45 protein-coding genes and 2 pseudogenes (1 of these 47 running past the window's edge) are annotated in these 57,671 nt (G+C 68.1%); 36 read left to right on the forward strand and 11 right to left on the reverse strand.

Annotation, left to right across the window (positions count from 1 at the left end; translation table 11 throughout):
- The 4 genes and pseudogenes from EJI01_RS13675 to EJI01_RS13690 all read left to right on the forward strand — a co-directional run.
- Nucleotides 1-1,615, forward strand: a 1,615-nt coding sequence (locus EJI01_RS13675) for a condensation domain-containing protein (RefSeq protein ID WP_260602449.1), incomplete at its 5' end; no start/stop codon positions are given.
- Nucleotides 1,616-1,635: 20 nt separating this feature from the next.
- Nucleotides 1,636-2,697: a TauD/TfdA family dioxygenase gene (locus tag EJI01_RS13680; protein WP_221885671.1), complete on the forward strand. Its 1,062-nt coding sequence runs from the start codon at nucleotides 1,636-1,638 to the stop codon at nucleotides 2,695-2,697.
- On the forward strand, nucleotides 2,694-5,843 hold the full coding sequence (locus EJI01_RS13685) for a non-ribosomal peptide synthetase (RefSeq protein ID WP_126837705.1): 3,150 nt from the start codon (nucleotides 2,694-2,696) through the stop codon (nucleotides 5,841-5,843). The genes EJI01_RS13680 and EJI01_RS13685 overlap by 4 nt, the downstream gene beginning before the upstream one ends.
- Nucleotides 5,844-6,007: 164 nt before the next feature.
- Nucleotides 6,008-10,015, forward strand: a pseudogene (locus EJI01_RS13690) (amino acid adenylation domain-containing protein); the annotation flags it as partial.
- Here EJI01_RS13690 and EJI01_RS13695 read toward each other — a convergent pair.
- The 5 genes from EJI01_RS13695 to EJI01_RS13715 all read right to left on the reverse strand — a co-directional run bounded on the left by EJI01_RS13695 (nucleotide 9,897) and on the right by EJI01_RS13715 (nucleotide 16,919).
- Nucleotides 9,897-11,150: a PepSY-associated TM helix domain-containing protein gene (locus EJI01_RS13695; protein WP_185878913.1), complete on the reverse strand. Its 1,254-nt coding sequence runs from the start codon at nucleotides 11,148-11,150 to the stop codon at nucleotides 9,897-9,899. The pseudogene EJI01_RS13690 and the gene EJI01_RS13695 sit on opposite strands and share 119 nt — an antisense overlap.
- A gap of 14 nt (nucleotides 11,151-11,164) precedes the next feature.
- The gene (locus EJI01_RS13700) at nucleotides 11,165-13,573 is read right to left on the reverse strand and encodes a TonB-dependent siderophore receptor (RefSeq protein WP_126837707.1); all 2,409 of its coding nucleotides are present in this window, start codon (nucleotides 13,571-13,573) and stop codon (nucleotides 11,165-11,167) included.
- 159 nt (nucleotides 13,574-13,732) lie between these two features.
- Nucleotides 13,733-14,749, reverse strand: coding sequence for a FecR family protein (locus EJI01_RS13705; protein ID WP_126837708.1), 1,017 nt, complete (start codon nucleotides 14,747-14,749; stop codon nucleotides 13,733-13,735).
- A gap of 12 nt (nucleotides 14,750-14,761) precedes the next feature.
- Nucleotides 14,762-15,364 carry an RNA polymerase sigma factor gene (locus tag EJI01_RS13710; protein ID WP_126837709.1) on the reverse strand — a complete coding sequence of 201 codons (603 nt, stop codon included), beginning with the start codon at nucleotides 15,362-15,364 and terminating at the stop codon, nucleotides 14,762-14,764.
- Nucleotides 15,365-15,491: 127 nt separating this feature from the next.
- On the reverse strand, nucleotides 15,492-16,919 hold the full coding sequence (locus tag EJI01_RS13715; RefSeq protein ID WP_126837710.1) for an aspartate aminotransferase family protein: 1,428 nt from the start codon (nucleotides 16,917-16,919) through the stop codon (nucleotides 15,492-15,494).
- Between the two features lie 494 nt (nucleotides 16,920-17,413).
- On the opposite strand from EJI01_RS13715, the gene EJI01_RS13720 reads away from it, so the two are divergent.
- The 6 genes and pseudogenes from EJI01_RS13720 (at nucleotide 17,414) to floA (ending at nucleotide 24,874) form a co-directional block, all read left to right on the forward strand.
- Nucleotides 17,414-19,405, forward strand: a complete 1,992-nt coding sequence (locus EJI01_RS13720; RefSeq protein WP_126837711.1) for a TonB-dependent siderophore receptor — start codon at nucleotides 17,414-17,416, stop codon at nucleotides 19,403-19,405.
- A gap of 90 nt (nucleotides 19,406-19,495) precedes the next feature.
- Nucleotides 19,496-21,232: a cyclic peptide export ABC transporter gene (locus tag EJI01_RS13725; RefSeq protein WP_126837712.1), complete on the forward strand. Its 1,737-nt coding sequence runs from the start codon at nucleotides 19,496-19,498 to the stop codon at nucleotides 21,230-21,232.
- A gap of 696 nt (nucleotides 21,233-21,928) precedes the next feature.
- Complete coding sequence (locus tag EJI01_RS28765; RefSeq protein ID WP_185878914.1) at nucleotides 21,929-22,141, forward strand: hypothetical protein; 213 nt, start codon at nucleotides 21,929-21,931, stop codon at nucleotides 22,139-22,141.
- Nucleotides 22,071-22,313: pseudogene (locus EJI01_RS13735) on the forward strand (transcriptional repressor); the annotation flags it as partial. The gene EJI01_RS28765 and the pseudogene EJI01_RS13735, both read left to right, overlap by 71 nt.
- A gap of 197 nt (nucleotides 22,314-22,510) precedes the next feature.
- Nucleotides 22,511-23,875: a nodulation protein NfeD gene (locus EJI01_RS13740; protein WP_185878915.1), complete on the forward strand. Its 1,365-nt coding sequence runs from the start codon at nucleotides 22,511-22,513 to the stop codon at nucleotides 23,873-23,875.
- A 12-nt stretch (nucleotides 23,876-23,887) separates the two neighbouring features.
- Complete coding sequence (floA, locus tag EJI01_RS13745; protein ID WP_312846055.1) at nucleotides 23,888-24,874, forward strand: flotillin-like protein FloA; 987 nt, start codon at nucleotides 23,888-23,890, stop codon at nucleotides 24,872-24,874.
- Nucleotides 24,875-25,355: 481 nt separating this feature from the next.
- On the opposite strand, the gene EJI01_RS13750 is transcribed toward floA, so the two are convergent.
- Both EJI01_RS13750 and EJI01_RS13755 read right to left on the reverse strand, forming a co-directional pair.
- Nucleotides 25,356-25,793 (reverse strand): PPC domain-containing DNA-binding protein, encoded by a 438-nt coding sequence (locus tag EJI01_RS13750; protein WP_126837716.1) that lies wholly within the window; start codon nucleotides 25,791-25,793, stop codon nucleotides 25,356-25,358.
- A gap of 117 nt (nucleotides 25,794-25,910) precedes the next feature.
- The gene (locus tag EJI01_RS13755) at nucleotides 25,911-27,707 is read right to left on the reverse strand and encodes a thiamine pyrophosphate-requiring protein (protein WP_126837717.1); all 1,797 of its coding nucleotides are present in this window, start codon (nucleotides 27,705-27,707) and stop codon (nucleotides 25,911-25,913) included.
- 806 nt (nucleotides 27,708-28,513) lie between these two features.
- Between EJI01_RS13755 and EJI01_RS13760 the strand changes: the two genes are divergently transcribed.
- The 14 genes from EJI01_RS13760 to fae (EJI01_RS13825) all read left to right on the forward strand — a co-directional run bounded on the left by EJI01_RS13760 (nucleotide 28,514) and on the right by fae (EJI01_RS13825) (nucleotide 41,389).
- Complete coding sequence (locus EJI01_RS13760) at nucleotides 28,514-28,741, forward strand: hypothetical protein (protein WP_126837718.1); 228 nt, start codon at nucleotides 28,514-28,516, stop codon at nucleotides 28,739-28,741.
- A gap of 32 nt (nucleotides 28,742-28,773) precedes the next feature.
- On the forward strand, nucleotides 28,774-29,106 hold the full coding sequence (locus tag EJI01_RS13765) for a DUF4142 domain-containing protein (protein WP_126837719.1): 333 nt from the start codon (nucleotides 28,774-28,776) through the stop codon (nucleotides 29,104-29,106).
- A gap of 17 nt (nucleotides 29,107-29,123) precedes the next feature.
- Entirely contained in the window at nucleotides 29,124-29,597 is a 474-nt protein-coding gene (locus EJI01_RS13770; protein ID WP_126837720.1) for a hypothetical protein, read from the forward strand.
- A gap of 5 nt (nucleotides 29,598-29,602) precedes the next feature.
- The gene (locus EJI01_RS13775; protein WP_126837721.1) at nucleotides 29,603-30,370 is read left to right on the forward strand and encodes an SDR family NAD(P)-dependent oxidoreductase; all 768 of its coding nucleotides are present in this window, start codon (nucleotides 29,603-29,605) and stop codon (nucleotides 30,368-30,370) included.
- Nucleotides 30,367-32,049 carry an alpha,alpha-trehalase TreF gene (gene treF, locus EJI01_RS13780; RefSeq protein ID WP_126837722.1) on the forward strand — a complete coding sequence of 561 codons (1,683 nt, stop codon included), beginning with the start codon at nucleotides 30,367-30,369 and terminating at the stop codon, nucleotides 32,047-32,049. Before EJI01_RS13775 ends, treF begins: the two co-directional genes overlap by 4 nt.
- 384 nt (nucleotides 32,050-32,433) lie before the next feature.
- Complete coding sequence (locus EJI01_RS13785) at nucleotides 32,434-33,948, forward strand: trypsin-like peptidase domain-containing protein (protein ID WP_126837723.1); 1,515 nt, start codon at nucleotides 32,434-32,436, stop codon at nucleotides 33,946-33,948.
- On the forward strand, nucleotides 33,945-34,565 hold the full coding sequence (locus EJI01_RS13790; RefSeq protein ID WP_126837724.1) for a hypothetical protein: 621 nt from the start codon (nucleotides 33,945-33,947) through the stop codon (nucleotides 34,563-34,565). The genes EJI01_RS13785 and EJI01_RS13790 overlap by 4 nt, the downstream gene beginning before the upstream one ends.
- A 161-nt stretch (nucleotides 34,566-34,726) precedes the next feature.
- A complete protein-coding gene (locus EJI01_RS13795; protein ID WP_126837725.1) occupies nucleotides 34,727-35,782 on the forward strand; it encodes a beta-ribofuranosylaminobenzene 5'-phosphate synthase family protein in 1,056 nt (351 codons plus the stop codon).
- A gap of 36 nt (nucleotides 35,783-35,818) precedes the next feature.
- Entirely contained in the window at nucleotides 35,819-36,736 is a 918-nt protein-coding gene (locus EJI01_RS13800; protein WP_126837726.1) for an NAD(P)-dependent methylenetetrahydromethanopterin dehydrogenase, read from the forward strand.
- Between the two features lie 14 nt (nucleotides 36,737-36,750).
- Complete coding sequence (locus EJI01_RS13805) at nucleotides 36,751-37,902, forward strand: ATP-grasp domain-containing protein (RefSeq protein WP_126837727.1); 1,152 nt, start codon at nucleotides 36,751-36,753, stop codon at nucleotides 37,900-37,902.
- The gene (mch, locus tag EJI01_RS13810; RefSeq protein WP_126837728.1) at nucleotides 37,899-38,906 is read left to right on the forward strand and encodes a methenyltetrahydromethanopterin cyclohydrolase; all 1,008 of its coding nucleotides are present in this window, start codon (nucleotides 37,899-37,901) and stop codon (nucleotides 38,904-38,906) included. Before EJI01_RS13805 ends, mch begins: the two co-directional genes overlap by 4 nt.
- A gap of 1 nt (nucleotide 38,907) precedes the next feature.
- Complete coding sequence (locus EJI01_RS13815) at nucleotides 38,908-39,864, forward strand: RimK family alpha-L-glutamate ligase (protein ID WP_126837729.1); 957 nt, start codon at nucleotides 38,908-38,910, stop codon at nucleotides 39,862-39,864.
- Nucleotides 39,864-40,802 (forward strand): triphosphoribosyl-dephospho-CoA synthase, encoded by a 939-nt coding sequence (locus tag EJI01_RS13820; RefSeq protein ID WP_409513949.1) that lies wholly within the window; start codon nucleotides 39,864-39,866, stop codon nucleotides 40,800-40,802. Before EJI01_RS13815 ends, EJI01_RS13820 begins: the two co-directional genes overlap by 1 nt.
- A 74-nt stretch (nucleotides 40,803-40,876) precedes the next feature.
- A complete protein-coding gene (gene fae, locus EJI01_RS13825) occupies nucleotides 40,877-41,389 on the forward strand; it encodes a formaldehyde-activating enzyme (protein WP_126837730.1) in 513 nt (170 codons plus the stop codon).
- 92 nt (nucleotides 41,390-41,481) lie between these two features.
- Here the strand turns inward: fae (EJI01_RS13825) and EJI01_RS13830 are convergent, their stop codons facing one another.
- Entirely contained in the window at nucleotides 41,482-41,994 is a 513-nt protein-coding gene (locus EJI01_RS13830) for a dihydroneopterin aldolase (protein ID WP_260602451.1), read from the reverse strand.
- A gap of 213 nt (nucleotides 41,995-42,207) precedes the next feature.
- On the opposite strand from EJI01_RS13830, the gene EJI01_RS13835 reads away from it, so the two are divergent.
- Genes EJI01_RS13835 through EJI01_RS13855 form a run of 5 tightly spaced genes read left to right on the forward strand, consistent with a single transcriptional unit; the run spans nucleotide 42,208 to nucleotide 47,629 of the window.
- On the forward strand, nucleotides 42,208-44,253 hold the full coding sequence (locus tag EJI01_RS13835) for a sigma-54-dependent Fis family transcriptional regulator (protein WP_126837731.1): 2,046 nt from the start codon (nucleotides 42,208-42,210) through the stop codon (nucleotides 44,251-44,253).
- A gap of 19 nt (nucleotides 44,254-44,272) precedes the next feature.
- Nucleotides 44,273-44,926 carry a flavoprotein gene (locus EJI01_RS13840; protein WP_126837732.1) on the forward strand — a complete coding sequence of 218 codons (654 nt, stop codon included), beginning with the start codon at nucleotides 44,273-44,275 and terminating at the stop codon, nucleotides 44,924-44,926.
- Nucleotides 44,905-46,341 carry a DUF6513 domain-containing protein gene (locus EJI01_RS13845; protein WP_126837733.1) on the forward strand — a complete coding sequence of 479 codons (1,437 nt, stop codon included), beginning with the start codon at nucleotides 44,905-44,907 and terminating at the stop codon, nucleotides 46,339-46,341. Before EJI01_RS13840 ends, EJI01_RS13845 begins: the two co-directional genes overlap by 22 nt.
- 8 nt (nucleotides 46,342-46,349) lie before the next feature.
- A complete protein-coding gene (locus EJI01_RS13850) occupies nucleotides 46,350-46,931 on the forward strand; it encodes a DUF447 domain-containing protein (protein WP_126837734.1) in 582 nt (193 codons plus the stop codon).
- Nucleotides 46,928-47,629 (forward strand): (5-formylfuran-3-yl)methyl phosphate synthase, encoded by a 702-nt coding sequence (locus tag EJI01_RS13855; RefSeq protein ID WP_185878917.1) that lies wholly within the window; start codon nucleotides 46,928-46,930, stop codon nucleotides 47,627-47,629. The genes EJI01_RS13850 and EJI01_RS13855 overlap by 4 nt, the downstream gene beginning before the upstream one ends.
- Nucleotides 47,630-47,647: 18 nt before the next feature.
- On the opposite strand, the gene EJI01_RS13860 is transcribed toward EJI01_RS13855, so the two are convergent.
- From EJI01_RS13860 to EJI01_RS13870, 3 genes are read right to left on the reverse strand one after another with little or no spacing between them, the layout of a single operon-like run.
- Nucleotides 47,648-48,247: an aspartate kinase gene (locus EJI01_RS13860; protein ID WP_126837736.1), complete on the reverse strand. Its 600-nt coding sequence runs from the start codon at nucleotides 48,245-48,247 to the stop codon at nucleotides 47,648-47,650.
- Nucleotides 48,247-49,332: a hydantoinase/oxoprolinase family protein gene (locus EJI01_RS13865; protein ID WP_260602452.1), complete on the reverse strand. Its 1,086-nt coding sequence runs from the start codon at nucleotides 49,330-49,332 to the stop codon at nucleotides 48,247-48,249. The genes EJI01_RS13860 and EJI01_RS13865 overlap by 1 nt, the downstream gene beginning before the upstream one ends.
- The gene (locus EJI01_RS13870; protein ID WP_126837738.1) at nucleotides 49,319-50,305 is read right to left on the reverse strand and encodes an ATP-grasp domain-containing protein; all 987 of its coding nucleotides are present in this window, start codon (nucleotides 50,303-50,305) and stop codon (nucleotides 49,319-49,321) included. Before EJI01_RS13870 ends, EJI01_RS13865 begins: the two co-directional genes overlap by 14 nt.
- A 27-nt stretch (nucleotides 50,306-50,332) precedes the next feature.
- On the opposite strand from EJI01_RS13870, the gene EJI01_RS13875 reads away from it, so the two are divergent.
- From EJI01_RS13875 to EJI01_RS13905, 7 genes are all read left to right on the forward strand, one after another.
- Complete coding sequence (locus tag EJI01_RS13875; protein WP_126837739.1) at nucleotides 50,333-51,061, forward strand: HisA/HisF-related TIM barrel protein; 729 nt, start codon at nucleotides 50,333-50,335, stop codon at nucleotides 51,059-51,061.
- Between the two features lie 230 nt (nucleotides 51,062-51,291).
- Nucleotides 51,292-52,518, forward strand: a complete 1,227-nt coding sequence (locus EJI01_RS13880; protein ID WP_126837740.1) for a formylmethanofuran dehydrogenase — start codon at nucleotides 51,292-51,294, stop codon at nucleotides 52,516-52,518.
- Nucleotides 52,515-54,194: a formylmethanofuran dehydrogenase subunit A gene (locus EJI01_RS13885; protein ID WP_126837741.1), complete on the forward strand. Its 1,680-nt coding sequence runs from the start codon at nucleotides 52,515-52,517 to the stop codon at nucleotides 54,192-54,194. Before EJI01_RS13880 ends, EJI01_RS13885 begins: the two co-directional genes overlap by 4 nt.
- On the forward strand, nucleotides 54,191-55,138 hold the full coding sequence (gene fhcD / locus EJI01_RS13890; RefSeq protein WP_185878918.1) for a formylmethanofuran--tetrahydromethanopterin N-formyltransferase: 948 nt from the start codon (nucleotides 54,191-54,193) through the stop codon (nucleotides 55,136-55,138). Before EJI01_RS13885 ends, fhcD begins: the two co-directional genes overlap by 4 nt.
- Nucleotides 55,139-56,036: 898 nt before the next feature.
- A complete protein-coding gene (locus EJI01_RS13895) occupies nucleotides 56,037-56,867 on the forward strand; it encodes a formylmethanofuran dehydrogenase subunit C (RefSeq protein WP_126837742.1) in 831 nt (276 codons plus the stop codon).
- 14 nt (nucleotides 56,868-56,881) lie between these two features.
- Nucleotides 56,882-57,415, forward strand: coding sequence for a formaldehyde-activating enzyme (gene fae / locus EJI01_RS13900; protein WP_126837743.1), 534 nt, complete (start codon nucleotides 56,882-56,884; stop codon nucleotides 57,413-57,415).
- Nucleotides 57,416-57,671, forward strand: the 5' end (the start) of a protein-coding gene (locus tag EJI01_RS13905) for a chorismate-binding protein (protein WP_126837744.1). It continues 1,643 nt past the right edge of the window; the window shows 256 of its 1,899 coding nt (coding positions 1-256); the start codon lies at nucleotides 57,416-57,418; its stop codon lies beyond the right edge, outside the window.

Raw genomic sequence — 57,671 nt, forward strand, 5'->3', positions numbered from 1 at the left:
TGGGCACTCGCTGCTCGCGACCCAGCTGGCCTCGCGAATCAGGAAGTCCTGGCGCCGGGAGCTCTCTCTCAGGAAGGTCTTCGAGCACCCGGTGCTCCATCGGCTGGCGGCGACGCTCCAGGTGCATGGCATGCCGGCGCGCTCGGGACCCGTGTTCGCACCCGCGGGCCGCCATGGAGATCGCAGGCCCTTGTCACATGCCCAGCAGCGCTTGTGGTTCCTCTGGAAGCTGGAACCGGCCAGCGCGGCCTTCAATATTCCTGCGGCCTTCAGCCTGAAAGGCAGGCTCGATCCCGAGGCCTTGCGTTTCGCATTCCAGCAGCTGGTCGAGCGCCACGAAGTCCTGAGAACGGTCTTTCGTGAGGAAGACGGGCAGGGCTGGCAAAGCATCCAGGACGCCTTCGTTCCCGAGGAGTCCATCATCGACTTCGCTGCCGTGCAGGAGGCGCTGCAAGGCGATCGCGTGCAGCAACTCGTCGATGACCAGACGCGCCAGCCCTTCGACCTGGAACGCGGCCCCTTGCTGCGGATCAGCCTGATCCGCCTGGCAGCGGATTCGCATCTCATGGTGGTGGTCATGCACCACATCGTGACCGACGGCTGGTCCATCAGGCTGATGATGAGCGAGTTCGTGCGCTCGTACGCGGCCAGGCTGGACGGACGAACGCCGGAGCTGCCGGCGCTCGGAATCCAGTACGCCGACTTCGCGGCGGAGCAACGCCGCTGGCTGGACGCTGGGGAAATGGAGCGGCAGCTGGCCTATTGGAAAGGCAAGCTCGCGGGTGTCGCGCCCTTGGTGCTGCCGCCCGACAAGCCGATGCCCGCGCGGCGCATGCATCCGGGCGGCGCCGCCAGCCTCTCGCTCGATGCCCGCGCGACCGCGGCGTTGAGGAAGCTGGCACAGGCGCACGACGCGACACCGTTCATGGTCCTGTTGGCGGTCTTCGCGATCGTGGCTTCCGAGCGCTCCGGCCAGTCGGCCTTCTTCGTCGGGACCGACACGGCCAACCGCAACCGCGAGGAAACCGAAGCGCTGGTCGGCTTCTTCGTCAACCAGCTGGCCCTCGCCATCGACTGCGCGGCAACGCTGTCGCTGTCCGAGCTGCTGGCGCAGGTGCGCAGCACCGTGGCGGATGCGTCCGATCACCAGGACCTCCCTTTCGATCGCCTGGTGGAATCCATTCGCGTGGGCAGGCGCAGCGGCCGCGCACCGCTGTTCCAGGTCAAGGTGATCTACCAGGAAGATGCCGGCGCGTCCTTCGTCCTTCCCGGGCTCGAGGTGGCAGACCATCCCGTCGGCGCGAAGGAGGCGGAGCTCGACCTGATCGTCGCATTCATCGCCGCCGAGGACCACGTCGAGGTCTCCCTCAAGTACGACCGCGAGGTTTTCGAGGACAGCAGCATCGAGAGCCTCGGCCAGGAGATGGTCGCGGTGCTGCGCGCATGCGTGGCCGATCCCTCGGCGCGCATCGGGGCACTTCGCGCCGTGGCGGCAAACGTGCAGAGCGCCGCGAGCGCCAGGACGGCACACGAACGCACGCGGCGACTGGCCGGGCTGCGCTCAGCGCTGAAGCCGCGAACCGCGCCCTTGGCACGGCAGCCATCGCAATCATGAATCGACAAGGAGCAAGCATCGTGAACATCACCACAAGCAGGCCGAAGATCGGCGGCGTGCGGCGCCAGACCCTGTCCGGCACCAGCCCGGAGCTGGTGCGCTGGAGCCGCATGTTCGAGTCCGGAGAATTGCCCGCGCTGTGCGAGCCCGAGGTCGCCGGGGTCCGCTTTCCGGAGTGGGCTGCGCAGCATCAGGAAGAGATCCATCGCCGCCTTCTCGCGCACGGCGCGATCCTGTTCCGCGGCTTCGCAGTGACGAGCGCGGAGGACTTCAATCGCTGCATCGATGGCGTCTCGGGCGGCGCGCTGGAATACAAGTTCCGGGCATCGCCGCGAACGCAGATCCAGAAGGACCTGAACGTCTACACATCCACCGACTACCCGGCCCAGGAGAGCATCTTTCCGCACAACGAGCATTCGTACTCGCCGATCTTCCCGCTGCATCTCTTCCTGTACTGCGACACGCCGGCGCTGACGGGCGGCGAGACGCCCATCGGCAGCACCCGGCTGCTGCTGAGCCGCATTCGTGCGGATGTTCGCGAAGCTTTCGAGCGCAAGAAGATCATGTACGTGCGCAACTACGGCGAAGGCTTCGGCCTGCCGTGGCAGACCGTGTTCCAGACCACCGACCGCAGCACGGTCGAGAGCTACTGCCGCGGCGTGGGAATCCAGGTGGAATGGAAAGGCGGCGACCGATTGCGCACGCGCCAGGTCGGCCCGGCCCTGATGCGTCACCCGAAGACGGGCGAGGCCGTATGGTTCAACCACGGCACCTTCTTCCACGAACTCACGCTGCCGGCGGTGGTGCGCAGCCAGCTGCGCAGCGAGTTCGCCTCCGAGGAGCTGCCGCAGAACACCTTCTACGGCGACGGCTCGCCCATCGAGCCCGAATTCGTCGAGCACCTGCAGGCCGAGTACCAGGGCGTGATGGTCCAGTTCCCCTGGCGGAAGGGAGACGTGCTGATGCTCGACAACATGCTGGCCCTGCATGGCCGCGGACCGTTCAGCGGGCCGCGCCGCGTGATGGTCGCGATGGCGCAGGCCTGCAGCAGCGCCGAGCTGGCGATGGGAGAAGCCGCATGACGGCGCAGAACGAAATTCTCGAAGGCTACCGGCTGTCCTCCCAGCAGTGCGGCGTGCATGTGCCGCATCCACTCGCATCTGGGCAGCAGGCCGTCCCGGTGACCGCGGTGCTGGTCGAAGGGCCGGCGCCGGGCAGCGTGCGGCCGGAGGCACTGCGCCGCGCGCTCGAGCGGCGGATCGAGCAGCACGAGATCCTGCGCACCGTGTACCGGCCGGTCGCGGGCCTCGACTATCCCCTGCAGTACGTGATGCCGCGGCTGGCGCCCGCATGGACTGTGCTCGACGGCGCGATCGAGGACGACGCCTTGATGAACGCGGCGCGTGCCGCCGTCCACCCGCAGGACGGCCCCGTGCTGAGTGCCGTGCTGGCCGTGGCTCCGGAAGGAGGGCTGCGATGGGCGCTTGCCGCACCCGGCTACGGCCTGGACGCCGTCGCCATCCAGGAGCTCGTGGCCTCCTGCCTTCAGGCCTGCGCCGCAGGCGAGGCGCCGCCGGCCGGCGAGGACGAAGTGCTGCAGTACCCAGACTACGCGGCCTGGCAGCGCGAGTTGTTCGCCGGCGAGCTGGGGCAGGAAGGCGCGCGCTTCTGGCAAGCGCAGGCCGGGCCGGCCTTGCGCCTGCCCTTCGAGACCCAAGGGACCGGAGGCCGCGGTTCCTCGCAGACGCTGGCACTGGACCCCGTGGCGGCCCGCGCCGTCTCCGGCCTCGGCCGACGCATGGACCTGCCCGTCGAGTCGATCCTGGCAGGCCTGTGGACAGGCTTCATGGCGCGGATCGCGCAGACCGACGGCCTGTTCTTCGATTGGCATTGCAGCGCGAAGGCCGACGAGTTGAAGGGTGCGCTGGGCTGCTTCGTCAACCGGCTGCCGGTGTCGGTGAAGATCGATGCCGAAGCGCCCGTCGATGCGCTGGTTCGCTCGGTGGCCGATCAGCTGCGGGACGCTGCGTCCTGGCACGAGTGCTTCGACAGCGCGAGCTTCCTCGACGGCCTGGCGCGCGAAGGCCGGCGCAAGCAAGGCCTGGCGTTCGCTCATCTGCGCCTGCTCGACCTGCCCGGCGGCTGGGTCTGCAGGCGCGTCGATGCACCCGCGGACGGCGCACGCCTGCGCTGCGAGTGCATCGAAGCCCAAGACCGGTGGATGCTGCGCTGGACGGCGACCGATGCCCATGCGCCCGAGACGATCGCCACATGGATGCGCCAGTTCGCGACGCTGCTCGCGAACGTGCAGACGGATCCCACCCTGCCATGGCGCCGCAGGTCCGTGCTGGGCGTTGCGGAACGCGCCCGGATCCTCGGCCACGCCGCCCGGCCTTGCATCGCCCCGCGCACCGACACCTTGCACCGGCTCTTCGAGGCGCAGGCCGAGCGCGATCCGGACGCCGTCGCGCTGGTCTGCGGCGAAGAGCGGCTGAGCTATAGCGAGCTCGATGCGCGTGCCGATCGCCTCGCTCACCGGTTGCGGGCACGCGGCGCCGGCATCGAGCAGGTCATCGGCGTTCACCTGGGCCGCTCGGTCCACGCGATCGCCGCCATGCTGGCAGTGATGAAGACCGGCGCCGCCTATGCGCCGCTCGATCCGGCCTACCCGGCGGAGCGGATCGCGCTGATGGTGGCGGATGCGCAGATCTCGACCGTCATCGCGCAGAGTGCGGAACGTCCACAGTTGAGCGGCCTCGACGTGGACGTGGTGTGCGTCGACGACGAGTCCGGAAAGGCGGATGCCGGCGTCGCATCGCGGCCCGTGGTGGCCGGCGGCAACCTGGCCTACTTGATCTACACCTCGGGTACGACGGGCCGGCCCAAGGGCGTGATGGTCAGCCATGCCAATGCAGTGGCCTCCACCGTCGCCCGGTCCACCTTCTACCGCGAGCGCGCTTCGCGCTTCCTGCTGCTATCCCCGTTCTCGTTCGACAGTTCGGTGGCCGGCATCTTCTGGACCCTGGGGCAGGGCGGAACGCTGTACCTGCCGACCGAAGACGCCCATCGCGATGCGGCGCGGATCGCGGGCCTGATCGGCCGCCACGGCATCTCGCATGTGCTGACGCTGCCTTCGTTCTACAAGCAGATCCTGGAAGGGCTGGATGAAGGCAGCAGCCTGCGCTGCGCCGTTGTGGCGGGCGAGGCCTGTCACGCCGACGTGGTGGAGATGCACCAGCGCCGCGTGCCTGCTGCCGCGCTGGTGAACGAGTACGGCCCCACGGAGGGAACCGTCTGGTCCAACGCATTCCGGATCGAAACGCCGGCCTTCGAAGGCCAGCGCATTCCCATCGGGCGTGCCATTCCCTCGATGCGCGGCTACGTGCTCGACGAGGAGCTGGAACTGTGTCCCATCGGGATGCCGGGCGAGTGGTACATCGGCGGCGATGGCATCACGCGCGGCTACTGCGCGCGGCCCGGCCTGACGGCGCAGCGCTTCGTCGCCGATCCCTTCGCGTCCGGCGAGCGGCTCTATCGCAGCGGAGACCGGGTGCGGCAGCGGCCCGACGGAGAGATCGAATACCTGGGCCGGATGGACAGCCAGGTCAAGCTGCGCGGGCATCGCATCGAACTGGGCGAGATCGAGGAGGGCCTGCTCGCCCATGAACGGGTGCGCGAGGCCGTTGCCCTGGTGCATGACGACACGGACCTCGGCCAGCGGCTGCTGGCTTGCGTTGCGGCCGATACCGAAGGGGAAGCCGATGCCGGCGCCTTGCGCGAATCGCTGGAGTCGCACCTGCGCCGCCGCCTGCCCGCGTTCATGGTGCCGGCGCGCTTCGTCGTGGTGTCCCGCTTCCCGGCCATGCCCAACGGCAAGATCGACCGCCAGGCCTTGCTGGCCTTGAGCGACGCGGGCCCGCGCCCGGCCTTCGTCGCGCCCCGCAACGAGGTCGAACGCACCCTGGCGGAGATCTGGGAGGCCGTGCTCAAGGTGGAGCAGGTGGGTCTGGACGACAACTTCTTCGATCTGGGCGGGCATTCGCTGCTGGCCACGCAGGTCACGGCCCGGATCCGGCAGCGGCTGTCGGCCGACCTGCCGCTGCGCGAGCTGTTCGACGTGGCCACCCTGAGCGAGCTGGCTGCGCGCGTGCAGGCGCACATCGATGCGGGAAAGGACGAGGTCGCGCTGATGGAAGACCTGCTGGCCGATGCGGAGGCGGGCCGGTGACGAATGCGGGCACATTGACGCGCGCGCAGACCGAGTCCATCGCGCGCCGCCTGTTTTCTCTCGAGCCCGAAGCGCGCCGCGCGGTGCTGCGCAAGATGATCGACCAAGGCTTGAACCCGGGCCGGCTGCCGATTCTCGCGGGCCGGCGTCAGGCGGCCGATGCGCTGTCCTACGCGCAGGCGCGCCAGTGGTTCCTGTGGCAGCTGGAGCCCGAGGGCACGGCGTACCACGTCACGGGCGCGCTGAGGCTTAAGGGCGAGCTGGACGAGACCGCCTTGCGCAGCAGCTTCGAAGCACTGGTGGTGCGCCACGAGGCACTGCGCACGGTGTTCCGCGCGAACGCCGAAGGCATGGCCGAGCAGATCGTGCAGGAAGCCATCGAACTCGACCTGCCGCTGATCGACTTGCGCCTTGCCGATGGCGCCGAACGCGAAGCGCGAGCGTTGCGGGAAGCAAGGCGCTTGAGCCAGATGCCCTTCGATCTGGGTACCGGCCCGCTGCTGCGCGCGGCGCTGATCCGCATGTCCGTGGACGAGCACATCCTGGTGGTGGTGATGCACCACATCGTCTCCGACGGCTGGTCGATGCGGCTGGTGGTGGACGAGTTCGTGGCGCAGTACCGCGCACGCGTGTTGGGCGGACAAGTGCAGCAAGCGCCGCTGCCCATCCAGTACGCCGACTATGCCGCCTGGCAGCGGGAATGGCTGGAGGCCGGCGAACAGGAGCGGCAGCTGCGCTACTGGAAGGCACAGCTCGGCGGCGAGCATCCCGTGCTGCAAATGCCCACCGACCATGCAAGGCAGCCCGAGGGACGCTACCGTGCCGGCAAGCACAGCATCGAGCTGCCGCCCGACCTCGTGCAGGGCCTCGCCCGGCGAGCGCAGGCGCATGGCGCGACCCTCTTCATGGTGCTGCTGGCCGGTTGGCAGGCGCTGCTGCACCGCTACACCGGCCAGGCCGACATCCGCGTGGGCGTGCCCATCGCCAACCGCCACCGGGTGGAGACCGAGGGCGTGGTGGGCCTGTTCGTCAACACACAGGTGCTGCGCGGCGTGGTCAATGGGCGCATGAGCCTCGCGCAACTCCTTCAACAGGCCAAGGAAGCCGCCCTGGGCGCACAAGCGCACCAGGACCTGCCCTTCGAGCAGCTGGTGGAGGCCCTGCAGCCGGAGCGCAGCCTGAGCCACAGCCCGCTGTTCCAGGTGATGTACAACCACCAGCGGGAAGACTACCGTGCGCTGGCGCAGTTGCCCGGACTCACGCTGCAGAGCTACGCGCTGGGCGAGCAGGCGGCGCAGTTCGAGCTGTCGCTGGACACCGACGAACACCCCGATGGTCGGATCGACGCCGCCTTGACGTACGCGGTGGAGCTGTTCGAGGCGAGCACCATCGAGCGGCTGGGCATGCACTACCTGGCGATGCTGAAAGTGCTGGCCGATGCGCCGCAGCGGGCGGTGGGCGATATCGATCTGCTCCATGAATCCGAGCATCGGCAGCTTCTGCAGTGGGGCGTGAACGATCAGCGCTATCCCTATGCGCAGCCGGTGCACCGCTTGATCGAGCAGCAGGTGCGCAAGAGCCCGGACGCCTCGGCACTCGTCTTCGGCGATGCGCAGCTGAGCTACGCCGAACTCAACACCCGGGCCAACCGCCTGGCGCACCGCCTGATCAGGCAGGGCGTGGGTCCCGAGGTGCGGGTGGGCATTGCGCTGGAGCGCTCCCTCGAGATGGTGGTGGGCCTGCTGGCGATCCTGAAGGCCGGTGGCGCCTATGTGCCGCTGGACCCGGAATATCCGGCCGAGCGCCTGGCCTACATGGTGGGCGACAGCGCCATCGCGCTGCTGCTGACGCAGAGCCATCTGCGCCATCTTCAGCCCGAAGTGCCCACGCTCGAGATCGACACGCTGGACTTGAGCGACGAGCCCGACCACGACCCCGAGGGCGAGGTGCACGGCGACAACCTCGCCTATGCCATCTACACCTCAGGATCCACCGGAAGACCCAAGGGCGCAGCCAACCGCCATCGCTCGTTGTTCAACCGCCTGGCCTGGATGCAGAGCGCCTATGGACTCGGCCCGACCGACACCGTGCTGCAGAAGACCCCCTTCAGCTTCGACGTCTCGGTGTGGGAATTCTTCTGGCCGCTGATGCACGGCGCGCGCCTGGCCGTGGCACGGCCCGGCGACCATCGCGACCCGGCGCGCCTGGTCGCACTGATCCGCCAGCACGGGATCAGCACCATCCACTTCGTGCCCTCGATGCTGCAAGCCTTCCTGGCCCACGACGACATCGAGGCCTGCGTCAGCCTGAAGCGCATCGTGTGCAGCGGCGAGGCGCTGCCAGCGGAGCTGCAGAACCGGGTCTTCGAGCGCCTGCCGCAGGCGGGGCTCTACAACCTCTATGGCCCTACCGAAGCGGCGATCGATGTCACGCACTGGACCTGCAGGCCGGACGGCCTGAACCACGTCGCGATCGGGCAGCCCATTGCCCACACGCAGACCTGGGTGCTGGACGCCGCCCTGAAACAGGTGCCCGCGGGCACGCCGGGCGAGCTCTACCTCGGCGGTATCGGCCTGGCGCGCGGCTACCTCAACCGCGCCGGCCTGACGGCCGAACGCTTCGTGGCCGATCCCTTCGACGACATGGGCGCGAGGCTCTATCGCACCGGCGACCTGGTGCGCTGGAGGCGGGACGGGCAGTTGGAGTACCTGGGCCGCGTCGATCACCAGGTGAAGATCCGGGGCCTGCGCATCGAGCTCGGAGAGATCGAGGCGCAACTGCTGGCGCAGCCTGCCGTGAGGGAGGCGGTGGTGGTGGCGCAGGAGGGCCCGGCGGGGGCACGGCTGATCGCCTACGTCTCTGGGGCTGAACCCAATGTGAGCGAGCTGCGCAGACAGCTGGCGAAGAGCCTGCCGGAGTACATGGTGCCGGGCGCGATCGTGCTGCTGGAGACGCTGCCGCTCAATGCCAACGGCAAGGTGGACCGCAAGGCGCTGCCGGAGCCGGGGCCGGGCGGCGGCAGCGAGCAGGCCTACCAGGCACCGCGGGGTGAAGTGGAAGAGGCGCTCGCGGCGATCTGGGCCGAGCTGCTGGGCATCGAGCGCGTCGGGCGGCACGACAGCTTCTTCGAGCTCGGCGGGCATTCATTGCTCTTGCTGAAGCTCTTCAAGCGGGTTCAGCTTCGCTTCGGCGAAGACAAGATTGCATTGGCGGACTTCTTCAATTCTCCGGCGCTGCACCAGCAGGCAGCCCAAATCGAAGGACTGGGCCCGGCATCGGCCGACGTGGTCGTGCTCAACGCGGGAGGGTCGGGCGTTCCGCTCTACTGCTTCCCCGGCATCTATGGGAACGCGACCGAGTTCGCGGAGATCGCCAAGGCGGTCGGTGCCGATCGACCCGTGTATGGCTTCGTCTGCCACAGCCTGTCGTCCGACGAGCGTTGGGTGAACCGCAGCGTGGAGGCGCTCGCGGCACGGCACGCCCGCTTCATCGTCGAGACCGCGACGGCCGGCAGCTGCGCATTGCTCGGCTGGAGCTTCGGCGGCGATCTGGCGCACGAGACGGCGAGGCAACTGGAGGGCGTCCTGGATGTGCGCTTCGCCGGCGTCATCGATGTTTCCGAACTCGATGCCGGTGTCTATCGCGAGGCACAGGAGGCGGCGTCGTCCGCGGACCAGGACCCGGAGCGCTGGATCGCAGGCTCGCGCATGAAGACACATTGGGAAGGCCTGTTGGGCGCCATGCGGCAGGACGACAGGAACGCGGCCCTCGACCACCTGCGCCGGGTGGCGGCGTCGGTGCCCCGGGACGGCCCGGAGATCGGGTCGCGCGAGTACGACCTGTGGGTGGTGATGCGGCTGGCGTGGATGATGCGCAACCACAGCCGTCGGCGCGCGCGCGTGCCGCTCCATGTCTGGGCCGCCGAAGCCACGCTGAGGGATCGCCGCCTGGTCATGCGCCCGTGGGCATCCTTCACTGCCGTCGCTTCGAACCACGTGATCGCCGGCGTGACGCACAAGAGCATCCTCGGCCACCCGGAACTGCTGAACCGGCTCAAGAACCTCTTGAGCGAAGCCGATCCTGGAGGTAAGCGTGCCTGCGATGCGAATGGCTGGTCCGCTGGAGGACCTGCCGCGCCTTGCGCTTCTTCCACCAGATCCATGCACCCGTGATCGACAGCACCGTGACCACGACACCGAGCAGCGCGACGAGGACGCGGTAGAAAGTCCCGAAGACCCTGCCCGTGTGGAGAGCGCGCAGCCATTCGGACAGCACATTGCCGCGCGCGGCACTGCGCTCGAAATGCATGGCGATCGCCTGGCCGCTGCGGCCGTCGATCCAGATGTCCGAGGCCGCGCCGTGCTCGCGGATGTCGAGCGCCGTGTGCGATCGGTACAGGTACGCGCCCAATGCGGGCCGGTACCAGAGACTGCTTTCCGCACGGATCGCAAAGCCGCGGTCGGCGGCTTCGCGTTGCAGCAGGGCGCTGCCGATGGCACGGGCCTCGCGCCAGGCGATTCGGGGCTGGTAGTCTGGCTCGGCCAGGCGGCGGATCTCGGTGTCGTCGAAGCGGAACGCCAGGGACATCAGCGGTTGATAGACCACCGTTCTCAGGTTCAGCATCACGCTCGACCAGGCGAAGACCAGGAGCAGCAGCCAGCACCACAGGCCGAGGGACCGATGGAGGTCGAACATCCGTCTGAAGGCCGACGCGCCGCGCTTGATGGACCAGGCCGCCTTCCACTTGGCGAACAAGGGCGACCTGCCGGGCAGCGTGAGCACGAAGCCGATGAAGCAGTCCAGCGTCCACATCAGCGCGACCACGCCCATGAACAGCTTGCCCCACGGATGGGGCAGGGCGAGCGCTTCGTGAACACGCCAGATGAAGGGCACGATGTTCTCGCGCCGGAAGACACCGTCGTCGAGGAGCGCGCCCCATTTCCTGCCGCCCAGATAGTCGCCCGTGTACGGGTCGAAGAAGACCTCGTCCATGTCGAGCGCGGGAAGCCGAGCGTCTGCTGCGCCGGGACGCGGCCACAAGAAGAATTTCGCGGAGGCGCCGGGGCCCGGAAAGGGCAGGTAGTCGGCCCGCGCTTGCGGGAAACGGGCTTCGACCCGCTCGCGCAGGACGAACGGGTCGATCGCCGCAGCGCCGGGCCTGGCCTCGACGACGAAGAGCCGCGGGTTAATCAGCGCCTCGAGTTCGTCCTTGAAGGCCAGCAGGCTTCCGGTGAGTCCGGCCAGGCCCAGGAACAGGGCCGTGGCCAGTCCGATCCAGCGGTGCAGGCGAACGAATGCGTGGCGCATGCCGCGTGCCGGGGCTACCAGCGGTAGCTGACCGTGGCCGTCACCGTTCTCGGATCGCCGTAGCGGCATCCGTAGAAGTAGCACTCGCCCGAGATGTACGTCTTGTCGCTCAGGTTCTTGATGTTCAGCGCGTAGCTCATCGGACCGCGTTCGTAGCTCAGGCGCAGATCGACCAGCGTGAAGCCGGGAGTGGCCTTGCCGCCGTTGTAGTAGCCCGGATTGTCAGAGCTGTGGCGCACGCCGCCGCCGATGCGCCATCCCGGCAGGCCGAATTCACCCAGCCCGTAGTCTGCCCACAGCGAGAACAGGTGATAGGGCGCACGGAAGCGCGTGCCGAGTTCCTCGGGCGTGTTGCTCTGGGTGACGCGCGCGTCCGTGTAGCTGTAGGCCGCGATCAGGTTCAGGTTGCGCGTCAGGCTGGCCTTGGCTTCCAGTTCCAGGCCGCGGGAGCGGACCTCGCCGGTCTGGACGGAATTGCGGTTGTCTATCGGGTCGACGGTGATCACGTTCTGGCGCCGCAGGTCGTAGACGGCGGCGCTCAGCAGCATGTTGCTGTCCTTCGGCTGGTAGCGGATGCCGAACTCGTACTGCTCGCCCGTGGTCGGCTTGAAGCGGCTGCCCGCGCGATCGGAACCGCTCACCGGCTCGAAGGATTGGCTGAAGCTGGCATAGGGCGCCAGGCCGTTGTCCGCGAGGTACACGACGCCGGCGCGGCCGGTGAACGCATCGTCCTTGCGGTTGTCGCCGATGGGGTCCTGGCTCAGGTCCTTTTCCTTGCTGCGGACCCAGTCCTGGCGCCCGCCGAGCAGCAGCACCCAGCGGTCGGTGATCTTCATCTGGTCCTGGACGTAGACGCCGAAGCGCTCGTTCTCGCGCCTCGGGTTTTCGTCGCGGATGAAGGCGAGGGGCGCCTTGCCATAGACCGGCAGGAAAATGTCGATCGGGGCGAGCAGATCCAGCCGGCGATCGCTGTCGTACGTATCGCGGCTGTAGTCGAACCCGGCCAGGATCGTGTGGCGGACAGCGCCGGTCCCGAGCGTGTATTCCAGATGCGTGTCGGTGGTGGCCACGGTCGCACGGTCGTCGAAAGTCCAGCCCAGGCGGCTGCGGGTCCGATGGTCCGTCGGCTCGAAACCCAGGTCATACTGGTTGAAGAGGTCGCTCTTGAGGTAGCGGAAGCCGTGGTGCAGCTTCAGCGTGTCGGAGAAGGCGTGATCGAACTGCCAGCCGACGCTGGTCGTGTCGTTGTTGAAGTCGTTGCGGCTCGGTTCGCCGAGGAAGCGGTCGCGTGGCAGCTTGCCGTAGGGATTGGGAAGGAGCGTGCCCTCGGCCGGCAGCGCGCCCGAGCTGCTCGTGCGCATGCGCTGGTAGTTCGCCAGCAGCGTCAGCGAGGTGGCCGCCGAGGGGCGCCAGGTCAGTGCCGGCGCGATGTACACCCTGTCGTCGCGCGTGTAGTCCACGGGCGTGTCGCTGTCGCGCACGAGCGCCGTCAGCCGGTATGACCAGACGCCGTTCTCGTCCAGCGCGCCGCCGAAGTCGGCCGACGCCTGCTTGCGGTTGAAGCTGCCGTACTCCAGATTCAACTCGCGAAGCGGCGTCAGCGTGGGGCGCTTGCTCACCGAATTGATCAGACCGCCGGGCGCGACGGCGCCGTAGAGGACGGACGAGGCGCCCTTGATCACTTCAAGCCGTTCCAGCCCGTAAGGTTCCTGCTTGCCGCCGAAGATGGTCGTCATGTAGCGCATGCCGTCGCGGTAGAAGTTGCCGGACTCGGGCACGGACTCGAAGCCACGCAGCAGCAGCGAGTCCGAAGTGAGCGGATTGGCGTTCACCACCTGCGAGGCGACCCCCGCGGTGTAGCCGAGCGCATCCTGCAGCGACTGGGCCTTCTGCACTTGCATCTGATCGGCCGTGACCACCGAGATCGATTGCGGCGTTTCGATGATGGGCGTGTCGGTCTTGGTGCCCGTCGCGCTTCGCTTCGCTACATAGCCTGCGACCGGCCCGGTGGCGGACTCGCGATCGGCGGTGGCTGTAACCCGGATCTCCTGCAAAGTTGCGCCGGTGGCTGCTTCGGACGCGCGGCGGATGGCGAATCCACCGCTCGTGGTTCGGGTCGCCTCCAGGCGCGTCTCCGCCAGCATCGCAGCCAAGGCCTGTTCCACCGTCAAGCGCCCGCTGACGGCGCGCGAACTGACGCCGGCCAGCAGGTCGGCACCTGCGAACACCTGCGCGCCCGTTTGCCGCGATAGCTCGTTGAGCGCCGAAGCCAACGGCTGCGAAGGCACCTGGAGGTCGAACACCTGCGCCGGCGCTGGTGCGGCTGCCTGCGCCGCGCTCGGAATGCTCCAGGTGGCGAGGACGGACCCGAAGGTTGCGGCCAGGGTGGCGGCCAGCAGGCGTTGGCGTGGTCGATTGCGCATGAGATCGATGCTCCAGAGAGAAATGAATGAGAGTTATTCCCGATATAGGGCGCTCGAAGCCGCTGAAACGCGGGCGTTCTTGCACCTTCCTCCCTGTAAGACGTTTGTGATCAAAAAACCAAGACAGTCGGCTTTGCGGCGGCTGTCGGCTGCCTGCGCTCAGCGCGCGCGCAGGGTCACGCTTCCGTCGGGATGGGTTTGCGCGATCACCGGCAAGGTCATCGGCAGCGCGTCCACCAGGCTTGCCGAACCGTTGGCCCGGAAGCGCCCAGACAGCCGAAGCGCGTTCACGCGCGGGTCGGGAGAAAGGATCGGCTGCGGCCGGTAGGCGTTGATCGTTTCCAGCGCCTCGCCGAGCGGCGTGGCGTCGAAGACGAGCCAACCCTCGCGCCATGCGGCCAGGGAGGCGGCGTCGACCTGCTGCACCGGGTCGGGCACTCCATCGCGCAAGCTCAGGGCTTCGCCGGCTTGCAAGTCGACCCCGCTCTCCATCGAGGAAGACGCGTCGGCATCGCCGCGGCGTTGCCTGACGGTCACGCGGACCTTTCCGCGTTCGACGGCGACCAGGATGGGCCCGCCGCGGTCGCGGACGGTGAACGCGGTGCCGATCACCCGGATGACGGCATCGCGCGTCCGCACCTCGAACGGCCGCTGCGCGTCCGCCGCCACTTCGAAGCGCGCCTCGCCGCCGGCGAAGTCGACCACGCGCCGCTGCCGGTACAGCCTGACCGTGACCTTGCTTTGCGCACTGAGTTCGACCCGGCTGCCCGGCGAACCGTCCGGAAGAAGAACCTTGCGCAGTTGCGCGGTCTGCGTCGAGAAGTCGGCGGCGAAGAGCGGTTGCTGCCAATACCACTGAAAGCCCTTGCCCGCGAGCACGCCTGTGCCTATCAGGCCGGCCACGGAAAGGACGAGGTTGCGGCGCTGGCGTCCGCGCGCCGCTGCGATCCGCGTGTCCGGCTCGGCGAAGCAATCGCGAAGATCCGAAGCCAAGCCGCCCAGGGCATCCCAGCGCTGCTGCGCTTCCACCGCCGCCGCTTCATGTGTCGGCGAAGCCGCTCGCCATTCGCGCAGTGCCGCCGTCGCGAGTTCAGCCGACGCGGGGCTCGCGCCTTCGCTTCGGACGATCAAGGTGAGCGCATGCTCGACCAGCTTCTCGCTTCGGGGGATGGCCATGGCGCAAGCGGGTCAGCAACTCTCTTCAGCCAGGGAGGAGACGAATGCGGAGCGCATGGAGGGCAGCTGCGGCTCGACGATCTGGGTGCGCAGTTCGGCCAGCGTGCGCGAGCAGTCGAGTACCGCGCGCACCAGGTGCTTGGCGACCGCCATCTCCGTGATGCCGAGGCGCGCGGCGATTTCCGCGTGCGTGTACCCGTAGGCGCGGAACAGCAGGAACACTTCGCGCCGGCGAGGCGGCAGCTTCTCGAGGGTCTGGACCACGCGTTCCAGGATCTGCCGCTGGGAGATGAGGTACTCGCTCGACGGCGCGCTGGTCGCAACATCGGTACTGCTCCGGTCCCGTGCCCATTCCTGGACCACCTGCCGATGGCGGGCCGCGTCGATGCAAAGGTTGCGAGCGACGCGAAACAGCAGGGCGCGCGGAGAGTCGATCTTCAGGCTCAGGTCTTCGGAGCCGCGCGCCGAGCCTTTCAGCCCGAGCGCATGCGTGTACACGCGCTCGAAGCTCGACTGCGCGATGTCCGCCGCGTGTTCCGGATCGCGCAGCTCCCATGTCAACTGCTTGCGCAGGTCCCTGTAGTGCTTGACCAATTCCTGTACCAAGTCGTGCATGCAGCTCGCCCCTCCGACGACCTCGAAGGGGGACGCGATGCGGCGCGACGCCCAGCTCTTCAGGTCATGAATGAGAATTATTCCCATCCAATCTTACGACACAAAAGCTGCAGCTGTGAGACGCCATTCAAAGGTGCCTGGCGACGGCCTCCAGGCCGGCCGCAACGATCTCGGCGATGTGGTCGACTTCCTTCTCGGTGACGATCAGCGGGGGCAACAGCCGCACCACGCTGCCGTGCCGTCCGCCCAACTCGAGGATCAATCCGCGCTGCAGGCAGGCCTGCTGCAATCGGGAGGCGAGGGCGGGCGCTGCGGACGGCTGGCCGAGCGCATCCAATGCGCCGTCGGGATCGATCATCTCCATGCCGATCATGAGACCCCGGCCGCGCACGTCGCCGATGCAGGCGTGGTCGCGCTGGAGGTGCGCCAAGTAGCCCCTCAGGCGCGCGCCCATTCGCTCGGCATGTTCATGCAGGCGTTCCGCGCGGATGTGCCTCAAGGTCGCCGAGCCGGCGGCCATCGCGAGCTGGTTGCCGCGGAAGGTGCCGGCATGCGCGCCCGGGCGCCACTGGTCGAGTTCGCCACGATAGACCACCACGGACAGCGGCAGGCTCCCGCCGATGGCCTTCGACAGGACCAGCACATCGGGCACGATGCCCGAGTGCTCGAAGGCGAACATCTTTCCGGTTCGCCCGAAGCCGCTTTGCACTTCGTCGACCAGGAGCGGAACGCCGACACGCTGCGTGATCTCACGGACACCGCGCACCCAGGCGTCCGGCGCCGGAATGACACCGCCTTCGCCCTGCACGATCTCCATCACCATGCCTGCCGGCGCGGGCACACCGCTTTCCGGATCGGACAACACGGTTTCGATGTAGTGCAGGCTCGCCGCCATGGTGGCGTTCGGGTCCAGGCCGAAGGGGCTGCGGTATTCGTAGGGGTAGGGCAGGAACTGGACGCCCGACACGAGACCGCCGATGGCGCTCTTCGGTCCCAGGTTGCCCATCAGGTTGAGCGTGCCCTGCGTCATGCCGTGGTACGCGCCGTGGAAGCTCAGGATGGTCTGGCGGCCGGTGGCGATCTTGACGAGCTTGAGCGCGGCTTCGATCGCATCGGCGCCGGTGGGGCCGCAGAACTGGATGCGCGCGTCCTTGGCGAACTCCGGCGGCAGCAGGCTGAACAGGGTCTCGACGAATTCGTCCTTGACGGGCGTGGTGAGGTCCAGCGTGTGCAGGGGAATCTCATCGCGCAGCACCTGCTGAATGGCCTGGACCACGACCGGATGGTTGTGCCCGAGCGCCAGCGTGCCCGCGCCGGCCAGGCAGTCGATGAAGACGCGGCCCTCGACATCCTCCACGTAGATGCCGCGGCCGCGCTTGAGCGCGATGGGCAGGCGCCGGGGATAGCTGCGCGCGCTCGATTCGCGCGCGCTCTGGCGCTCCAGCAGCGGATTCGTCGTGAGCTGGTAGGGCTGCCTCAGGGCGTCGTGTCTTCGGCCGAAGGGTTCCTCGGTGTCGGACGCGCGTGTGACGGGAAGGGACAGAACACTGGACATTGGGTCTCCGTTCGCGGCAGTGGGATCGGCGCTTCGCGGCGAGTTGAGCAGGGCTCGCTGGCGAGAAGCTCCGTGGATCCCGGTGTGGATATCTGCATGCAGCGCATGGCCGAAGGTTTGCCGCCTTCTGCGAAGTAGATGACGGCCTTGCCTCTTCTTTGTTTAGGGCCTGTTAACGCTATTTGCGGGGTCGCGAAGGCCTGCCAGGGCGGGCCAATCAAGGCGCGCGACGCCGTGCGTGCGTCGGCACGCACAAGGAGCGCAACGCCGAGTGGCGCGCCCTGGCAGGCCTTCCCTTCGGGTTGCCCAGCCAAGGGGCCGTCTGCGGCGTTGCCCGCGCTTGCAAGGCGTGAGCCTTGCATCCAGCCCCTTGGCTGGGCAACGCGATCCCCGCAAATAGCGTTAACAGGCCCTCGCCGCGCCCATCTAAACATCCGGGGCCTCGAGCCGTCTTCTTCAGCGTGCGATCCCTGAATCCCCGAAAACCGTGGCGGATGTCGGCTCCTCCTTCATCGAATCGTCTCGCGGCCCTCGGGCTGGCGATCGCGCTGGGCCAATCCCTGGAAGCGCCGGCATGGGCGTCCTCGCAAGAAGGCGCGGACAGAGAAGCCCATCCCTCCGCGCTGAACGAAAGCGGCGGCGAACGGCAAGTGCTCAAGTTCAACGATCTGGGCACCAGCGTCGGCATGGCGCCGCCCTCGAACCATGCCGGCTTTGCGGTCAACCGCGAGCTGCTGCGGGGTTTCCCGAACGAGAGCGCCCTGCGCAACGGCTACCGCGATTTCGGCTATCTGGGTCTGGAAAGCACGGTGGCGCGCGAGGGGGTCGAAGTCTTCAGAGGGCCGGCGTCCGCCCTGTACGGCAACGGCAAGCCGGGCGGAGACCTCAACGTGCTGACGCGGCAACCCGATGGGGTGCGGCGAAGGGACGCGCAGCTGTCGAAATCGCGCCAGGGGTACCGAAGCCTCAAGGCCGATCTGAGCGATGCCGTGGGTGACGACGTCGCGCTGCGCATCAGCCTCGGCGCGGAAGGCGGGCCCAGCCGCCGTCAGTTCGACGACGAAAAAAGCTATGGCGTGACGCCCTCGATCGCCTGGCGCGTCGGCCCACGAACCCGGGTGGCGCTGGAGTTCGATCTGTTCAGGCTGCGCGACCAGGTGCAGCCCGACCGCTTGCCGCTGGCTCCATTGCTCGCGTTCTCCGATCGCAAGACGCTGGGAGAAGCAAGGGACTGGGCGCGCGAATCGGGCAGCACCTGGCGCCTCGCGCTCGAACATGCCCTCGACGAGAACTGGCGAATGCGCCAGGCCTTGTTCGTTCAGCGAAGCCGTTCATCGCGCGACGCCACCGAACTCGACGTCTACGGGATGACCGGCGACGGGATCTTCACGGACGACGACCGTTCGGTTCGCCGGGTGGCGGCGCGCCGCAGCGAACGCATCGTGAGCGATGTTTCGCAGACCGAGATTCAGGGGCAGTTCGATCTGCACGGAGCGAAGCATCAGATCCTCGCGGGCATCGAACTCGGCCGGTATCAGGTGCACTCCCTCGGCGGCCGTGCGCCGCTGGCCGCGTTGGACCTGTCGGCCCCGGTCTACGGCGCGCTGCCGGATGCCTACGTTCCCGATACCGCTCAGGTGCAAGACGGGCGGAACTCGGTGCTGTACCTGCGGGATCGCATGCGCTGGGGGAGCCACTGGCAGTTGCTGCTGGGGCTGCGGGCCGAGCAGTCGCGCGCGGCCAGCGAGGATCGGCTGAGCAGCGATGTCAATACCGGCCGCAGCAGCCTGCTCTCGCCGCGCGCGGGACTGGTCTATTCGCCGCGGCCGGGGTGGTCCTGGTTTGCGAGCTGGACGCAGTCTTCACGTCCCCAGATCGGCGAGGTCGCGGCGGATGGGGCCCTGCTGCCGCCCGAGAAAGGAAGGCAGATCGAGGCCGGGCTTCAGTGGGGCGATTCCAAGCAAGGAATGCTGGGAACGCTTTCCCTGTATCAGCTGCGCCGCCAGGGCCTGGCCGCGACCGACCCGCGCAATCCGAACTTCGTGGTGGCGGGCGGCGAGCGCCAAAGCCATGGCATCGAGCTCGAGTTGCGGGGCGAGCTGATGCGCGGGCTCAGCCTCGACTTCAGCCTGGAGGCGCTGCGCGCGCGCGTGCGCCGTGACACCGCGGTGGCATCGGGTACACCGCTGCCGGGCGTGGCGCCCTGGTTCGTGAGCGCATGGCTGACGAAGCAGCTGTCGGAGCGCTGGACGCTGGGATGGGGACTGATCGGGGAGGGGCCGCGCCGCGCCGCTTGGCCTCCCAACGACCTGCGCTTGCCGGCCTACGTGACGACGGACCTGGCGCTTGCGTATCGCGGGGCCGGCTGGCGCCTTCAGGTCGCCATGGGCAACGTCCTGGGCCGCCGCGCGATCGTGTCAGACGGATATGCCATCAGCTTCACCGAGCCGCGGAGCCTGTCCGTCACGGTGTCCATGAGGCTCTGAGGCCTTATCGGAATACTGCGGGGCGCGCCCGCTAAACATTCCGGCGCGCCAAGCGTCATCCCTGTAGTTCCTGCCCATTTCGAGGTTCTCGTGCTCATCTTCCTCATCAAGCGATCGCGCTGGCTGCTGCTGGCGGCGTCGATCGCGAGCGTTGTTTCCGGCGTCTGCGGCGTCCTGCTGGTGACCCAGATCAATGCCGCACTGACGGCCGACGAGGCAACGCGCGCTCGGCTGCCGTGGAACTTCGCAGCCGTCGTACTGGGAGCGCTGATCTGCGGCGTCTGGTCGAAGATCCTGTTCGAGCAGCTGCGCCTGCGCGCGATGTCGGAATTGCGCCGCTTCGTCTCGGACCGCGTGATGGACGCGCCGATCCGGCGACTCGAACAGGTCGGCGCCGCCAAGGTCCAATCGGCGCTGGCCGATCATGTGACGGACGTTGCACGCTTCTTCGTCACCGTGCCTGCCATCCTGACCAATGGCGTGATCGTGATCGGCTGCCTGATCTACCTCGCGGTGCTCTCGATGCAGGTCTTCACGGCCGCCGTCGGGGTTATCGTGATGGGGTCTGCAGGCTACCTGTTGGCCCAGCGCCGCGCCGCGCGCCATCTGGTCGCCGCGTCCAGGGAGCAGGATCTGCTGTTCGGATACTTCCGCTCGCTCACGGACGGCGCCAAGGAGCTGCGGCAGAACCGACGCAAGAGGAGGCTGTTCGGCTCCGATGTTCTCGCAACCTCGATCGAGCAGGTCAGGCGGCACCGCATGCGCGGCATGGCGATCTTCGAGACCGCTTCGGGCTGGGGCAACTTCCTGATTTATGCCTTCATCGGGCTGGTGCTGTTCGTGCTGGTGGGCGACGTCCCCGACCGGGCCCGCGTGATGACCGGCTTCGCGCTGGTGTTCGTCTACATGGTGACGCCCCTGCAAAGCCTGCTCAACTGGCTGCCCGAGGCCAATCTGGCCCGCGTGTCTTCCGCCCGCATCGAAGAGGTGACTCAGCGCATGGCGTCGCCCGAAACCCCTGCGGACGAAGCTTCGCGCGCCGCGTTCGCCAGCATCGAACTCAAGGGGCTGAAACATCGCTACTACCACGAGCAGAGCGGGGACTTCTTCGAGCTGGGCCCGATCGATCTGCGATTCTTTCCTGGCGAGGTGGTGTTCCTGGTGGGCGGCAATGGCAGTGGCAAGACGACGCTCGCCAAGTTGATGGTGGGACTCTATCCCCAGGAGGCGGGAGAGCTCCTGCTCGACGGCGAACGCGTCGGGGACGCCAGCCGCGATCGCTACCGGCAGCTGTTCTCGGCGGTCTTCTCGGACTTCCACCTGTTCGACCAGCTGCTGGAAACAGGGCGGCCGGAGATCGACGCGGAGGGCAACCGGCTGATCGAGAAGCTCCACCTGCAGCACAAGGTCGAGGTGCGCAACGGCGCGTTCACGACGCGTGAGCTGTCCCAGGGGCAGCGCAAGCGGCTGGCCCTCGTCGTCGCCTGTCTGGAGGATCGCCCGTTCCTCGTCTTCGACGAATGGGCGGCCGACCAGGACCCCGTCTTCAAGCGCTTTTTCTATCACGAGGTGTTGTCGGAGCTCCGCGCGATGGGCAAAGCGGTGCTCGTGATCTCCCACGACGACCGCTACTTTCATATGGGGGATCGCATTGTTCGCCTGGAGAGCGGAAAGATCGTATCCGTGGATGTCTCCCATCGGCCGGGCGGCGATGACACTGGCGGGGAAAGTCCGGCGCCCGGAGGAAATGCTGACGCAGAAAGAATCTGGACGCGGGTGCTGGGTCAAGCTCTGCGAAAGAATGCCGGTGCTGAACATCCCGCGTGATCTTGCGTTTGTAGGACGTTGTGAGACACAGATGGGAGAAAGCGATGCACACCAGAAACCATGAACCCACCGATCCGGCTTTCAGCGCGGCCTGGCAGCTCTTCCGGACCATGCATGACTCTCCGTCGCTAGCGAACGCGGAGCAACTCATACGATGGCTTGGTCGAGATCCCAGGAATGTGCGCGCGTTGGACAATGCGCTCACCGTGTGGGCGCTTGCGGGCGCCGCGCTTGTCGGTTCTGAACTGGACGGCGAGTCGGGATCGGGGCGCACCTTACAGTGACAGAACGGCCGCCAGCGCGCCTGGGAGTGCTCGTTTCGCACGGCGCACGGCTTGAAGCCTAGGGCTTCGTCTGAGCGCAAGGCGGCGGTTGCTGCACCCCTTCACAGCGACTAGGGCCTGTTAACGCTATTTGCGGGGATCGCGTTGCCCAGCCAAGGGGCTGGATGCAAGGCGCCCGTGCGCAGCAAGGCTTGCGCCTTGCAAGCGCGGGCAACGCCGCAGACGGCCCCTTGGCTGGGCAACCCGAAGGGAATGCCTGCCAGGGCGCGCCACTCGGCGTTGCGCTCCTTGTGCGTGCCGACGCACGCACGGCGTCGCGCGCCTTGATTGGCCCGCCCTGGCAGGCCTTCGCGACCCCGCAAATAGCGTTGACAGGCCCTAGCGCCAACGATGAGCCAGGAGGAATCACGCAATGGACGTGGCTTCTCGAAACGTTGAGTGTCTGGTGAAAGAGCACCGGACGCTGATGAGCCACTTCGGCCGCGTGCAGATCCATTGCAGCCGGTTGATGAGCGCGCAGCTCGCCGAGATCGAAGATCTGCGCGCCCAGGCGCGTGCAGGATCACTGCAAGCGCACCGGCACCTTGCCCAGGCTGCAAGTACTCGAGATCTTCCGCTCCAGTGAATCTCGGCATCTGTCGGCAGAGGAGGTGTTTCGGCGGCTTCTCTATCACGGCTCGGACGTGGGCTTGGCCACCGTCTACCGCGTGTTGTCGCAGTTGGAAGGTGCCGGACTTCTTTCGCGCAATGTGTTCGACGGCAGCAAGGCGGTTTTCGAGATCAATGAGGGGGGACATCCACAGCCTTCGGGCCTCGGATCCGTCGACCCATGGTGAAGGCGGTACGCGCGCGGCCCCATTCCGCCGTCGCTGGATCGGTCGAACTGGAGGACGATGTCTATTGGCGACTTAGCTCTCGGCAGCCAGCATGCATTCGTGGCCAATGCGCCTACGTCGGCGGCAGGCGTTGGCTGACCCGGTGCACTTCGACCGCGATGATCATCATCGCCATGGGCAAGCGTGGCCTTTTTGCGCTCATGCTGGCGTTGCTGGTAGGGCCGCTGCTTGCCCAGCAATCTCCTCGTCAGCCAATTGTCTATGTCGCGGCGATCGAAGGCCCGGTCGACATGGGGCTTGCGCCCTTCGTTCAAAGGGTGCTCGACGAAGCGAAAGCGGCCGAGGCGGCTGCCGTGGTGCTGAAGATCAACACCTTCGGCGGGCGCGTCGACGCTGCAGTGCAGATCCGGGACGCACTTCTTGCCAGCAGCGTTCGCACGGTAGCGTTCATAGACAAGCGAGCAATCTCGGCCGGCGCCCTCATCAGCTTGGCTTGCAACAGCATCCTCATGTCCGGTGGAAGCACGATCGGGGCGGCAACTCCAATGCAGGCAGGGCAAGGTGGCGCCGTCGCACAGCCGGCAGGAGAAAAGGCGGTTTCCTATGTGCGAAAGGAGTTCCGGGCCACCGCTGAGAGCCGCGGCCGGCCGCTGCTCCTCGCTGAAGCCATGGTCGATGCGGACGTGGCCATTCCCGACGTCGTCGAAAAGGGGAAGCTTCTCACCTTGACTACCGAGGAAGCGATCAAGCATCGGCTCGCTGACGCAAGAGCGGACACCCTGGAAGCAGTGCTTCAGCACGAAGGCCTCGCCGGTGCCGAGATCCGCAGCACCGCGCCGAACTGGGCCGAACGCCTGGTGCGTCTGCTGACTGAGCCGCTGGTGAGCTCGCTCCTGATCACCCTCGCGACGCTCGGCCTCGTGGTGGAGCTGCGTGCACCGGGGTTCGGCGTTGCCGGCGCTGTAGGTCTCTCGAGTCTGGCGTTGTTCTTGTGGGGGCACTGGCTGGTGCAACTGGCCGGCTGGGAAGAATTGCTTTTGATCACCGCGGGGGTCGGCTTGCTCGCGCTGGAGGTGTTCGTGATTCCGGGATTCGGGATTGCGGGAACGCTCGGGATTCTCGGCATCCTTGCTGGCCTGGTGCTCAGCGTTCTGGGGCCGGAGCCGACCGGACAGCTGATTGCGCAGGCTGCGGTGCGCGTCGGGATCTCGCTTCTGATCGCACTGGCTGCCAGCATCGTTCTGCTTCGTTTCGTCACTCGCCTGCCGATCGGACGCGGGCTGGTCCTGGACAGCGGTCTGCTCTCGGCGCAGGGCTATACATCCGCATCGGATGCAGATCAGCGCTGGCTCGGGCGCAATGGAGTGGCTTTGACCGCGCTGAGGCCTGCAGGCATCGCCGAGATCGATGGTCAGCGCATCGATGTGGTGTCGAACGGGGAACTCATCGATGCTTCCGAGTCCATCCAGGTGGTGCGCGTCGACGGAAATCGCATCGTGGTCGCGCGTTTGCGCAACGCTTGAGAAGGAGCCCACATGTTTGGCTTGGAGACAGGAATGCTCGGAACCGGCGCGTTGATCGTCCTCATCATCGTCGTGCTCGCAGCTGTGCTGTACCTGGTGCCGATCCCGCTGTGGATCGCCGCATGGGCGTCCGGCGCCTACGTGGGCATGTTCACGCTGGTGGCGATGAGGCTGCGGCGCGTGCCGCCGGGCACCATCGTCACGGCCCGCATCAGTGCGGTCAAGGCTGGCATCGACATTCCCCTCAATGACCTCGAAGCGCACTTCCTGGCCGGCGGCAATGTGGTGCGGGTCGTCAACGCCATGATCTCGGCCGACAAGGCCAGCATTCCGCTGACCTTCAAACGTGCGTCGGCCATCGATCTCGCTGGCCGCAACGTCCTGGAAGCGGTGCAGATGTCCGTGCTGCCCAAGGTAATCGAGACTCCCCGGATAGCGGCGGTTGCAAAGGACGGTATCCAGCTCATGGCGGTTTCCCGTGTGACGGTTCGTACCAATATCGAGCGGCTGGTGGGCGGCGCGGGCGAAGAAACCATCATCGCGCGGGTCGGCGAAGGCATGGTGAGCACCATCGGCTCTGCAGTGAACCACAAGAGCGTCCTCGAGAATCCCGATCACATCTCCAAACACATCCTGAGCAAGGGACTGGACGCCGGCACAGCGTACGAGATTCTTTCCATCGACATCGCGGACGTCGATGTCGGGGAAAACATCGGCGCGAAACTGCAGATCGATCAGGCCAACGCGGACAAGCAGATCGCTCAAGCCAAAGCGGAGGAGCGCCGCGCCATGGCTGTCGCCCTCGAACAGGAGATGAGCGCACGCGTTGTCGAGGCGGAAGCGGAGGTGCCGCGTGCGATGGCCGAGGCCTTCCGGGCGGGCAACCTCGGGATCATGGATTACTACCGGATGAAGAATCTTCAGGCCGACACCGAGATGCGAAGCGTCATCGCGAGCCCCGAGGAAGGTGGCCAGGGCCAGGGAGGCAGACGCCCGTGATCTCTGGAGATCTGTTCTTCTACCTCTTGCTCGCCGCAGTTGTGCTGGTGCTTGGCTACGCGGTTAGACGAAACGCGAGACCCAGGCAGAGACAACCCGCGCCCGGGCAAGCGCCGACGACAGTATTCGAGCCGAGTACAAGCGACGAGGCGCGGAGGATCCTGGCAGAAGCGGAGCCCCGCCGAAGACCTTATCAGCCGCCCGTATCGATTGGTCACCCTCGTCGCAGGCGAGCCCAAGCGCTGTTCGATTCGAGACAGGGCTTGCGTGATGCGGTGGTTGCGGCGACCGTGCTGGGTGCTTGTCGCGCGCTCGAAGCTCCCGGTACGCAGGCCGACAGCGTCGCTCCCGCCATGAAGGCACCGGGAGACGTTCGTCGGCCATGAGCTATTCGGTAGGCCGGCTCCGGGGTGGCGGCGTTCCTGCTGGCGCAGCTCGATCGGCGCACGCCGGACTTCCGGGAATCGCATGCGATGGCTGCTCAGGAGCCGATGTCGATCAGCGCCAGCCCCGTCTCCCGGTCGCATTTCTTGCGCAGGTAGCCGGGCGACTCGACCAGCACCACCTCGAGCGTGGGCCGCACGGTCGCCTCCAGCAGGTGGCCGCCCACGGTACTGCCGTCGCGGCGCCCCAGCACCGTGTGCGCATGCACCTTGGGCTGATCACCATCGAGTGCGATGTCGCCGTTGAGCGAAAGCACCTCGACCTGCTCCGGCACCGGAATACGCTCGTAGTCCTTGCGCTCCCAGTCGAAGTAGCCCAGCACGGCGCCCTCCAGCGCGCCGATGGCGCTGAAGCGGCTGGCCGTGAGGCCATGCTCCTTTGCGAAGCGCTCCAGCGTTGAAACCACCTCGTCGCCCTTGTCGAAGACGAGGGCAATGGTCCGTTCGGGACCGTCGTTGATCACCTTGGATTTCATGGAAAGTCTCCTTGCGTGAGCCTTGATGTCCCAGAGTTCCGCATCGCCGGCATGCGAAAAGCGCCCACTTCGACCTTGGCGATGGGTGCGTCCTGGTCGTGTCGCATCCCGAACTCCTCAGCGGCGGGCGTCCTTCGGCGGGAACATGCCGTCCCACCATTCCTTCGCCGTGGCGATCAGCATGCCCACCGAATCGGGGTCGCGCTTGAGCACGGCCGACAGATAGCCCTTGACCTGCTTGGCGGTGACATGCGGCGGCACAGGCGGGACGTTGGGGTCGGTCACCATCTCCAGGACCGTGGGCCGGTCCGCGGCCAGTGCCTCGTCCCAGGCCGGCCCGACGCGGTCCGGCCGGTCGACCCGGATGCCGTGCAGTCCGAGCAGCCGCGCCTGCTCGGCATAGGGATAGGTGGGCAGATCCTGCGAGGCCTCGAACTTCTTCTCGCCGGCTCCGATGCGCTGCTCCCACGTGACCATGTTCAGGTCGCCGTTGTTCAGGACCATGATCACCAGCCGCGGATCGCTCCAGTTGCGCCATTGGTGGGCGATCGTGATCAGGCCATTGATGCCGATCATCTGCATCGCGCCGTCGCCCAGCAGGGCGATGACGGGCCGTTGGGGGTAGGCGAACTTGGCGGCGATGGCGTAGGGCACCGCCGGCCCCATGGTGGCCAGCCCGCCCGAGAGCGAAGCCATCATGCCGCGCCGGATCTTCAGATCGCGCGCGTACCAGGCGGCGGAGGTGCCGGAGTCGCAGGTCAGGATGCAGTCGTCGGGCAGCCGAGGCGAGAGCTCCCAGAACACACGTTGCGGGTTGACCGGGTCGGCATCGTTCATGGCTCGCGCTTCCAGCACTTGCCACCACCTGGCCACGTCCTCCTCGATCTTGCCCCGCCATGAGCGGTCCGCCTTGTGCTCCAGCAGCGGCAGCAGGGCACGCAGCGTCTCGCGGCTGTCGCCGACGAGGTTGACTTCCATCGGGTAGCGGATGGAGAGCTTGCGTGCGTCGCGGTCGATCTGCACGCCGCGCGCCTGGCCTTCCTTTGGAAGAAACTCCGAGTACGGGAAGCTGGAGCCGACCATCAGCAGCGTGTCGCAGTGGCTCATCATCTCCCAGCTGGGCTGCGTGCCCAGCAGGCCGATCGCACCGGTGACGAACGGCAGCTCGTCCGGCACAGCCGCCTTGCCGAGCAGCGCCTTGGCGATCCCGCCGCCGAGACGCTCGGCCACCTCGACCAGCTCGTCGGTGGCGTGCAGTGCGCCGGCGCCGGCGAGGATCGCCACACGCTGGCCCGAATTGAGGACATCGGCAGCCGCACGCAGGCTGTCGCCACCGGGCACCAGCGACAAGCCGGTCGTTCCGATCCCGCTGTGCACCGTGCCGTGCTCGCGCGGCGGCGTCTCCGCATCCATCTCCTGCAGGTCATTCGGAAGGATGATGCAGGTCACCGCCCGCTGGTCGCGGGCGATCCGGTACGCCCGGTCCACCAAGTGCCGCACCTGGGCCGGCACCATGGCGGTATGCACGAATTCGCTCGCCACGTCCTTGAAGAGGTTCTGCAGGTCCACTTCCTGCTGGTAGTCGCCCCCGATCGCCGACCTTGCGGCCTGGCCGACGATTGCCAGCACGGGCTGGTGATCGGCCTTGGCGTCGTAGAGCCCGTTGAGCAGGTGAATTGCGCCCGGCCCGGAGGTCGCCATGCACACGCCGACCTCGCCGGTGAACTTGGCGTGGGCGCAGGCCATGAAGGCGGCCAGTTCCTCGTGGCGCGCCTGCACGAATTCGATCTTGCCTTGCAGCCTGTCGAGCGCTCCCATCAATCCGTTGATGCCGTCGCCTGGATAGCCGAACACGCGGCGCACGCCCCACGCATGCAGGCGCTGCAGCAATTGGTCACTGGTTGTTTCGCTCATGATGACTCCATGAATGGCAGCCCTGATTCGCCCCGGCGAGGACCCATCGAAATCACTCTGGGGGTCGCCGAGCGGAAAGCGTGTAGGCGAACTTCCAGCATGTGCATGTGTCCGCATTCATTGCCGGAGCGTGTCGCAGGCCTAGGCTGCTGCGCGGCATGTTCCCTGCCGGGATGATGGAGCGGGGTGCGCAGCAGCAGGTGTCTTCAACGCGCCGAATCCTGCTCGCAGAGATCGGCCGGGCCCCTGCAGTCGTTCTCCTTGGTCGGCAGTGCGCCACGATCCTCAGGATTCCTGACCGCTGGCGGCTTCTTGAATATGCCAGGGTCTACCCGAGGCGGCGGTGCTTTGATGGACTCGGGATCGACATGGGCGGGGGGTGTTTTCACAATGCCGGGATCCACTGCGGGAGCGGATGCCGCTGGCGCCGGCGGCTCAGCGTCATGAGGCCGCGGCAGGGGCTGGGCAGCCAGGACGAGACAAACTGCCGCGAGGGCGGCGGCCGTGACGAGTTGCACTGTCTTCATGGGTTCCATCCACTTGCGTGCGGCGACAGTCATGGTGGCTCTGTTCACTCTACGGCGAGGCCACGCCCAATGGTGTAGGCGCTTGCCGTCTGGACGGACGGGAGGCGGCGCCGCTCCCTCCGCGGCGCGGGCGGTGATCTCCTTCGCGGTGTGCGCGCCAAACGGGCCGCTTGCGGAGCGATGGTTCGGCGGATGCAGCGCATGCGGAACTCGTGCTCCGCGCCCGGTCAAACATCCACATGACGTTCTGATCCACCTTCCAAGTGAAAGGAGATGCAGATGACCAGATTCGCACCACGGGCTGTTCTTCTCGCGGCCGTCGTCAGCAGCCTTGCCCCGCTGCACGCGTCTGCTCAACTCAGGCAGGCGCCTCCGCCCGACGTCGAGTACCTGAGCGGCGGCATCGGACAGGCGGAGGCTCAGCAGATGAAGCTTGCCGCGCGCGACTACAGTCTTTCGCTTCTGTTCGCGACACCTTCAGGCCAGTACCTTGCTGCCCGCAAATAGCGTTAACAGGCCTAGTCAAGACGACTGCCGTGATGTTGCCTTTGTTGGCATTCATGGCCATGCCGGTGTCTCCGCAATCGAGCAAGGACTCCCGCGTCGCAGAAGCCGACCGCGAGATGATGGTCGATGTGGCGCAGGCCAACCTGGCAGAGATCGCGACGGGAAAGCTGGCGCTGGACAAGTCCCAGGACCCGAAGATAGACAAGTTCGCACAGCAGATGATCGACGACCATACCAAGGCCCTGGACGATCTGAAGAAGATCGCGCAGAGCAAGGGTGTGGAGATTCCCGGAGAGCCCGATCTCGCGCACAAGGCGCCTCGTTCCCTGCAGGCACTTCCTGCGCGCAAGCTCTTGTCTTCCTGACAACCAGGAGATTCTTGATGAACCGAATCTTTCCACACGCGCTCTGGTGGGTTGCCTCGGCCATGTTGGCGTCGGGTGCCGCCTGGGCTGCGCCCGAAGGCGCTTCGGCAACCGACTCCTCGCGATCGGCTTCGGGCACGAGCAGCGCTACCTTCGACGTCATCTTTGCGCAGCCCGAGGTGTCGGACCGAATTCGCGCCCGTGCCGCCGATGGGTGCTGGGTCATGTTCCATGACGGTGTCGACTATGTCGGGCGCCGACTGACATTGCTGGGCCCGATAGCCGTGAGCGATTTCTCGTCGTCCATGCCCGACTGGCGGCACTGGGACAGCGCCATCGTGGGTCCGCGGGCGCGCGTCGCGGCCTTTCAAGACACTGGGTTCAAGAAGCAGCTTGCAGTACTGCAGCCGGGCCAGCGCGTCGGCAATCTTGACCAGAAGGAGTTTGGTTGGCGCAAGGACATGGCTTCCGTGCGCATTACTTGCGCTTGACTCCGATGAATCTTCAGCACAAACAAGCCCTGGTCACCGGCGCCTCGCAGGGCATCGGCAAGACGATCGCGTTGCGGCTTGCGCAATCGGGCGCCGACATCGCGCTCAACGTTCTGCAGGCCGACGAGCGCTCTGAACAAGTGCGACAGCAGATCGAGGCCATGGGCCGGCGCTGCGTCGTGCTGCCTTTCGACGTGTCGAAGCTCGGGCCGATGCGCGCGGCGCTCGAGCATGCTGCCCGCGAGCTCGGCACGCTGGATATCCTGGTCAACAATGCAGGAATCCAGAAGCGCGCCGACTTCCTCGATGTCAGCGAAGCCGACTACGACAGAGTGATGGAAGTGAACCTCAAGGCAGCGTTCTTCCTCACGCAGGCCTTTGCTGCGCAGTGCAAGGCGGCTGGGCGCGGCGGCAAGGTGATCAACATCAGTTCGGTTCACGAGGACTTGCCGTTTCCGCATTTCGCTTCCTATTGCGTCAGCAAGGGCGGCACGAAGATGATGATGCGCAACCTGGCGATCGAGCTCGCGCCGTTGGGCATCACAGTCAACAACATTGCACCGGGAGCGATCGAGACGCCCATCAATGCCCAGCTGCTGAACGACCCGAAGCTGCACCAGGCGCTGCTCGCCAACATTCCGCTCGGGCGCCTGGGCCAGCGCGAGGACGTCGCAGGCGTGGCGGCGTTTCTGGCGTCGTCGGAGGCCGACTACATCACCGGCACCACCACCGTGGTCGACGGCGGGCTGCTCTGGAACTACGCCGAGCAATGAAAGCCGACGAGGGCAGGGCGGCGCCTGCCGGCGCGCAACGTTCGAAGCAGGCCTCCGAAGCACCGGCGCCCGACGTCCTGACGCCGACGGATCGCTACCAGGAGCTGTTCGCTGCAGTTCAACGCGAGGGCGTGTTCTCCGACAGCAAGACCTTCGTCGACTGTGCGCCGCTGGGCGAGCCGGCCGCCATCATGGCCGCTTATCGCTCTCTCTGCCATGAGCCAGGCTTCGACCTCCCGCAGTTCGTGCATGCTCATTTCAGGGCCATCCAGCCGGCCCCCAGCGAGTACGAGTCGATCCCGGGGCAACCCATCGGCGCGCATATCCAAACGCTGTGGCAGGTTCTCACCCGGCATCCGAAGGCCCATCCGCCGCATGCGTCGCTGCTGCGGCTGCCGCATCCCTACGTGGTGCCGGGAGGCCGGTTCGGCGAGCTCTACTACTGGGACTCGTACTTCACGATGCTAGGCCTGGCCTGTGCCGGCCACACCCGGCTGCTGCAGGACATGGTGGAAAACTTCGCCTATTTGATCGATACCTACGGGCTTGTGCCGAATGGCACGCGCACGTATTACCTGAGCCGTTCGCAACCGCCCGTGTTCTCGCTCATGGTCGACCTCGCCGAACGGCATGGCGCCATCGACGCGCTGGACTTTCTGCCGCAGCTTCGACAGGAGCACGCCTACTGGCTGACCGGCAGCGAGGGCTTGGCCGCCGGTGCGGCCTGCCGGCGTGTGGTGCGCTTGGGTTCCGGCGTGCTGCTCAACCGCTACTGGGACGACCGCGACGCACCGCGCGAGGAGTCGTGGCTGGAAGACGTGACGACCGTCGAGGGCTGCAACCGCGAGCCGGCCGAGGTGTACCGCGATCTGCGCGCGGCGTGCGAATCCGGCTGGGATTTCAGCACCCGCTGGCTTCGCGAGGCGCCGCCGCGCAAGGCCCCGCATGGGCCGGTTCATGTTCGCGCCGCCACTGCCCCTTCGCTGGCGAGCATCTGCACAACCGACATCGTGCCGGTGGACCTCAATGCCTTCCTCTACGCGCTGGAAAGCCGGATCGCCGCATTGGCGAAGCGGGGCGGCGATGCACGCGCCGCGCGCGAGTTCGGGCAGCGGGCCGACGCGCGCAAGGCGGCGATCATCGAACTGTGCTGGGATGCCGGGCAAGGCGCGTTCTTCGACTACGACTGGCGGGCCGGGGCGCGGCGAAGCTGCCTGACCGCCGCCTGCGTGGTGCCGCTGTTCGTCGGCATGGCCGACCCGCCGCATGCGCAGGCGCTGGCCGCCACCGTGGCGGCGCGGCTGCTGGCGCCCGGGGGCATGTCGACTACCGAATGCGCGAGCGATCAGCAATGGGACCGGCCCAACGGCTGGGCTCCGCTTCAGTGGATGGGCAGCCGGGGGTTTGCCGACTACGGCTGCCACTGGATTTCAAACACCATCGCCAGACGCTGGCTTGCGACCGTGGCGGCGGTCTACGAACGCGAAGGAAAGCTGGTCGAGAAGTACGCGCTGCGGCACGTCGAGCACGAGGACTCCGCGGGCGGCGGTGGCGGCGAGTACCCGCTGCAGGACGGCTTCGGCTGGACCAACGGCGTCACCTGCGCCTTGCTGGCGGCGCAGCCTCAGCACACCGCCAACGCATCCGTTGCGCACGATTCCGTCCACCGGCACCGCTGAGATGTCTCCGGCTCGAAGATGCCGGCCGTCCCCGCGCCGCTCCTCGGTGCACTCAATTCGCGAACGAGTCGATGAACTTCGCAGCACGGAAACGAATCAATCTTCGAGCAACGTTCTCATTCGTGTCGTCGCCCAGCTCTGCGGAGCAGGCATCGTCAGCCGCATAGAGCCGCCCGGCGCCGGGCGCGCTCGGCTTACGCCCATACCTTGACTTCGCGCGAGGGCATAGGGCGTCCGGCGAATGGGTTCTCTCGCCAGCATGGCCGATGGCGAGCGTTTTCCCCAATACGGCCGACAAGGAAGCACCGTGCGTCAACACAACCGAGTGTCGCCGGACTGCAGAATGCGGCGCAACCTCGTTCCCGGTGCTTGAGGAACTGACCCATGCTTCGCCCCGCAGCCCATCTTTTCGTCTCGGGACTGGTGCTCCTTCTCGGCGCGTGTGCGGCCAGCCCAGGGCAAACGCCTGCGGCAGGAGTCGGCACCGAGGCCCGCGCACTGCACGCGCCTGCCTTCTCGTCGCTCGTGGCCAGCCGCCGGGCATCGGTAGTCGACATCACAACCCTGCGTGTCGGTCGCGACGAACACCATCCGGACATTGAACTGGAGTTCGCACCCGAGAACGACTTCGCCGATCGCTTGGCCTGGCCGCTTCCCGCCAGTGTGCGGCTCAGCCAGATCCGAGATCTCGCCTCGGGCGTGATTCTCGCGAGCGACGGGCTGATCCTCACCAGCGCGCACGTGGTCGCGAGCATCGATGAAGCCCAAGTCCGGCTGGACGACGGCCGCCGATTCAAGGCACGCGTGGTCGGCGTCGACAGGCGCACCGACGTGGCCTTGTTGAAGATCGAGGCGAAGGATCTGCCGGTCGCTGTCATCGGCGATTCTTCTCGACTCGCTCCAGGCGACTGGGTCGCCGCGATCAGCGCGCCCTTCGGCTTTCACGGAAGCGTCACAACGGGCGTGGTCAGTGCAACGGATCGATTCATCGGCGGTGCCGGGGAGATTCCCTTCATCCAGACCGACGTCGCCATCAATCCCGGCAGTTCGGGCAGTCCCCTGTTCAATAGCCGCGGCGAAGTCGTTGCAATCAATTCCCTGATCTACAGCGGAAGCGGCGGCTACATGGGTCTTTCCTTCTCCATCCCGATCAATCTCGCGATGAAGATCGCCGCTCAGCTGCGCACGCACGGCACGGTTCCACGCGCTCATCTTGGTGCCGAAGTCCAGGAAATGACGGCGGCCCTGGCCCGATCGTTCGGAATACCTCAGGCAACCGGTGCTCTTGTGGTTCGAGTGGATGCTGACAGTCCCGCCCAGGCTGCCGGCTTGGCTCGAGGCGACGTCATCGCCAAGTTCGATGGCGTTCGCATTTCGCACTTCACCGATGTGCTGCGGCACATCGCCGACTGCAGGCCTGGGACCCGCAGTCGGATGGATGTGTGGCGGCGCGGCAAGATGCTCACCGTGTGGGTGACGCTCTCGGAACCGCCGGCTTCCAAGATCGCTTCGTTGACCGATGACGCGGCTGAATGGAACGATGGGCTCGGCCTGAGCCTGGGCGAGCTGTCGCACGCACGGCGCCTGCGCTTGCGCATCGATGGCGGTCTGCTCGTTCGCGAAGCCGCCGGGTTGGCGCGCAGCGAGGGCGTTCGCGCCGGCGATCTCATCATCGCCGTGAACGACATGCGGCTCGAGAACGTCGACGATTTTCGGCGCAGCCTGTCGCGCATACCGGCAGGCCGAACGGTCGCATTGCTGGTCATGCGAGACCGACGGATGGCCTACGTGCCGGTTCGGATCCCCATGCAGGGAGTCGGTTCACGGAGCCGGCTGTATTCCGCCGGCCCGGACGCGTTGCTTCAGCGCATTGGGGTTGCGGGCGAGGAGCAACAGTGATCCGCCTCGCAGACTTCAAGCCCATGCTGCTGTCAGCGCGGCAGCTCGACCTCGAGGAACCCGGCTGGATCTATGAGCTGGAATACGACGGCGTACGCGTCACAGCAGAATTCGGAGCGCGTGCCGTGCAGTTGCGAACGCGCAATGGCGCCGACGCGACCAAGTGGTTTCCAGAGATCACCGACAGCTTGGCCGAAGTGTCGGGCGGGCCGTTTGTCGTCGATGGAGAGGTCTGCGTGCTGGACGATCTCGGCCGCAGCGACGTCGAGGCACTTCAGAAGCGCGCCCACCATCGGCGCTGGTACGAGAGGGCGAAGCCGGTTGTCTACTGTGTCTTCGACCTCCTCGTCGACCGAGGCGCAGATATCACGACCCAGCCATTGTTGCTCCGCAAGGCCGCTCTGAGTCGCTTGTTTACCGAGCCGTCTCGGGGCATCGTCGTGGTGGAGTACTTTGAGGAGGGCGCGAAGCGGTTGCTGAAGGGGACCGTCAAGCTGCTCGGGATGAAGGGCCTCATCGCGAAACGCCGCTCCAGCATCTATCTGCCGGGTGTGCGGTCGAGCGAGTGGATCAAGGTGAAGTTGCCGCCAGGGAAGTCCGAGCAGCAGCAGGGCTGACCGGTTTTCTTGTCGAGCCTCGCCCAAGAGCCTGGCGCCGCTGCCGCAGCGTGTGACACATTGTTCCAGTCCTGGGACATCAGCGGCACGCACCACGAGCCAAGGCCCGGCTCGGCCCTGTGGGCGCGGCGGCGGAACGGCACTTGCTTTGACAAGCGTCCATGACCTCACTCGACCCCGCCCTTGCTTCCAGGCCCCACCTGAGCGTGCGCACGGTGTGCGTGGACGCGCCCGGGCGGCTGCACCTGGGCTTTCTCGATCCCGCCGGCTCGCTGGGGCGCGCGTTCGGCAGCCTCGGGCTGGTGATCGATGGCTTCACGACCGAGGTCGAGCTGGCGGCGGCGTCCTCGGACCGCATGACGGGGGATACGCCGGCCGCGCAAGCAGAGCTCGATCGCGCCGGCGCCTTCCTGCAGCTGCTGCGCGAGCGCAGCGGCCGCCATGCGCCGCTGTCCCTGCGGCTGCGGCAAGTGCTGCCGCCGCACGCAGGCTTCGGCTCCGGCACCCAGCTCGCGTGTGCCATCGGCCGGGCCTTCGCCACCTGGCACGGCCTCGATCTGAGCACCGCCACGCTGGCGCAGTGGCTCGGCCGCGGTCTGCGCTCGGGCGTCGGGATCGCGGGCTTCGACGCCGGGGGCTTGCTGGTCGATGGCGGCCCCGGCACGGACGGCCTGCCCGCACCGCTGCTGTCGCGCGTGGCTTTCCCCGCGGCATGGCGCATCGTCGTGGCCCAGGACCCTTCGCATCGGGGCCTGTCGGGCAGCGCCGAGAAGAAGGCCCTCGCCGCCTTGCCGCCCTTGCCGCAGGCCAGTGCTGCCGACATCTGCCACCAGGTCCTGATGCGCATCCTGCCGGGAGCGGCGAGTGCCGCATTCGCGCCGTTCGCGGCGGGCGTCCACCGAATGCAGCAACTGCTCGGCGAGCACTTCGCGCCGGCGCAGGGCGGTGCCTTCACGAGTCCGGCGGTCGGCCGGCTGATGCAGTGGATCGCCGAGGCGAACCGCGACGCGAAGGCCGGGCCGTCGGCCGCGATCGGTCAAAGCTCGTGGGGACCGACCGGCTTCGCCATCGTGCCGTCGCAAGCGCGCGCCGAAGCGCTGGTCGAAGCCGCGCGGGCAGCCGGTCAGGTCGACGCCCATCTGATGCTGCGCATCGTGTCCGGCCGCAACCACGCGGCGACGGTGTGCAAAGTCAGCTCGGACCCGCGCATCGATTGAACACGCCGCAGACAACCCTCCACACCGAAAGCTCCCATGGAACGTCCCCGCATCCTCCACATGTTCACGCCCGGCCGCCAGATGAGTCCGTTCGACATCAACATGGCGGCGGATGCGGGCTACCAGATCATCGCGCCTTGCTGCGAAGTGGACCTCGACCGCATCACCGCGCTGACGCAGGACACCATCTTCTCGCGCGGACCGAAGGGCGTCGCGCGCACCGGCATCTTCATCGGCGGACGCGATGCGCAGCTGGCCGCCGACATGCTCGAGCGCGCGCGTACCTCGATGGTCAAGCCCTTCGTTGTCTCCCTGATGGCCGACCCGAGCGGTGCCTACACCACGGCCGCGGCCATGGTCGCCTGCGTCGAGGCCGCCTTGAAGCGCTACCTGCCCCAAGGCCTTGAAGGCCAGCGCGTCGTCATCCTTGGCGGCACGGGCCCGGTCGGCCGCGTGGCCGGAGTGATCGCTGCGCAGGCCGGCGCCCAGGTCTTTCTGTCCAGCCGCAACGGCATCGACGCGGCCGAGGAAGCCGCTCAGGAAACCGGGCGCCGCTTCGGCGTCACCCTGCACGGCCTGTCCGGCGGCGACCCGGCTGCCGTGCGCAGCTCGATCGCCGAGGCCGATGTGCTGCTCGCCTGCGCGGCGGCCGGCGTCCAGGTGGTGTCGAGCGAGGCGCTCGGCGCCGCCACCCGGCTCAAGGTGGCGGCCGACGTGAATGCCGTGCCGCCCGAAGGCATCGCCGGCGTCGGCGTGATGGACGACGCCAAGCCATTGGCCGGCACGCAGGCCGTCGGCATCGGCGCGCTGGCGGTGGGCAACGTCAAGTACCAGACGCAGCATCGCCTGCTGGTGCAGATGTGCGAGGCCGAGAAGGCGCAGGTGCTGAGCTTCCCCGAGGCCTTCGCGGTCGCCCGAGCCTTCCTGGCCGAGCAGGCCGGCAAGGCGGCGTGAGGCGCGCTCGCGCGATGCAGACGCTCGCAGTCGCCGCCATCTCTGCGCGTGCCATGGCCGAGGCGGCAGCGGACGACGGCTTCGACGTGGTCGCGCTCGATCTGTTCGGCGACGTCGACACGCGCCGCGCCGCTTCGCGCTGGCTGCCGATCGGCGCGCCTGGAAGCCTCCATATCGATGGCGTGCGGGTCCTGGCCGCATTGCGCGAGCTGGCACGCGAACGCGAAGGCGGGGAACCGGTCGTGGGCTGGGTGGCCGGCAGCGGTTTCGAAGGCGAGCCCGGCTTGCTCGAAGAGGGCGCGGCCATGCTGCCGCTGATCGGCACCGCCGCGGCCGCGGTGCGCCGGCTGCGCGATCCGGCGGCGTTCTTCGGCTTTCTCGCGGCGGAGGGCCTGCCGCATCCGCAGGCGAGCTTCGAGGCGCCCGAGGATCCTGCAGGCTGGTTGATGAAGGACGCACATGGCTGCGGCGGCTGGCATGTTCGTCGCGCGCCCTGGCCCGAGGACGAGCGGTCTTCCGCGCATCGCTACTACCAGCGCGAGATGCCGGGGCTGCCGATGTCGGCCACCTTCATCGCCAATGGGCGAGATGTCCATGTGCTCGGCTTCAATGAACTGAGCGTGCGCCGCTTCGGCGCGCGGCCTTTCGTCTTTTGCGGTGCGGTCGGCCCCGTCCCTGTGGCGGCCGACCTGGCGCGCCGCGTGACGGCCATCGCGCTCGCGCTCGCTGCGGAGTTCGAGCTCTGCGGCCTGTGCAGCCTGGATTTCATGCGCGACGGCGACGCCATCGGCGTGCTGGAAGTCAATCCCAGGCCGCCGGCAAGCATGAGCCTTTATCGCGCGCGGCCCGGCTCTGCGGGCCTGATGCAGGCGCACTTGCGCGCCTGCCTGGAGAGGGAGCTGCCCCCGGCAACGCCCTCGCATGCGCAAGACATCGAGGGCATGGAGATCGTCTTCGCGCGGCGACCCCTGCAGCTCGACGCAGCCGCAGCGCGGAAGCTCGCCGCATGGCCCGGCATTCGCGACCTGCCCGATGCCGGCCAGCGCTTCGACATCGACGACCCGGTGTGCACCCTGACGGCGAGCGCAAGCAGCGCCCTGCAGGTTCGCACGCGCTTGAACGAAGGCCGCGAGCGGCTGCTGCAATCACTGGAGACCTTGGCATGAGCAACACTTCCTCTCCGGCGGCGGCCGCGGGCCTGAGCGTCAACCTGCTGGCGCGTCCGCTGGTCGAACGCCTGCTGGCCGATGCCGATGCGCTGGGCCTGCATGTGCGCCGCGACGACACAGGGGTCCGCATCGTCGATGCCGGCATCGAGGCACGCGGCAGCGTGGCGGCCGGGCTGCGGATCGGCGAGATCTGCATGGGTGGATTGGGACACGCGCACCTGCGCAGCGATGGTGGCGCCGAAGGCTGGCCGACATGGCTCGACGTGCGCAGCTCGCAGCCGGTACTGGCCTGCCTGGGCAGCCAGTATGCGGGCTGGAGCCTGTCGGCGACCAAGGAAGAGACCGGCGGCAAGAAGTTCTTCTCGCTCGGCTCCGGTCCGGCGCGCGCGCTGGCGGTCAAGGAGAAACTCTTCGCCGAGCTGGGCTACCGCGATCGCGCGGACTCCGGCGTGCTGGTGCTGGAAGTCGACCGCGCGCCGCCGAAGATCGTGATCGACAAGCTGCTGCGCGACTGCGAGCTTTCGGCGCCGGCGCTGACGCTGATCCTCACGCCCACCACCAGCCTCGCAGGCACCACGCAGGTCGTCGCGCGCGTGCTCGAAGTGGCGCTGCACAAGGCGCACGAGCTCAGCTATGCGCTGGCGGACATCGTCGACGGCGCCGCCAGCGCGCCGCTGCCGTCGCCCAGCAGCGATGGCATCGAGGCCATGGGCCGCACCAACGATGCGATCCTGTACGGCGGCCGCGTGCATCTGACCGTGCGCGGCGACGACGACGCGGCCCGCGCGCTCGCGCGTGCGCTGCCCTCCAGCAACTCGCGCGACTACGGGCGTTCTTTCGCAGAGATCTTCAAGGAGGCGGCATACGACTTCTACAAGATCGACGGCGCGCTGTTCGCTCCGGCCGAGGTCTGGGTCAGCAATCTCGACAGCGGCCATACCTGGCACGGCGGGGCGTGCGACATGGCGCTGCTGCAGCGCCTGTGGCTGCAGGAGGCCTGACATGACCATTCGCGTGGTCATCATGAGCGACGAGATCGGCTGGCACACGCGCCAGCTGCAAGCCGCGCTGCGCGCGCGCGGCGCGGTGGGCCGCTGCGTCGATCTCGCGGCCTGCCAGATCGATACCACTGCGGCTTGGCATGGCCTGGTCATACCCGGCTACGGGCGCGAGCTGCCCGACGCGGTCCTGGTCCGCGGCATTGCCGGCGGCAGCTTCGAGCAAGTCACCAAGCGCCTCGGCGTGCTGCACGCGCTGCGCGAACTGGGCGTGCCGGTCTACAACGACGCCCGCGCGATCGAGCGCTCGGTGGACAAGTCGATGACCAGCCTGCTGCTGCATGCCGCGCGCATTCCGGCACCTGCCACCTGGGCGACAGAATCCGCGGCCCAGGCCCGGCGCATCGCGATGCGCGAGACGGCAGCGGGCCATGCGCTGGTGCTCAAGCCCTTGTTCGGCTCGCAGGGCAAGGACCTGCAGCTGGTTGGCGAGGTCGACGGCGTGCACCATCCGATGCCCGACATCGACGCGCGCTACGCAGGCCTCGCTTATCTGCAGCGTTTCGTGCCGCCGGTGGCTGCGCCCGGCTTCGACTGGCGCGTGCTGGTGGTGGGCGGCCGCGCGCTGACCGCGATGCGGCGCGTGAGCACGCACTGGGTCCACAACGTGGCCCAGGGTGCGCGCTGCGAGCCAGCCGAACTGGAGCAGCCGCTTGCGCAACTCGCCGAACGCGCGGCGCTTGCGCTGGACATGGACTACGCGGGCGTGGACCTCATCGCCGCGGCGAGCGGGCCGCGCATCCAGGTGCTGGAAGTCAACGGCGTCGCTGCCTGGCAGGGGCTGCAGCGCGTGACCAGCTTCAACATCGCCCGCGCCATCGTGGACGACTTGCTCGACCGCAAGATGGCGCAGACGCGCCGTCGCCTGCAGGAGGGCATGCCTCCGGAGCGCCGCGCCTGATGAGCACGCAGCAGGCGGCGGTCGAACGCGCCCGGGCTTCATTCCTGCGGGCCTGCTGGCTCGACGTCGCGGTGCGCAAGCCGGGCAACGTCAGCCTCGTTTCTCCGGGGCACGGCATGCAGGCCTCGATGTTCATCGCCAGCGCGCAAGCCGCGGCAGGCGCGCTGTTCGAGCCTGGCACGAGCGTGGGCGCGCGCATCGAGGGCGCGGTGGCCGCGACCTGGGCGGTCGCCGGATGCAACACCAACCTCGGCATCTTGCTGCTGTGCGCCCCGATCGCGCTGGCCATGGAGCGCCACCCCGGCGCCACGACCCGCGCGGCCTTGCAGGCGGCCGTCGAGTCGGTGCTGGCCGCGCTCGACATCGACGATGCACGCGCGGCCTATCGCGCGATTGCGCGCGCACGCCCCGGTGGCCTGGGAAGCGCGCCGGCCGAGGATGTGCGCGACGTTCCGAGCGTCGACCTGCGCGCCGCGATGGCCCTGGCTGCCGAGCGCGATCTGATCGCGCGGCAGTACCGCGACGGCTTTGCGGATCTGTTCGCGCTGGCCTTCGAGGCGCGGGTCTGCGGGATGGCCTGCGGCGAAGCGCCGGGCGGCACCGAGGCGCTGCCCGATGCCGCCACTGTGGCTTCCGTCCAACGGCTGTACCTGGCTTGGCTGAGCGGCTTTGCCGATTCACACATTGTTCGAAATCACGGCGAGGGCGTGGCACAGACTGTCATGGCGGCGGCGCAGGCGTGGCGCGAACGGGAGCGTGCAGGCGTCGTGCTCGATGCCGACTCCGGCTTCGCCGAGTGGGACCTGTCGTTGAAGGCGCAACGCATCAACCCCGGGACCAGCGCCGATTTGACCGTGGCGGCGCTGCTGCTCGCGGGCTGGATCGGGCCGTGCGCAGCGCCCGCGCGCGAGGCGGCGAGCGGATGGCACGGATCGTGATACCCATGACATTGCGCTGGTCATCCTGGCCGGTGTCGTAACGACCGTATCACCTCTAGAGGAGACCCGAAACCATGGCAAAAATCGATCGACTGATGGTGGGCGAATCGCTCGTCGGCGAGGGCAATGAAGTCGCCCACATCGACCTGATCATCGGCCCGCGCGGCAGCGCTGCCGAGACGGCATTCGCGAACGCGCTGACCAACAACAAGGACGGCTTCACGTCGCTGCTCGCTGTGGTGGCGCCCAACCTGCTGACCAAGCCGCCGACGGTGATGTTCAACAAGGTGACCATCAAGGGCGCCAAGCAGGCGGTGCAGATGTTCGGGCCGGCGCAGCGCGCGGTGGCGCTGGCGGTGGCCGACAGCGTCGAGGACGGCACCATCCCCATGGCCGAGGCGGACAACCTGTTCCTGTGCGTGGGCGTGTTCATCCATTGGCTCGCCGACGACGACAAGAAGATCCAGGACTACAACTACCAGGCGACGCGCGAAGCGATCCAGCGCGCCGTTTCGGGCTCGCCCACGGCCGCCGAAGTAGTGGACAAGAAGGGCACGACCGCGCATCCGTTCGCAGCGCACCTGTAGTCATCTGTAGGCCGCAAGCACTAACGAGAAGAAGCCGGCGCGTGAATCGGGCCGGCTTCTTTTCCTTTGCCTCCGAGCGAGGCAGGGCGCGCTCAGCGCTTGGCGGGCACCATGCCGCTGGCGAGAAACTTCAACACCGTCGCGCCGTGGGCCGATCTACCAGTGCGGTGCGCCGGCGCGTGGCGCTCGATCTGGACGCCGACCGATTGCACGTCGTCGAACTTGCGTGGCTTCACGACCTTGACGCGGACCCAGCTGGCGCCGAACTCGTCGATGAGGATGTCGGCGATGGCCTCGGCGAAAGCCTCGAGCAGCTGCAGCCGGTGTTCGACGAGCAGCCTGTGCAGCCGCTCGCGCACGACGCTGTAGTCGATCGTGTCGCCGATGCGGTCGGTGTCGCACGCATGCGCGCGGGGCAGGCCTGCGTGGACGTCGATCAGGAGCGGCTGCGGACGATGCAGTTCGGACTCGTGGATGCCGATCACCGTTTCGCCGTTGAGGCCCTCGATGAAGATCAGGTCCATCGGTGCGTGCACGTCGGCGGTGTCGGAGACCTGGGAGACATCGGAAGGGTGGCCGATGGAAGGACGCAGGCTGGTGTTCAAGTGGTGTCTCCAGGTGAATTCGAATGTGTTTGAAAGTGTGTCCGCCGGCGAGCCGAACTCCCCATGCGGGATTCATCAACGCAAAATGCAGGCCAGTGAACGCAGCTGCTCCGGCACTGTCGCGGCTCGGTGTTTCACCGGGTGCGCAGCCTGCCGGCAGGCACAACAATGGGCCGACCAAGGAGACACGATGGAACGAGCCGGAGGACCCCAATGACACTGATGCCGCGGCAAGGTGATCGACACGCCGACCGTGTGCTCGATGTCGTGAGACGAGGTTTTCACGAGGAGGGCAACGATCTGGTCACGCGCTCGTGGAGCCGCTGCCTGAATCAGTACCAGCTCGACCCGGGGCGCGCGCGCGAACCGGTGGTGATCGAGTCTGCGGCCTTGCAAAGCCGGCGCAACCAGCATGCCGACGTGATCGAATGCGCGCGCTACGAGATGACCACGCTCTATCAGCAGCTCGCGGACCCGGAGTGCGCGGTGGTGCTGACCGACACCGATGGCGTGATCGTGCACATGGTGTCCTCGCCCGAGTTCGCCGCCGAGGTCGAGCCCATGGGCCTGCATGCCGGCGGCATGTGGGGCGAAGCCGAAGCCGGAACCAATGGCATGGGCACTTGCCTCGCGGCCGCGCATCCGATCTCCGTGCGGCGGGAAGAGCATTTCTTCAGCCAGTTCACTCAGCTCACCTGCTCGGCGGTGCCGGTGCTCGATCCGACCGGCGAGATCATCGGGGTGCTCGACGTCACCAGCCGCTCCAGCCTGATGCAGCAGCATGTGCTGGTCCTGCTGGGCATGACGGCGCGCATGATCGAGAACCGGCTCATCGACAAGCGCTTCTCGAATGCGCACCCGCTGCATTTCCACAGCCGCCCTGAATTCGTCTACACGCTGCACGAGGGCAAGCTCGCAGTCGGCGACGACGGACGCATCCTGGCAGCCAACCGCAGCGCCTTGTTCCAGCTCGGCCTGCAATCGATGGACGAGATCCGCACGCAGCGCATCGACGACCTGTTCCAGACCTCCCTCGAAGACATCCTGCAGCGCAGCCTGTCTTCGTCCTTCCACCCGGTCGTGGCCTACCGCGCGAAGGCTGCGCTGCGCTTCTTCGCGGTGGCGCGCCGGCCGGCGTCGGATGCCGGCACGCCCGCGCGTGCGCGTGTGGCGGGCACGGGCGTCGTGGCACTGGACGAGGCGCAGGGCGAAGGCTTTCGCGTGCCGTCCCGCGTGCCTGCCGGACGCGGCGCGCCGATCATCCGCACGTTCAAGGACGCGCGGCTCGTCGCCCACCTGGACACCGCGCAGCGCGTGGTCGCGCGCCGCACCCCGGTGCTGCTGTGCGGCGAGACCGGTTCCGGCAAGGAGGTCTTCGCACGTGCGATCCACGAGACCAGCCCGCATGCCGATGGCGCCTTCGTCGCCGTCAACTGCGCCAGCCTGCCCGAGACGCTGATCGAATCCGAGCTCTTCGGCTACAAGGCCGGCGCCTTCACCGGCGCGCAGCGCAGCGGACGGCGCGGCAAGATCCTGCAAGCCGATGGCGGCACGCTGTTCCTCGACGAGATCGCCGACATGCCGCTGGAGTTGCAGGCCCGCCTGCTGCGCGTGCTCGACGAGCGGCAGGTCACGCCGCTCGGCACCGAAGAAACCCATCCGGTGGACTTCCAGCTCGTGAGCGCAAGCCATCGCCATCTGCCGAGCCTGGTGCGCGAAGGCCGATTCCGCGAGGACCTCTACTACCGGCTCGCCGGCATCGAGCTGGACCTGCCGCCACTGCGCGACCGCAGCGACAAGCGCGAGCTGATCCAGGCCGTGCTGGCCGATGAAGGCGGCGGCGCGTGCAGGCTGGGCGAAGAGGCCGAGCGCCTGTTGATGGCCCATCCCTGGCCCGGCAACCTGCGGCAGCTGCGCCATGTGCTGCGCACCGCGGCCGCGCTGGCCGACGGCAAGACCATCACGAGGGAGCACTTGCCTTCGCTCGCGGCGCGGCAGGCGCCGTCGTCCCTGCACGCCCATGCGGCGCTGTCCGCTGCCGCGGAGGCCACGGGTGGCGAGGCGAACACGGCGTCCCCCGACGCGGCGCCCGCGGCCAAACTCAATCCGATCCAGGCCAACGAGCGGCAGGTACTGTTGCAGATGCTGGAGCAGCATCGTTGGAACGTGAGCAACGTCGCCAAGGCGCTCGATGTCAGCCGCAACACCTTGTACCGAAAACTCCACAAGCTCCACATCGAAATCTCCCCGCCGGACTGAGTCCGCGCATCCATCGGCCATGGCCAATGAGGAGCATTCCGATGCGGGCGCCTTCGACCCGCGCGGCACCGGCCTGGCTCTCGAAGCCGGCGAGCCGCAGCTGCCCGATGCTCCGCCGCGCTCGCGCCTGGCCTGGTGCATCACGGGCTCCGGCCATTTCCTCGAGGAGTCGCTGGCGCTCGCGGCGCGGCTGCCGGCGGTGGATCTGTTCCTCTCGGCCGCTGCCGAGGAAGTGCTGCCGATCTACAAGCTGCATATCGAGGCGCTGAAGCCGCGCTTTCGCGTGTTTCGCGACAAGACGGCCAGCGGCGTGCCGGTGGGCATGCTCTACGACGACATCTATCACACGGTCGTGGTCGCGCCGGCGACCAGCAACACGGTGGCCAAGTGCGCGTTCGGCATCAGCGACACGCTGCCCACCAACATGTTCGCCCAGGCCGGCAAGCTCGGCATCCCTGGCATCGTGTTTGCATGCGATACCGAACCGGTGGTGGTGACCAAGTCGCCGCACGACTGGGTGACGCTGCGCCCGCGGCGCATCGAACTGGACAACGTGGAGCGATTGCGCGGCATCGACTTCTGCCGGGTGGTCTCTTCACCGGCCGAACTCGAAGCTGTGCTCGATGCACGCCTGAAGGAACTCTCTCTCGCATGGAACACATCGTCTTCCTGACCGGGCGCCTCGCCCAAGCCAGCCTCACGCGGGTGCTGGCCGGCATCGAGGCGGCCCCGTTCACATGGGAAGTGCGAGAGATCGGTCTGCAGGTGGCCGCGCTCATGACGGCCGACTTGATACGCCGCCGCGTGGCGGCGCCCGTGTTGAGCGAAGGCGAAGGCGAAAAGCGGCGTGCCGATCGCATCATCGTGCCGGGCCGCTGCCGCGGCGATGTCGAGGCCTTGAGTCTTCACTATGGCGTTCCGGTGGAACGCGGTCCGCAGGAGCTGAAGGACTTGCCGCGCCACTTCAACCGGGCCGCGCAGCACATCGACCTCGACGAGTACCAGGTCGCGATCTTCGCCGAGATCGTCGATGCGCCGCGGCTGTCGGTGACGCAGATCATCGAGCGGGCGCAGCGGCTCGCCGCCGACGGCGCGAACGTCATCGACCTCGGCTGCCTGCCCGAGACGCGCTTCGATCATCTGGCCGAGAGCGTGCAGGCGCTGAAGGCCTCCGGCTTCCAGGTCAGCGTCGATTCGAGCGATTCCAAGGAACTGCTGCGCGGCGGCAAGGCCGGCGCCGACTATCTGCTGAGCCTCACGCTCGACAACCTGTGGATCGCCGACGAGGTCGCCGCGACGCCGGTGCTGATCCCGCGCGTTCCGGCCGACGAGGATTCGCTGTACGAAGCGGTGGCGCAGATGCAGCGCCGCGGGCGCGCCTTCCTGGCGGATTCGATCCTCGATCCGATACCGTTCGGCCTCACTGCCTCGATCGTGCGCTACCACCGGTTGCGCACGCGTTTTCCCGACGCGCCGATCATGCTCGGCGTCGGCAATCTCACCGAGCTCACCGAGGCCGATACGAGCGGCATCAACGCCGTGCTGTTCGGCATTGCCGCCGAACTGGATGTCGCCGCCGTGCTGACGACACAGGTCAGCCAGCATGCGCGCCGTGCGGTGTGCGAAGCCGACTGGGCGCGCCGCATCATGCATGCGGCGGCTCAGCACGGCACCCTGCCCAAGGGCATGAGCGATGCGCTGATGACGGTGCACGCCAAGCATCCCTTTCCCGATACGCCGGAAGAGATCGGCGAGATCGCGGCGCAGGTGCGCGACCCGAACTTCCGCGTGCAGATCTCGCCCCTCGGCCTGCACGTGTACAACCGCGACGGCCTGCGCCTGGGGCAGGGCGCCTTCGAGCTCTGGCCGCAGCTGAAGCTGCACGACGACGCCGACCATGCCTTCTACATGGGCGTCGAGCTGGCGCGAGCGGAGATCGCCTGGCAGCTGGGCAAGCGCTACGTGCAGGACCAGCCGCTGGACTGGGGTTGCGCCGCACCGCGCGCCGCCGAAGACCTGGCGCGCTGGTGTGCGCCTGGGACCACCATGAAGACGCCGACAAACAACGCGGCCGAGCCCGGGCCATGAGCACTCCGATGAACGACCAGATCTTCGAAGCCGTGGTGACCACCGTAGCGCCCGGCGGGCAGGCGCACGTGGCGCCGATGGGAATCCGCTACCAGGATGGCGGCATCGTGCTGATGCCGTTCAAGCCCTCCACCACGCACGACAACATCGTGGCCACCGGTCGTGCGGTGCTCAACATCGTGTGCGACACCCGCGTGTTCGCCGGCTGCGTGACCGGCCGCAAGGTCTGGCCCACGCATGCGGCCGAACGCATCGAAGGCGTGCGGCTGGCCTGTGCATTGCGCCACGTCGAACTGGAGCTGGTCGAACGGCGCGACGACGCGCAGCGGCCGGTGTTGCGCATGAGGGCCGTGTACGAAGCTACGCATGCACCCTTCGCCGGCTTCAACCGCGCCCAGGCCGCGGTCATCGAAGGGGCCGTGCTGGTCAGCCGCCTGCATATGCTGGCACCCGAGAAAGTAGAAACCGAGATGAGCTATCTGCAGATCGCGATCGACAAGACCGCGGGCCCCGAGGAGCGCGAAGCATGGCAGTGGCTGCGCGCCGCGGTCGCGCAGCACAAGGCCCGCGCGCAGGAGCGCACGTCATGACGCGCATGCTCGTGAGTGTCCGCAGCGTGCCGGAGGCCCTGCTCGCGGCCGGCGGCGGGGCCGACTTCATCGACCTGAAGGAGCCCGGCGAGGGCGCGCTCGGCGGCTTGCCGGTGGCGACGATCGCCGCCGTCGTGAGCGCCTTGCGCGCGCACGGCATCGCGCTGCCGGTGAGCGCGACCATCGGCGACCTGCCGATGCACGCGCTGCCTCGCATCCTGGCCCAGGTCGAGGCCGTCGGCGCCTGCGGCGTCGACTACGTCAAGGTCGGCATCGAGCGAGGGCCCGAGGCGTTCGCTGTGCTCGACGCGCTGGCTGACTGCGGCTGGCCCGTGGTGCCGGTCTTCATTGCCGACCGCGGCCTGGATGCGGCGCTGCTTGCGCATGCCTGCGGCCTCGCGTTTCCGGCGCTCATGGCCGACACCGCCGACAAGCACGCCGGCAGCCTGTTCGATGCGGTGCCGATGACGCAGCTGCGCCATTTTCTGGCACAGGTGCGCGCTTCGGGCCGGCTGGTCGGGCTGGCGGGCGCGCTGCGCACGATGCATGTTCCCTTGCTGCAGGCGCTGGCGCCCGATTTCGCGGGCTTTCGCAGTGCGGTTTGCGTCGGCGACCGCGAGACGGCGCTGTGCCCGCAGCGGCTGGCGGCGCTGGCCGTGCTGCTGCGCGGGCAGGCCGTCGAGCCTGCGCCTGCCTGACCATTCCTGCGCCGGCGCTCAGCGCGCAGCGTAGTTGGCTTCGCCCAGCAGCAGCGCCCGCATGGTGGTCACCTGGCTCTTGTGGAGCAGGGTGATCGGGAAGGCGGCGTCGTCGGAGAGTTCTGCGAACTGCGGGTCGACCACGCCGGTGTCGCCCAGCTCGGCCAGCGTCAGCGCCGGGTCGATGGCGCAGGACTTGACCATCACGAGCTGCTCGGCGTTGAGGTGCTTCGCCAGGTCCAGCGCGATGGTGTCGGAGGTGGCGTCCCAGCCGGTGCGTGCGTCCGGCTGGTCGCGCCTGAGCTCGAGGGGCAGCCACAGCGCGGTCTTTCCCTGGTGCAGCAGGTCGGGGATGTCGGTCCTGCGCGTGGCCAGCTGCAGTGCAGGATTCAGCGCGTGCAATTGGTAGGCGGTCTGCGCCATCGCCAGCACCGCCATGTTGTGGGCAGCCAGGTCATCGAATTGCCAGTGCGCCTGCACGCGACGCACTTCGTCGGCGAAGCTGCCGCCGCCGCAGACGATCGTGACGCGGCCGCCTCCGATCTGCGTGAGCAGGTCCAGCCACTGCAGCAGCACGGGGTCGGCACAGAGGCTGCCGCCGATCTTGACGACCCACATCAGTCGTGCTCCCGTTCGAACAGCGCCGCCACCGCGACGCTCGGGGCGCACACCTGCGCCCAGCCGGCAGTGCCCGCCGCCGCGTCGCGCGCCACCTTCGCGACATCGCTGCCATAGGCGGCGAGCCGACGCGGGGCTGCGTCGACCGCTGCCGCTGCGAGCTCGGGCGCCAGGAAGGCGCCGCAGCCCGCGCCGACGATCACGGCGCGATCGGAGAGCGCATGAGCAGCCAGCACGCGGCGCAATTGCGCGGCCAGGGCTTCGAGCTGCGCACTGCGCCAGGCCCGCGCCAGCTCCAGCCATTCGTCGGCGGTGGCATCGCGCTCGTCCAGTCCGACCATGCGCGCGAGGCGCCGGCGCGTCGCCGCCGGACTCTTGGCTGCGTTGTCGGCACTCGGGTGCAGGTCGTGCGCCGGATCGAGCTCGCCGCTGAGCCGGTAGACGTCGGCCGTGGTGGCGAAGAATTCGTTCATCACATGGCGCGCGTGGCCGCGCCATGTGATGCGCTGGGTCAGCGCGCACAAGGGTGTGCGCACCACGCCATGGTAGGCCAGCTCGCCGCTCACCAGGCGTTCGGCGTCGCTGCGGCTCGCGGTCAGCACGCGCGCATTGCCGAACGCGATCAGGTCGGTGGTCGTGCTGCCGATGTCGACCAGCACGCCCTCCGGCAGCGTGAGCGCGGCATGCCGCGCGGTCGCGAGCCAGTTGGCCGAGGCGACAAACGCCCATTGCCGGGCCACCTCCGCGGCGGCGCACCAGCCGGCATCGCCGGCAAAGAAATGCAGCGCGTCCGGCGGCACCGGCAGCGACGCGGCCAGCGTGGCGGCGATGCTTCGAACGCCGTCCTCGCGGTCGGGGAACAGATCGACCATCTCGCCCGTCATGGTCACGGCATGCTGCGCGGCCTCGAGCGCGGGCCAGCGCGTGCGCGCGGCTCGCAGTGCGCGCACCAGATGGTCCAGGCCCTGCCAGAGCGGGCATCCCCATTGCGCCACGTCGACGACCTCGCCGCGTTGCAGCAGGCAGGCCTTGACGTGTGCGCCGCCGATGTCCCACCCGATGGTGGTGCGTTCAGGCGTGGGCACGCGCAAGTTCCCGATCCTGGAGGTTGCCGTGCAGGCGGCTGGCGATCAGTTCGGCCGCCAGGTTGCGGCCCAGTGCCGCCGAGAGCCCGACATAGGCGCATGTGACGCGCGGATTGACCTCGATCACCACCGGCCCGCGCTGCGGATGCCAGACCAGGTCGATGCCGGCGAAGCCGTGCAGGCCCGGGATGGCGCGCGCCACCTGCGCAGCCAGCGCGGCCAGGGGCTGCGTGCGTGGATCGTCGCGGCCCAGCGCATCGACCGTCACGCCTTCGAAGCAAAGTCTGCCGTTCGCATCGATCGCGATGCGCTGGCGGTTGACGCTCAGCATCTCGGCATTCTGCGCCGTGCACAGCAGCGACAGGCTCAGGGCCTCGCCTTCGACCCAGGGCTCGAGCGTGACGGCCGCGCCGGCCTGCGCGCGCCGCGCCTGGTCCTCGAGTGAAGCCGTGCGGCTGGTGTGCACGTGGGTGGCGACGCCGCCGGCGCCGTCGTCGGGCTTGACCACCCAACGCTGGATCTCGGGCGCATGCTCGAAGGCCAGCGGTGTCGTCACGCCGTGCGCGGCCAGGTGTGCGAGCGTGGCCCGCTTGCCGGCTGCGAGTGCGATGGCCTCGGCGCTGCAGCCCAGCCAGCGCGCGTCGCCCACGATGCGCTGGAAGCTAGCCAGCAGGCCGTTCGTCTCGGGCGCGACCAGCCAGACCATGTCGTGCAGCGCACTCTGCCGCGCCACGAAGGCGAAGGCCGATTCGCCGGCGAGCGGACGCAGCGGCGCGGCGCGCGCGGGCAGGGTGTTCACGGGGACGCAGGTGGCCGCCGACACGGAACAATCGCGAACCCGCATCAGGTCGGCGACCATGGCATCGCGCATCGACAGCCCCAGCGGCAGCAGCTCGTCGGCCGCCGCCTCGTCGCCGTAGTCGGTCCAGCCTCCGCCGCTGAGATACTCGTAAACAAACACGCGTGTGGTCATTTCCATCCTCTTTCCGGGTGCTCACCCATGATCTCCGAACTGAACCTGATCCCCGTCATCGACCTGCTGCAGGGCCAGGTGGTGCGTGCCGTGCGCGGCGATCGGCAAGCGTACCGGCCGATCGTGTCGGCGCTGTGTGCCAGCAGCGATCCGGTGACGGTGGCGCGCATCCTGTGCGATCACTGTGCGGCGCGGCAGTTGTACGTGGCCGACCTCGATGCCCTGCAGGGCCGGGCCACGCAGATCGCGGTGCTGGTCGATCTGCTGCAGGCGCTGCCCGGGATCGAGCTCTGGCTGGACGCGGGCCTGGCGGATGCATCGGCCGGCCAGGCACTGCGCAGCCAGCTGGCGCCGTACGCCTCGCGCATCGTCTTCGTGTATGGCAGCGAATCCCTGCGTTCGCGCGAGGCGCTGGAGCGCTGCTTCGGCAACGGCGCCGGTGAAGACGAGGTCCGGGCCGCGCTGTCGCTGGACCGGCGCGACGGCCAGCGCCTCGACGCCGCCGGCTGCTGGGACGCGGTGGCGCTGTGGCCACAGCGGCTGATCGTGATGACGCTCGAGCGCGTCGGCTCCGGCGCCGGGCCGGACCTGGAGACCTTGCAGGAGGTGCGCCGCCTGGCGCCGGGCGCGATGCTGATCGGTGCGGGCGGCATCCGCAGCGAGGACGACCTGGCGCGCGCCGGCGCGGCGGGCGCCGATGCCTGGCTGGTGGCCAGCGCGCTGCACGACCTGCAGCTGCCGCGGACGCGGCGCTGAGCCGAGGATGCCGGTGGCAGGAGGGTTCGGGGGCATGCCATCAGCGCCCTGCACACACGAACCGTGCCATCCCGCCAACGGCTCGCGCGCCCCGCCATCGGCGCTTTCCGGCGCGCATTGACCGCCCGAAAGCGCAACACTCTGTCTCATAACGCGTGTGTCAGCCAGCCCGCCCCAGGCGCGGCCCGCCTGGCGAGCGAATGGCACGTGCTTTGCGTGGTTGCCTGTCCATGACTCCAGTCGACGCAACCGCGCAGCCCGGCCAAGCCCCGTGGACCTGTCCTTTCTGCCCCTTGTTGTGCGACAGCTTCGGCGTGGCGCTCGGGCCGCCCGGCACGCCGCCCAGGCTGACCGGCAGCGAGTGCCCGCGGGCGCGCACAGCGCTGGCCGCATTCGATGGCGCGGCCGCAACCGAGCGCCCGCGGGTCGACGGCCGCGACTGCGATCTCGATACCGCGCTCGCTGCCGCCGCCTCGTTGCTCGCGGCCAGCCGCCAGCCCCTGTTCGGCGGCCTCGGCACCGATGTCGCGGGCGCCCGGGCGCTCTATGCGCTGGCCTGCGAAACCGGCGCCATCTGCGACCCGGCCCGCGGAGCGGCGCTGATGCACGGCCTGCGCGCGCTTCAGGATCGCGGCGGCTTCTCGACCACGCTGGCCGAAGTGCGGACGCGGGCCGACCTCATCGTCTGCATGACCGCGGAACCCGCGCCGCGCTATCCGGAATTCTTCCGCCGCTGCGGCGTCGGCGAGCCGGAGGGCGCGCGCACCGAGATCCTGCCGCTGCACGGCGACCTGTTCGATACCGTGGCGCTGCTCGCGGCGCTCGTTGCCGGCCGTCTCGCTGCGGACGATGCGCGCGTGCCGGCCGACCTCGCCGCGCTGTCGGAGCGCCTGCATGCGGCCCGCTATGCGGTGCTGGTGTACGAGCCCGGGCGCCTGCCGGCGCAGGGCGCGCTGATCGTCGAGGGCATCCAGCGCATCGTCGCCACGCTCAACCGCAGCACGCGCGCGGCCTCGCTGGCGCTGGGCGGCGACGACGGCGCGGCGACCGTGAACCAGGTGTTCGCCTGGCTGTCCGGGCTTCCTCTGCGCTCGCGTGCCGGGCCTGAAGGCCTGGAGCACGAGCCGCTGTGCTTCGATGCAGAGCGCCTGCTGGCCGACGGCGCGGTGGACCTGCTGCTGTGGGTGTCGAGCTTCGGCCCGCAGCCCGCACCGCCGCCTGTGGACCTGCCGCGCATCGTGCTGGGCCATCCGCGGATGCGGCTGTCGCAGGAAGCGCAGGTGTTCATTCCCGTCTCCACGCCGGGCATCGGGTCCGGCGGCCATCTTTTTCGCACCGACGGCTCGGTCCTGCTGCCGCTGCGGCCGCTGTACGACGACGGTCTGCCCGGCGTGGGCGAGGTCGTGAACCGCCTGACGCAGGCGGTGCGCGCATCGGGGCAGGGGCTTGCGCAATGACGACCCTTTGCCTGCGCGGCGGCCGCATCATCGATCCGGCGAACGGATGCGACGAGGTGCGCGATCTCCATGTGCGCGACGGCCGCATCGTGGAGGCGCCGCCGCACGGCGCCGCGAGCGAGGACATCGATGCGAGCGGCTGCATCGTGATGGCCGGCGGCATCGACATGCACACCCACATCGGCGGCGGCAAGGTCAACCTCGCGCGCATGCTGATGCCGGAGGACCATCGGTCGAACGCGAACCCGCTTGCGCTGCCCGACAACGCACTCGAGCTGGCCTCCTGCGGCACCTGCACCCCCGGCACGCTGGCCACCGGCTACCGCTATGTCGAGATGGGCTACACGGCCGCCTTCGAGCCGGCCATGATGGCCTGCAATGCGCGCCATACGCACATGGAGATGGGCGACACGCCGATCCTCGACCATGGCGCCTACGTGATGCTCGGCAACGACGAGCTGTTCCTGCGCATGCTGGCCGAGCGCTGGGATTTCGAGCGCATCCGCGACTACGCGGGCTGGACCCTCAACGCCAGCAAGGCGATGGGCGTGAAGGTGGTGAACCCGGGCGGCATCTCGGCCTTCAAGTTCAACCAGCGCAAGCTCGACGTCGACGAGAACCATGTGCACTGGCAGATCACGCCCAGGCAGGTGGTGCATACGCTGGCGCGCGCGCTGCGCGAGCTCGGGGTGCCGCATCCGCTGCACATTCACGGCAGCAATCTCGGCGTGGCCGGCAACATCCAGTCCACGCTGGACACCATCGCAGCGCTCGACGGCCTGCCCGGCCACCTGACGCACATCCAGTTCCATGCCTACGGCACCGAGGGGCCGAAGAAGTTCTCCTCGGCCGCCCTGCAGCTCGCCGAGGCGGTCAACGCGCACAAGAACGTCAGCATCGATGTCGGCCAGATCATGTTCGGGCAGACCGTGACGGCGTCGGGCGACACCATGCGCCAGCATGCGCAGTCGGGCCTGGCCGATCCGCGCAAATGGGTCGGCGCCGACATCGAATGCGAGGCCGGCTGCGGCGTGGTGCCGTTCCGCTACCGCGAGCAGAGCTACGTGAATGCGCTGCAGTGGGTCATCGGCCTGGAGATCTTCCTGCTGGTGGACGACCCGTGGCGCGTGGTGCTGACCACCGACCATCCCAACGGCGGTCCGTTCACCAGCTATCCGCACCTGATCCGCCTGCTGATGGACCGCAGCTTTCGCGAGGAGCAACTGGCCAAGCTGCATCCCGAGGTGGCTGCCAATGCGGCGCTGCGCTCGATCACGCGCGAGCTGTCGCTCTACGAGATCGCGATCATGACGCGCGCCGGTCCCGCGCGGCTGCTGGGCCTGCGCGACCGCGGCCACCTGGGCGCGGGCGCGGCCGCCGACATCGCGGTGTACCGGGAGGACGGCAACCCCGAGGCCATGTTCGCGACGCCCGCGTATGTGTTCAAGGATGGCGTCCTGGTCTCGCGCGCCGGACGCGTGACGGCGGTGCCGGTGGGCGGCACGCACTTCGTCGCGCCGGAGTACGACCGCGGCATCGAGCAGCGGCTGCGCCGGCACCTGGCCGCGCAGGGATCGGTCAACTTCGACCACCTCGCGATCGGCCACGACGAGCTGTGCCAGTGCTGCCGCGGCGGGCGCCTGCTGCCGGCGGCCTGTTTCCAGGAGGCATCGTGAAGCGCAACGGCGTCGTCATCGACGACACCTTCGCGGAAGCGTTTCCGATGAAGGCCACGCGCATCATCGTCACCGCGCACAACATCGCCTGGGCGCGCCACGCGGCGGTGTCGGCCACCGGCTTCGCGACCTCGGTGATCGCTTGCGGCTGCGAGGCCGGCATCGAGCGCGAGCTCGGCGCCGCGGAAACGCCCGACGGCCGGCCCGGCGTGAGCGTGCTGATGTTCTCGATGTCGGGCAAGGAACTCGCCAAGCAGCTGGAGCGCCGCGTCGGCCAGTGCGTGCTGACCTGTCCGACCACCGCCGTATTCGCCGGCCTGGCGCCGGGTGCAGCGGGCAGCAGCGATGCCGCCGCGCTCGGCAAGAACCTGCGCTTCTTCGGCGACGGCTGGCAAATTTCCAAGATGATCGACGGCGTGCGCTACTGGCGCGTGCCGGTGATGGACGGCGAGTTCGTGGCGCAGGAAGACACGCCGGTGGTCAAGGGCGTGGGCGGCGGCAACCTGCTGTTCCTGGCGCGCGACACCGATGCGGCGCTGGCCGTGTCCGAGGCGGCGGTGGCGGCGATGAAGCAGCTGCCCAACGTCGTCATGCCTTTTCCCGGCGGCGTGGTGCGTTCGGGCTCGAAGGTCGGCAGCCGCTATGCGAACTTGAGCGCCTCGACCAACGATGCCTTCTGCCCCAGCCTCGTCGGCCTGGTGGCGCACAGCGAGCTCGCGCGCGGCGGCACGCCGGCGGAGGAGATCGGCTGCGTGATGGAGATCGTGATCGACGGCCTGACGGAGGCCGACGTGGGCGCGGCCATGCGCGTGGGCATGGAGGCGGCGGTGGCGATCGGCCGCGCCGGCGGGCTGCTGCGCATCTCGGCCGGCAACTACGGCGGCAAGCTGGGGCCTTATCACTTCCACCTGCACCGGCTGCTCGCGGGGGGAGACGTGCCATGAGACATCCGGTGTCGATCCTGGACTTGCTCCCTCCCCCTCCGGGGGAGGGTTGGGGTGGGGGCACTGGGCCTTTGGATCGTTGCTGTTCTCTGCTGAGGCCGGAGCCGGGAGTTCGCCCCGGCGGGCGAGTCACTTTCTTTGTCTCGCCAAAGAAAGTAACCAAAGAAAGGCGACCCCACTGTCTGCGACCCCGCAGCTGCGCTGCGGGGCAACCTGCGGTGCTCGGTTCGCCGGCCTGCCGCAGAACTCGCTGCGTTCACTTCGCTCACTGCGCTCAAACAGCTGCGGCAAGTCAGTCCACGAAGCACGCCTGTCCTTCGGCAGGCGTGCGGCCGGCGCCCCTGCGCTCCTCGGCGCAGCCAGAGGGGAGTGGGTCGGGCCTTCGCTTCGCTCGGCCGCCAACGGCCACGCTGCGCGTGGCCTGGTCTCTTCGTTCTTTGAGCCGACGCAGCGGCGTGCGCGCAGGTCGAGTGCCGTCGCTCACCCTTGCACCCCACAAATACGCGCCATGGCGCGTTGGAGTTCGATCCCCTCTGTGCGTGCCGAGGAGCGCAGTGGCGCCGGCCGCACGCCTGCCGAAGGACAGGCGTGCTTCGTGGTCTGACTTGCCGCAGCTGTTTGAGCGCAGTGAACGAAGTGAACGCAGCGAGTTCTGCGGCAGGCCGGCGACGCGAGCACCGCAGGTTGCCCGGAGCGCAGCGGAGGGACACGCGCAGTGGGGTCGCCTTTCTTTGCCTACTTTCTTTGGCGAGACAAAGAAAGTAGGTCGCCCGCCGGGGCGAATTCCCGGCTCCGGACTCAAGATCAAGCGCAACGTACAGATCAAAGGCCCAAGGGCCCCCACCCCAACCCTCCCCCGGAGGGGGAGGGAGCCATACCGCCTTGGGGAGGCGACCCGATGACCGGCTGGCACCTCAGTCTGCGGCAGGCGCCTGCGCTGCGGATCAACCTGCGCGGCATCACGCCCGCTGCGCTCGCAGGCCTGTCGCTCGAGCAGATCGAGCGGCTGCCCGTCGGCCATGGCAACACGAGGCTGGCGCTGGCGGAGCTGTTCGACATCGGGCCGGGCGAGGAAGGCGTGCTGCACCTCGAAGGCAATCTCGAACGCTTCGACCGCATCGGCTGGCAGATGGACGGCGGGCGCATTCGCATCGCAGGCCATGCCGGCCACTATGCCGGCGGCTGCATGCGCGCAGGCGAGCTGCACATCGAGGGGCGCGCAGGCTTGCTGGCCGCCTGCGAAATGGCCGGAGGCAGGCTGACCGTCGAAGGCGATGTCGGCGACTTCGCCGCCAGCACCTTGCCCGGCAGCATGGACGGCATGCGCGGCGGCACCTTCGTCGTCCGCGGCAATGCGGGCGAGCGCTTCGGCGACCGCATGCGCCGGGGAACCGCGCTGGTCCATGGCGACGCGGGGGCTTTCCTCGGCTCGCGCATGGTCGCGGGCACGATCGCGGTGGGCGGCCGCGTCGGCGTCCACGCAGGCCATGGCATGCGCCGCGGCAGCGTGGTGTTCGCGGGGCCCGGCGCGGCCCTGCCGACGGGCGTCGAGACGATGCCGACCTTTGTGGCGAACCGCGCCGCGACCCCCGTGTTCTGGGCCTTGCTGGCGCGCGACCTGGCGCGCCATGGCGGCGCTTTCGGCGAACTGCCGGCGCGCCGCATCGAGCGCTATCTGGGCGATCTCGCAGCCGATGGCAAGGGCGAGCTCATCTTCATGCACCCCTGACTCCTGGAGACCCTGTGGCACATCCCTATCTCTTCCACGCCGGCGAGGCCACCGTGCTCGCCAGGGAAGGCCAGTTCACCGATGCCATGCCCGAGATCCTGATCGGCCTCACCGACGGGCCGGTAGGCATCGCCTTCGCCGGCATGATGGCGCAGAGCAAGGGCCATACCGCGATGTTCGCGATCCGGGCCTGCAACCAGCTTGTGCGGCCGGCCACCATCATGGTGCCGAAGGTCACGCTCAAGGACACGGCCAACATCGAGCTCTTCGGCGGCGTGGTGCAGAGCGCAACGGCCGACGCGGTGGTCGATTGCCTGATCGAGGGCATCATCCCCAAGGAGCTGGCCAACGAGCTGTGCATCATCAGCCTGGTGTGGATCGATCCGCGATGCGCTAGGGACGACAATCTCGACAAGAAAGACATGTACCGCACCAACTACGAGGCGACGAAGCTCGCGATCCGGCGCGCGTTGAACAACGAGCCCACGGTGGACGAACTGATCGCCAACCGCCACCGGATCAAGCACGACATGAACGACTGGAGTTGAATGCCTAGCTTCGCGCTGCTCGACGACTGCGCCTCGACGCGCGAGCGGCCGATCAGCCGGCTCTACACCGGCTTCGTCCGCGCGCACCGCTGCACCGACCCGGCGGGTCTCGACACCGCGTGGGACCAGGTCGATGCCGATCTGCGGCAAGGCCTGCATGCGGTGCTTCTGGCCGACTACGAATGGGGTGCCAAGCTGCTGCATGCCTGCCAGGCGCGGCTCGCAGCGGACGATGCGTCCGCGCTGCGGGTGCTGA

The sequence above is a fragment of the Variovorax sp. MHTC-1 genome (genome assembly GCF_003984645.1).
Classification (GTDB): domain Bacteria; phylum Pseudomonadota; class Gammaproteobacteria; order Burkholderiales; family Burkholderiaceae_C; genus Variovorax.

Excerpts from the sequence above, each read along its gene's own strand:
- EJI01_RS13685 (WP_126837705.1), top strand. The coding sequence starts at position 2,694 with ATGACGGCGCAGAACGAAATTCTCGAAGGCTACCGGCTGTCCTCCCAG.
- EJI01_RS13695 (WP_185878913.1), bottom strand. The coding sequence starts at position 11,150 with ATGCGCCACGCATTCGTTCGCCTGCACCGCTGGATCGGACTGGCCACG.
- EJI01_RS13700 (WP_126837707.1), bottom strand. The coding sequence starts at position 13,573 with ATGCGCAATCGACCACGCCAACGCCTGCTGGCCGCCACCCTGGCCGCA.
- EJI01_RS13705 (WP_126837708.1), bottom strand. The coding sequence starts at position 14,749 with ATGGCCATCCCCCGAAGCGAGAAGCTGGTCGAGCATGCGCTCACCTTG.
- EJI01_RS13710 (WP_126837709.1), bottom strand. The coding sequence starts at position 15,364 with ATGCACGACTTGGTACAGGAATTGGTCAAGCACTACAGGGACCTGCGC.
- EJI01_RS13715 (WP_126837710.1), bottom strand. The coding sequence starts at position 16,919 with ATGTCCAGTGTTCTGTCCCTTCCCGTCACACGCGCGTCCGACACCGAG.
- EJI01_RS13720 (WP_126837711.1), top strand. The coding sequence starts at position 17,414 with ATGTCGGCTCCTCCTTCATCGAATCGTCTCGCGGCCCTCGGGCTGGCG.
- EJI01_RS28765 (WP_185878914.1), top strand. The coding sequence starts at position 21,929 with ATGGACGTGGCTTCTCGAAACGTTGAGTGTCTGGTGAAAGAGCACCGG.
- EJI01_RS13740 (WP_185878915.1), top strand. The coding sequence starts at position 22,511 with ATGATCATCATCGCCATGGGCAAGCGTGGCCTTTTTGCGCTCATGCTG.
- floA (WP_312846055.1), top strand. The coding sequence starts at position 23,888 with ATGTTTGGCTTGGAGACAGGAATGCTCGGAACCGGCGCGTTGATCGTC.
- EJI01_RS13750 (WP_126837716.1), bottom strand. The coding sequence starts at position 25,793 with ATGAAATCCAAGGTGATCAACGACGGTCCCGAACGGACCATTGCCCTC.
- EJI01_RS13755 (WP_126837717.1), bottom strand. The coding sequence starts at position 27,707 with ATGAGCGAAACAACCAGTGACCAATTGCTGCAGCGCCTGCATGCGTGG.
- EJI01_RS13760 (WP_126837718.1), top strand. The coding sequence starts at position 28,514 with ATGACCAGATTCGCACCACGGGCTGTTCTTCTCGCGGCCGTCGTCAGC.
- EJI01_RS13765 (WP_126837719.1), top strand. The coding sequence starts at position 28,774 with ATGTTGCCTTTGTTGGCATTCATGGCCATGCCGGTGTCTCCGCAATCG.
- EJI01_RS13770 (WP_126837720.1), top strand. The coding sequence starts at position 29,124 with ATGAACCGAATCTTTCCACACGCGCTCTGGTGGGTTGCCTCGGCCATG.
- EJI01_RS13775 (WP_126837721.1), top strand. The coding sequence starts at position 29,603 with ATGAATCTTCAGCACAAACAAGCCCTGGTCACCGGCGCCTCGCAGGGC.
- treF (WP_126837722.1), top strand. The coding sequence starts at position 30,367 with ATGAAAGCCGACGAGGGCAGGGCGGCGCCTGCCGGCGCGCAACGTTCG.
- EJI01_RS13785 (WP_126837723.1), top strand. The coding sequence starts at position 32,434 with ATGCTTCGCCCCGCAGCCCATCTTTTCGTCTCGGGACTGGTGCTCCTT.
- EJI01_RS13795 (WP_126837725.1), top strand. The coding sequence starts at position 34,727 with ATGACCTCACTCGACCCCGCCCTTGCTTCCAGGCCCCACCTGAGCGTG.
- EJI01_RS13800 (WP_126837726.1), top strand. The coding sequence starts at position 35,819 with ATGGAACGTCCCCGCATCCTCCACATGTTCACGCCCGGCCGCCAGATG.
- EJI01_RS13805 (WP_126837727.1), top strand. The coding sequence starts at position 36,751 with ATGCAGACGCTCGCAGTCGCCGCCATCTCTGCGCGTGCCATGGCCGAG.
- mch (WP_126837728.1), top strand. The coding sequence starts at position 37,899 with ATGAGCAACACTTCCTCTCCGGCGGCGGCCGCGGGCCTGAGCGTCAAC.
- EJI01_RS13815 (WP_126837729.1), top strand. The coding sequence starts at position 38,908 with ATGACCATTCGCGTGGTCATCATGAGCGACGAGATCGGCTGGCACACG.
- EJI01_RS13820 (WP_409513949.1), top strand. The coding sequence starts at position 39,864 with ATGAGCACGCAGCAGGCGGCGGTCGAACGCGCCCGGGCTTCATTCCTG.
- fae (WP_126837730.1), top strand. The coding sequence starts at position 40,877 with ATGGCAAAAATCGATCGACTGATGGTGGGCGAATCGCTCGTCGGCGAG.
- EJI01_RS13835 (WP_126837731.1), top strand. The coding sequence starts at position 42,208 with ATGACACTGATGCCGCGGCAAGGTGATCGACACGCCGACCGTGTGCTC.
- EJI01_RS13840 (WP_126837732.1), top strand. The coding sequence starts at position 44,273 with ATGGCCAATGAGGAGCATTCCGATGCGGGCGCCTTCGACCCGCGCGGC.
- EJI01_RS13845 (WP_126837733.1), top strand. The coding sequence starts at position 44,905 with ATGGAACACATCGTCTTCCTGACCGGGCGCCTCGCCCAAGCCAGCCTC.
- EJI01_RS13850 (WP_126837734.1), top strand. The coding sequence starts at position 46,350 with ATGAACGACCAGATCTTCGAAGCCGTGGTGACCACCGTAGCGCCCGGC.
- EJI01_RS13855 (WP_185878917.1), top strand. The coding sequence starts at position 46,928 with ATGACGCGCATGCTCGTGAGTGTCCGCAGCGTGCCGGAGGCCCTGCTC.
- EJI01_RS13860 (WP_126837736.1), bottom strand. The coding sequence starts at position 48,247 with ATGTGGGTCGTCAAGATCGGCGGCAGCCTCTGTGCCGACCCCGTGCTG.
- EJI01_RS13870 (WP_126837738.1), bottom strand. The coding sequence starts at position 50,305 with ATGACCACACGCGTGTTTGTTTACGAGTATCTCAGCGGCGGAGGCTGG.
- EJI01_RS13875 (WP_126837739.1), top strand. The coding sequence starts at position 50,333 with ATGATCTCCGAACTGAACCTGATCCCCGTCATCGACCTGCTGCAGGGC.
- EJI01_RS13880 (WP_126837740.1), top strand. The coding sequence starts at position 51,292 with ATGACTCCAGTCGACGCAACCGCGCAGCCCGGCCAAGCCCCGTGGACC.
- EJI01_RS13885 (WP_126837741.1), top strand. The coding sequence starts at position 52,515 with ATGACGACCCTTTGCCTGCGCGGCGGCCGCATCATCGATCCGGCGAAC.
- EJI01_RS13895 (WP_126837742.1), top strand. The coding sequence starts at position 56,037 with ATGACCGGCTGGCACCTCAGTCTGCGGCAGGCGCCTGCGCTGCGGATC.